Source organism: Pseudomonas sp. LB3P58, assembly GCF_054897895.1.
In genome coordinates, this window is record NZ_JBUBVE010000001.1 from 5,731,571 (window position 1) to 5,786,897 (window position 55,327).

General features: G+C 59.5%; 55 protein-coding genes, 1 other RNA gene and 1 pseudogene (2 of these 57 cut by a window edge). 21 read left to right on the top strand and 36 right to left on the bottom strand.

Features of this window, described 5'->3' with window-relative positions; all coding sequences use genetic code 11:
* A protein-coding gene (gene gcvP, locus ACYZTZ_RS26745) for an aminomethyl-transferring glycine dehydrogenase (protein ID WP_462000164.1) crosses the window boundary here: on the bottom strand, nt 1–863 show its 5' end (the start). It extends 2,011 nt beyond the left edge of the window; 863 of the gene's 2,874 nt are visible here — the first part of the coding sequence; it begins with the start codon at nt 861–863; its stop codon lies off the left edge, out of view.
* A 154-nt stretch (nt 864–1,017) separates the two neighbouring features.
* Between gcvP and ACYZTZ_RS26750 the strand changes: the two genes are divergently transcribed.
* The gene (locus ACYZTZ_RS26750) at nt 1,018–2,157 is read left to right on the top strand and encodes a DegT/DnrJ/EryC1/StrS family aminotransferase (RefSeq protein ID WP_462000165.1); all 1,140 of its coding nucleotides are present in this window, start codon (nt 1,018–1,020) and stop codon (nt 2,155–2,157) included.
* Nucleotides 2,158–2,258: 101 nt separating this feature from the next.
* Here the strand turns inward: ACYZTZ_RS26750 and gcvH are convergent, their stop codons facing one another.
* The 8 genes from gcvH to ACYZTZ_RS26790 form a co-directional block, all read right to left on the bottom strand.
* Nucleotides 2,259–2,642 carry a glycine cleavage system protein GcvH gene (gene gcvH / locus ACYZTZ_RS26755; protein ID WP_462000166.1) on the bottom strand — a complete coding sequence of 128 codons (384 nt, stop codon included), beginning with the start codon at nt 2,640–2,642 and terminating at the stop codon, nt 2,259–2,261.
* Nucleotides 2,643–2,692: 50 nt separating this feature from the next.
* The gene (gcvT, locus tag ACYZTZ_RS26760) at nt 2,693–3,775 is read right to left on the bottom strand and encodes a glycine cleavage system aminomethyltransferase GcvT (protein WP_462000167.1); all 1,083 of its coding nucleotides are present in this window, start codon (nt 3,773–3,775) and stop codon (nt 2,693–2,695) included.
* Between the two features lie 156 nt (nt 3,776–3,931).
* Complete coding sequence (locus ACYZTZ_RS26765; RefSeq protein WP_462000168.1) at nt 3,932–5,548, bottom strand: ABC transporter permease; 1,617 nt, start codon at nt 5,546–5,548, stop codon at nt 3,932–3,934.
* A gap of 162 nt (nt 5,549–5,710) precedes the next feature.
* Entirely contained in the window at nt 5,711–6,715 is a 1,005-nt protein-coding gene (locus tag ACYZTZ_RS26770; protein ID WP_046053772.1) for an extracellular solute-binding protein, read from the bottom strand.
* A 221-nt stretch (nt 6,716–6,936) separates the two neighbouring features.
* The gene (locus ACYZTZ_RS26775) at nt 6,937–8,154 is read right to left on the bottom strand and encodes a 2-octaprenyl-3-methyl-6-methoxy-1,4-benzoquinol hydroxylase (RefSeq protein WP_462000717.1); all 1,218 of its coding nucleotides are present in this window, start codon (nt 8,152–8,154) and stop codon (nt 6,937–6,939) included.
* 66 nt (nt 8,155–8,220) lie between these two features.
* A complete protein-coding gene (gene ubiH, locus ACYZTZ_RS26780) occupies nt 8,221–9,408 on the bottom strand; it encodes a 2-octaprenyl-6-methoxyphenyl hydroxylase (protein WP_046045127.1) in 1,188 nt (395 codons plus the stop codon).
* Nucleotides 9,405–10,739, bottom strand: a complete 1,335-nt coding sequence (gene pepP / locus ACYZTZ_RS26785; protein WP_462000169.1) for a Xaa-Pro aminopeptidase — start codon at nt 10,737–10,739, stop codon at nt 9,405–9,407. The genes ubiH and pepP overlap by 4 nt, the downstream gene beginning before the upstream one ends.
* A 27-nt stretch (nt 10,740–10,766) precedes the next feature.
* Nucleotides 10,767–11,327, bottom strand: coding sequence for a YecA/YgfB family protein (locus tag ACYZTZ_RS26790; RefSeq protein WP_056738790.1), 561 nt, complete (start codon nt 11,325–11,327; stop codon nt 10,767–10,769).
* A gap of 141 nt (nt 11,328–11,468) precedes the next feature.
* On the opposite strand from ACYZTZ_RS26790, the gene ACYZTZ_RS26795 reads away from it, so the two are divergent.
* From ACYZTZ_RS26795 to ACYZTZ_RS26810, 4 genes are all read left to right on the top strand, one after another.
* On the top strand, nt 11,469–11,678 hold the full coding sequence (locus ACYZTZ_RS26795) for a TIGR02449 family protein (protein ID WP_007942437.1): 210 nt from the start codon (nt 11,469–11,471) through the stop codon (nt 11,676–11,678).
* Nucleotides 11,675–11,992 (top strand): cell division protein ZapA, encoded by a 318-nt coding sequence (locus tag ACYZTZ_RS26800; protein WP_007942435.1) that lies wholly within the window; start codon nt 11,675–11,677, stop codon nt 11,990–11,992. The genes ACYZTZ_RS26795 and ACYZTZ_RS26800 overlap by 4 nt, the downstream gene beginning before the upstream one ends.
* A gap of 30 nt (nt 11,993–12,022) precedes the next feature.
* Nucleotides 12,023–12,201: non-coding RNA, 6S RNA (gene ssrS, locus ACYZTZ_RS26805), on the top strand.
* Nucleotides 12,202–12,287: 86 nt separating this feature from the next.
* A complete protein-coding gene (locus ACYZTZ_RS26810) occupies nt 12,288–12,893 on the top strand; it encodes a 5-formyltetrahydrofolate cyclo-ligase (RefSeq protein ID WP_462000170.1) in 606 nt (201 codons plus the stop codon).
* A gap of 34 nt (nt 12,894–12,927) precedes the next feature.
* On the opposite strand, the gene ACYZTZ_RS26815 is transcribed toward ACYZTZ_RS26810, so the two are convergent.
* Nucleotides 12,928–13,080 carry a hypothetical protein gene (locus ACYZTZ_RS26815; RefSeq protein ID WP_008024268.1) on the bottom strand — a complete coding sequence of 51 codons (153 nt, stop codon included), beginning with the start codon at nt 13,078–13,080 and terminating at the stop codon, nt 12,928–12,930.
* 201 nt (nt 13,081–13,281) lie between these two features.
* On the opposite strand from ACYZTZ_RS26815, the gene ACYZTZ_RS26820 reads away from it, so the two are divergent.
* A complete protein-coding gene (locus ACYZTZ_RS26820; RefSeq protein WP_462000171.1) occupies nt 13,282–13,734 on the top strand; it encodes an EVE domain-containing protein in 453 nt (150 codons plus the stop codon).
* 125 nt (nt 13,735–13,859) lie between these two features.
* On the opposite strand, the gene ACYZTZ_RS26825 is transcribed toward ACYZTZ_RS26820, so the two are convergent.
* Nucleotides 13,860–14,267: a flagellar basal body-associated protein FliL gene (locus ACYZTZ_RS26825; RefSeq protein WP_111448353.1), complete on the bottom strand. Its 408-nt coding sequence runs from the start codon at nt 14,265–14,267 to the stop codon at nt 13,860–13,862.
* 150 nt (nt 14,268–14,417) lie between these two features.
* Here ACYZTZ_RS26825 and ACYZTZ_RS26830 point away from each other — a divergent pair, with 150 nt between their 5' ends.
* The 3 genes from ACYZTZ_RS26830 to ACYZTZ_RS26840 all read left to right on the top strand — a co-directional run bounded on the left by ACYZTZ_RS26830 (nt 14,418) and on the right by ACYZTZ_RS26840 (nt 17,988).
* Complete coding sequence (locus tag ACYZTZ_RS26830) at nt 14,418–15,395, top strand: NADPH:quinone oxidoreductase family protein (protein ID WP_007899393.1); 978 nt, start codon at nt 14,418–14,420, stop codon at nt 15,393–15,395.
* A gap of 176 nt (nt 15,396–15,571) precedes the next feature.
* The gene (locus tag ACYZTZ_RS26835; protein ID WP_462000172.1) at nt 15,572–17,719 is read left to right on the top strand and encodes an S-type pyocin domain-containing protein; all 2,148 of its coding nucleotides are present in this window, start codon (nt 15,572–15,574) and stop codon (nt 17,717–17,719) included.
* On the top strand, nt 17,716–17,988 hold the full coding sequence (locus ACYZTZ_RS26840; RefSeq protein WP_462000173.1) for a bacteriocin immunity protein: 273 nt from the start codon (nt 17,716–17,718) through the stop codon (nt 17,986–17,988). Before ACYZTZ_RS26835 ends, ACYZTZ_RS26840 begins: the two co-directional genes overlap by 4 nt.
* Before the next feature lie 54 nt (nt 17,989–18,042).
* Here the strand turns inward: ACYZTZ_RS26840 and ACYZTZ_RS26845 are convergent, their stop codons facing one another.
* Nucleotides 18,043–18,657 carry an energy transducer TonB gene (locus ACYZTZ_RS26845; RefSeq protein ID WP_462000174.1) on the bottom strand — a complete coding sequence of 205 codons (615 nt, stop codon included), beginning with the start codon at nt 18,655–18,657 and terminating at the stop codon, nt 18,043–18,045.
* A 334-nt stretch (nt 18,658–18,991) separates the two neighbouring features.
* On the opposite strand from ACYZTZ_RS26845, the gene glpT reads away from it, so the two are divergent.
* Nucleotides 18,992–20,341 (top strand): glycerol-3-phosphate transporter, encoded by a 1,350-nt coding sequence (gene glpT, locus ACYZTZ_RS26850; RefSeq protein ID WP_056738787.1) that lies wholly within the window; start codon nt 18,992–18,994, stop codon nt 20,339–20,341.
* Here glpT and ACYZTZ_RS26855 read toward each other — a convergent pair.
* A complete protein-coding gene (locus ACYZTZ_RS26855; RefSeq protein ID WP_046045120.1) occupies nt 20,317–20,985 on the bottom strand; it encodes a gamma-glutamylcyclotransferase in 669 nt (222 codons plus the stop codon). The two genes, glpT and ACYZTZ_RS26855, sit on opposite strands and share 25 nt — an antisense overlap.
* Before the next feature lie 351 nt (nt 20,986–21,336).
* Here ACYZTZ_RS26855 and ACYZTZ_RS26860 point away from each other — a divergent pair, with 351 nt between their 5' ends.
* Complete coding sequence (locus ACYZTZ_RS26860) at nt 21,337–21,813, top strand: sn-glycerol-3-phosphate transporter (RefSeq protein WP_462000175.1); 477 nt, start codon at nt 21,337–21,339, stop codon at nt 21,811–21,813.
* Nucleotides 21,814–21,827: 14 nt separating this feature from the next.
* Here the strand turns inward: ACYZTZ_RS26860 and ACYZTZ_RS26865 are convergent, their stop codons facing one another.
* The 5 genes from ACYZTZ_RS26865 to ACYZTZ_RS26885 form a co-directional block, all read right to left on the bottom strand.
* The gene (locus ACYZTZ_RS26865) at nt 21,828–22,796 is read right to left on the bottom strand and encodes a CDP-6-deoxy-delta-3,4-glucoseen reductase (protein WP_462000176.1); all 969 of its coding nucleotides are present in this window, start codon (nt 22,794–22,796) and stop codon (nt 21,828–21,830) included.
* A complete protein-coding gene (ubiD, locus tag ACYZTZ_RS26870) occupies nt 22,796–24,262 on the bottom strand; it encodes a 4-hydroxy-3-polyprenylbenzoate decarboxylase (protein ID WP_056738783.1) in 1,467 nt (488 codons plus the stop codon). Before ubiD ends, ACYZTZ_RS26865 begins: the two co-directional genes overlap by 1 nt.
* Nucleotides 24,263–24,401: 139 nt before the next feature.
* Nucleotides 24,402–25,661: a transcription termination factor Rho gene (gene rho / locus ACYZTZ_RS26875; RefSeq protein ID WP_007942421.1), complete on the bottom strand. Its 1,260-nt coding sequence runs from the start codon at nt 25,659–25,661 to the stop codon at nt 24,402–24,404.
* Between the two features lie 248 nt (nt 25,662–25,909).
* Nucleotides 25,910–26,239, bottom strand: coding sequence for a thioredoxin TrxA (trxA, locus tag ACYZTZ_RS26880; protein WP_008150340.1), 330 nt, complete (start codon nt 26,237–26,239; stop codon nt 25,910–25,912).
* A gap of 120 nt (nt 26,240–26,359) precedes the next feature.
* Nucleotides 26,360–27,067, bottom strand: coding sequence for a FadR/GntR family transcriptional regulator (locus ACYZTZ_RS26885; RefSeq protein ID WP_462000177.1), 708 nt, complete (start codon nt 27,065–27,067; stop codon nt 26,360–26,362).
* A gap of 256 nt (nt 27,068–27,323) precedes the next feature.
* Here ACYZTZ_RS26885 and ACYZTZ_RS26890 point away from each other — a divergent pair, with 256 nt between their 5' ends.
* The 5 genes from ACYZTZ_RS26890 (at nt 27,324) to ppx (ending at nt 31,906) form a co-directional block, all read left to right on the top strand.
* On the top strand, nt 27,324–28,109 hold the full coding sequence (locus tag ACYZTZ_RS26890; RefSeq protein WP_462000178.1) for a transporter substrate-binding domain-containing protein: 786 nt from the start codon (nt 27,324–27,326) through the stop codon (nt 28,107–28,109).
* A gap of 21 nt (nt 28,110–28,130) precedes the next feature.
* Nucleotides 28,131–28,799 (top strand): amino acid ABC transporter permease, encoded by a 669-nt coding sequence (locus ACYZTZ_RS26895; RefSeq protein WP_046045116.1) that lies wholly within the window; start codon nt 28,131–28,133, stop codon nt 28,797–28,799.
* On the top strand, nt 28,796–29,446 hold the full coding sequence (locus tag ACYZTZ_RS26900) for an amino acid ABC transporter permease (protein WP_033060645.1): 651 nt from the start codon (nt 28,796–28,798) through the stop codon (nt 29,444–29,446). Before ACYZTZ_RS26895 ends, ACYZTZ_RS26900 begins: the two co-directional genes overlap by 4 nt.
* Nucleotides 29,433–30,170, top strand: a complete 738-nt coding sequence (locus ACYZTZ_RS26905; protein WP_046045115.1) for an amino acid ABC transporter ATP-binding protein — start codon at nt 29,433–29,435, stop codon at nt 30,168–30,170. Before ACYZTZ_RS26900 ends, ACYZTZ_RS26905 begins: the two co-directional genes overlap by 14 nt.
* Nucleotides 30,171–30,403: 233 nt before the next feature.
* Nucleotides 30,404–31,906, top strand: a complete 1,503-nt coding sequence (gene ppx, locus ACYZTZ_RS26910) for an exopolyphosphatase (protein WP_046045114.1) — start codon at nt 30,404–30,406, stop codon at nt 31,904–31,906.
* 80 nt (nt 31,907–31,986) lie between these two features.
* Here the strand turns inward: ppx and ppk1 are convergent, their stop codons facing one another.
* The gene (gene ppk1 / locus ACYZTZ_RS26915; RefSeq protein WP_462000179.1) at nt 31,987–34,209 is read right to left on the bottom strand and encodes a polyphosphate kinase 1; all 2,223 of its coding nucleotides are present in this window, start codon (nt 34,207–34,209) and stop codon (nt 31,987–31,989) included.
* 18 nt (nt 34,210–34,227) lie between these two features.
* Nucleotides 34,228–35,241, bottom strand: a complete 1,014-nt coding sequence (hemB, locus tag ACYZTZ_RS26920; protein WP_008150323.1) for a porphobilinogen synthase — start codon at nt 35,239–35,241, stop codon at nt 34,228–34,230.
* 208 nt (nt 35,242–35,449) lie between these two features.
* On the opposite strand from hemB, the gene ACYZTZ_RS26925 reads away from it, so the two are divergent.
* A complete protein-coding gene (locus tag ACYZTZ_RS26925; RefSeq protein WP_056738769.1) occupies nt 35,450–36,073 on the top strand; it encodes a DedA family protein in 624 nt (207 codons plus the stop codon).
* Here ACYZTZ_RS26925 and ACYZTZ_RS26930 read toward each other — a convergent pair.
* On the bottom strand, nt 36,054–37,289 hold the full coding sequence (locus ACYZTZ_RS26930) for a sterol desaturase family protein (protein WP_462000180.1): 1,236 nt from the start codon (nt 37,287–37,289) through the stop codon (nt 36,054–36,056). The genes ACYZTZ_RS26925 and ACYZTZ_RS26930 overlap by 20 nt on opposite strands.
* A 115-nt stretch (nt 37,290–37,404) precedes the next feature.
* On the opposite strand from ACYZTZ_RS26930, the gene elbB reads away from it, so the two are divergent.
* Entirely contained in the window at nt 37,405–38,073 is a 669-nt protein-coding gene (gene elbB / locus ACYZTZ_RS26935; RefSeq protein WP_033060653.1) for an isoprenoid biosynthesis glyoxalase ElbB, read from the top strand.
* Between the two features lie 117 nt (nt 38,074–38,190).
* On the opposite strand, the gene ACYZTZ_RS26940 is transcribed toward elbB, so the two are convergent.
* From ACYZTZ_RS26940 to ACYZTZ_RS26960, 5 genes are all read right to left on the bottom strand, one after another.
* Complete coding sequence (locus ACYZTZ_RS26940; RefSeq protein ID WP_084320266.1) at nt 38,191–38,646, bottom strand: YaiI/YqxD family protein; 456 nt, start codon at nt 38,644–38,646, stop codon at nt 38,191–38,193.
* Nucleotides 38,647–38,673: 27 nt separating this feature from the next.
* Nucleotides 38,674–40,572: an FTR1 family protein gene (locus ACYZTZ_RS26945; protein WP_462000181.1), complete on the bottom strand. Its 1,899-nt coding sequence runs from the start codon at nt 40,570–40,572 to the stop codon at nt 38,674–38,676.
* 150 nt (nt 40,573–40,722) lie between these two features.
* Complete coding sequence (locus ACYZTZ_RS26950; RefSeq protein WP_462000182.1) at nt 40,723–41,355, bottom strand: LysE family transporter; 633 nt, start codon at nt 41,353–41,355, stop codon at nt 40,723–40,725.
* A 115-nt stretch (nt 41,356–41,470) separates the two neighbouring features.
* On the bottom strand, nt 41,471–42,052 hold the full coding sequence (locus ACYZTZ_RS26955; RefSeq protein ID WP_046045103.1) for a mechanosensitive ion channel family protein: 582 nt from the start codon (nt 42,050–42,052) through the stop codon (nt 41,471–41,473).
* Complete coding sequence (locus ACYZTZ_RS26960) at nt 42,052–43,962, bottom strand: ATP-binding cassette domain-containing protein (RefSeq protein ID WP_462000183.1); 1,911 nt, start codon at nt 43,960–43,962, stop codon at nt 42,052–42,054. Before ACYZTZ_RS26960 ends, ACYZTZ_RS26955 begins: the two co-directional genes overlap by 1 nt.
* A gap of 50 nt (nt 43,963–44,012) precedes the next feature.
* Between ACYZTZ_RS26960 and ACYZTZ_RS26965 the strand changes: the two genes are divergently transcribed.
* Nucleotides 44,013–44,477 (top strand): TIGR02444 family protein, encoded by a 465-nt coding sequence (locus ACYZTZ_RS26965; RefSeq protein ID WP_462000184.1) that lies wholly within the window; start codon nt 44,013–44,015, stop codon nt 44,475–44,477.
* Here ACYZTZ_RS26965 and ACYZTZ_RS26970 read toward each other — a convergent pair.
* Nucleotides 44,474–45,547 carry an AlgP family protein gene (locus tag ACYZTZ_RS26970; protein WP_462000185.1) on the bottom strand — a complete coding sequence of 358 codons (1,074 nt, stop codon included), beginning with the start codon at nt 45,545–45,547 and terminating at the stop codon, nt 44,474–44,476. The two genes, ACYZTZ_RS26965 and ACYZTZ_RS26970, sit on opposite strands and share 4 nt — an antisense overlap.
* 192 nt (nt 45,548–45,739) lie before the next feature.
* Between ACYZTZ_RS26970 and ACYZTZ_RS26975 the strand changes: the two genes are divergently transcribed.
* Nucleotides 45,740–46,405: an FKBP-type peptidyl-prolyl cis-trans isomerase gene (locus tag ACYZTZ_RS26975; protein WP_462000186.1), complete on the top strand. Its 666-nt coding sequence runs from the start codon at nt 45,740–45,742 to the stop codon at nt 46,403–46,405.
* Between the two features lie 63 nt (nt 46,406–46,468).
* Here the strand turns inward: ACYZTZ_RS26975 and ACYZTZ_RS26980 are convergent, their stop codons facing one another.
* From ACYZTZ_RS26980 to ACYZTZ_RS27015, 8 genes and pseudogenes are all read right to left on the bottom strand, one after another.
* Nucleotides 46,469–46,927, bottom strand: coding sequence for an Rsd/AlgQ family anti-sigma factor (locus ACYZTZ_RS26980; RefSeq protein WP_046045098.1), 459 nt, complete (start codon nt 46,925–46,927; stop codon nt 46,469–46,471).
* Nucleotides 46,928–47,106: 179 nt separating this feature from the next.
* Nucleotides 47,107–47,658, bottom strand: coding sequence for a disulfide bond formation protein B (locus ACYZTZ_RS26985; protein ID WP_462000187.1), 552 nt, complete (start codon nt 47,656–47,658; stop codon nt 47,107–47,109).
* A gap of 229 nt (nt 47,659–47,887) precedes the next feature.
* Nucleotides 47,888–49,126 carry a heme biosynthesis HemY N-terminal domain-containing protein gene (locus ACYZTZ_RS26990; RefSeq protein ID WP_462000188.1) on the bottom strand — a complete coding sequence of 413 codons (1,239 nt, stop codon included), beginning with the start codon at nt 49,124–49,126 and terminating at the stop codon, nt 47,888–47,890.
* Entirely contained in the window at nt 49,123–50,277 is a 1,155-nt protein-coding gene (locus tag ACYZTZ_RS26995) for a uroporphyrinogen-III C-methyltransferase (RefSeq protein ID WP_462000189.1), read from the bottom strand. Before ACYZTZ_RS26995 ends, ACYZTZ_RS26990 begins: the two co-directional genes overlap by 4 nt.
* Nucleotides 50,278–50,293: 16 nt before the next feature.
* Entirely contained in the window at nt 50,294–51,061 is a 768-nt protein-coding gene (locus tag ACYZTZ_RS27000) for a uroporphyrinogen-III synthase (protein ID WP_462000190.1), read from the bottom strand.
* Nucleotides 51,058–51,999: a hydroxymethylbilane synthase gene (gene hemC, locus ACYZTZ_RS27005; protein WP_056738742.1), complete on the bottom strand. Its 942-nt coding sequence runs from the start codon at nt 51,997–51,999 to the stop codon at nt 51,058–51,060. Before hemC ends, ACYZTZ_RS27000 begins: the two co-directional genes overlap by 4 nt.
* A gap of 137 nt (nt 52,000–52,136) precedes the next feature.
* Complete coding sequence (locus ACYZTZ_RS27010) at nt 52,137–52,883, bottom strand: LytR/AlgR family response regulator transcription factor (protein WP_008150278.1); 747 nt, start codon at nt 52,881–52,883, stop codon at nt 52,137–52,139.
* Nucleotides 52,880–52,993 (bottom strand): annotated as a pseudogene (locus ACYZTZ_RS27015) (sensor histidine kinase); the annotation flags it as partial. The pseudogene ACYZTZ_RS27015 and the gene ACYZTZ_RS27010, both read right to left, overlap by 4 nt.
* Before the next feature lie 357 nt (nt 52,994–53,350).
* Here ACYZTZ_RS27015 and argH point away from each other — a divergent pair.
* Nucleotides 53,351–54,745, top strand: a complete 1,395-nt coding sequence (gene argH, locus ACYZTZ_RS27020; RefSeq protein WP_046045092.1) for an argininosuccinate lyase — start codon at nt 53,351–53,353, stop codon at nt 54,743–54,745.
* Nucleotides 54,746–54,848: 103 nt separating this feature from the next.
* On the opposite strand, the gene ACYZTZ_RS27025 is transcribed toward argH, so the two are convergent.
* Nucleotides 54,849–55,327: the 3' portion of a glutathione S-transferase family protein gene (locus ACYZTZ_RS27025; RefSeq protein ID WP_462000191.1), read on the bottom strand. It continues 181 nt past the right edge of the window; 479 of the gene's 660 nt are visible here — the last part of the coding sequence; its start codon lies beyond the right edge, outside the window — the gene reads right to left on this strand; it ends in the stop codon at nt 54,849–54,851.

Sequence of the window (55,327 nt, forward strand, 5' to 3'; positions counted from 1 at the left end):
GCAAAAAACGCCGCGTGAGGCCCGCCGTAACCCATGGGCACGCCGAAACGCTGAGACGAACCGAACACCACGTCGGCGCCCAACTCCCCCGGCGGCGTCAGCAACAGCAAACTCAGCAGATCGGTTGCGACACACGCCAAGGCTTGCTGCGCATGCAGATGATCGATCAACGGACGAAGATCGCGGATTTCGCCGTGGGTATCGGGATATTGCAGGAGCGCGCCGAACACCTGGTGCTGTTTCAAGTTATCCACAGTGTCGATGATCAGCTCGAAGCCGAACCCTTCTGCTCGGGTCTGCACCACGGAAATGGTCTGCGGGTGACAGTTTTCGTCGACGAAGAACAGATTGCTTCTGGACTTGGCGACACGCTTGGCCAGTGCCATGGCTTCCGCCGCCGCCGTGGCTTCGTCCAGCAGCGAGGCATTGGCCAGCTCCAGGCCCGTGAGGTCGATGGTCAATTGCTGGAAGTTCAGCAGCGCTTCGAGCCGGCCTTGGGCGATCTCTGGTTGATACGGTGTGTACGCGGTGTACCAACCGGGATTTTCCAGCACGTTGCGCACAATGACGGTGGGCGTGAGGGTGCCGTGGTAGCCCATACCGATCAGGCTGGTCCAGACCTGGTTTTGCTCGGCGTAACCGCGCAGTTTGGCCAGCGCGGCTTCTTCGTCGAGCGCGGGCGGCAGGTCGAGCGGCCTGTTCAGGCGGATTCCCGGCGGCACCGTCTGCTCGATCAACTCGACCCGACTGCCGAGGCCGAGGCTGTCGAGCATCGCCTGTTGCTCGGCGGCATCGGGCCCGAGGTGGCGGCGAAGGAAGGCATTGGGGTCGCGTAACTGACTCAAGGACGGCAACTGGGACATGACGGGCTCTCTCTTGACTGGCGCTCAACGTCGATGCAACACGGTCAAACCAGCATAGCAGTCGATACCCGAGCGGTTGGCGTGGCGCCGTCGACCAATCCGGATCATCATGCTCGGCGCACGCCTAATATCCGCCGATCGGATTTCTGAACTCATGAATCAACTGCCTTTCCTGCCTTTCTCCAAACCCACCATCGACGAAGCCACGATTGCCGCTGTTGGCGACGTATTGCGCTCGGGCTGGATTACCAGCGGCCCCAAGGTCCAGGCCTTTGAACAACAACTCTCGGAGTTTTTTGGCGGGCGCCCGGTGCTCACTTTCAATTCCGGCACCTGCACCATGGAAATCGCCTTACGCATTGCCGGGGTCGGGCCGGGCGATGAAGTGATCACCACGCCGATTTCCTGGGTGGCCACCGCCAACGTCATTCTGGAAGTCGGCGCTACGCCGGTGTTTGCCGACATTGACCCGATCACCCGCAACATCGACCTGGATCAGCTGGAAGCGGCAATCACCCCGCGCACCAAAGCGATCATTCCGGTGTACCTCGCCGGTTTGCCAGTGGACATGAGCCGGTTGTATGCGATCGCCAAAAAACACGGATTGCGGATTGTCGAAGACGCCGCGCAAGCCTTGGGTTCGAGCTGGAACGGCCAGCGCATTGGCTCGACCGGCGATTTCGTGTCCTTCAGTTTTCAGGCAAACAAAAACGTCACCTCGTCAGAGGGCGGCTGCCTGGTATTGAACAATGCCGAGGAAGTGCGACTGGCGCAAAAGTACCGTTTACAGGGCGTCACCCGCAGCGGCTTCGATGGACTGGACGTTGATGTGCTGGGCGGTAAGTTCAACATGACCGACGTTGCAGCGGCTATCGGCCTTGGGCAATTTGCTCACATCGAAGCAATCACTGCTCATCGCCGTGAACTGGCCAGGCACTATTTCGCTTGTTTTGGCGAGGATTTCGAAGCGTTGTACGGGGCTCAACTGCCCCCGGCGGATTTCGAGAACAGCAACTGGCATTTGTTTCAGCTGGTGCTGCCTGAGCGCAGGGATGGCCAACCGGCAAGGGCTACCTTCATGGAGCAGATGCAGGCATTGGGCGTCGGTATCGGCTATCACTATCCGCCGATTCACCTGCTGAGCCTTTACCGCGAGCGCGGGTTCAAGGAAGGGATGTTTCCGGTCGCCGAGCGGGTCGGTCGTCTGATTGTTTCGCTGCCGATGTTCACGGCCATGAGCAAAGCGGATGTCGAGCGTTCGGTGGCAGCGGTGAAGGCGGTACTGAAGCCGTAAACCGACCATTGTAGGAGCTGCCGAAGGCTGCGATCTTTTGATCTTCGCTGTTTAAAGATCAAAAGATCGCAGCCTTCGGCAGCTCCTACACTGGGCGAGGATTACTCGCCGATAGCGCCTTTGTAGCCAGCTGCATCAAGCAGCTTGTCCAGATCGCCAGCGTTGCTTGGCTTGAGCTTGAAGATCCAGGCACCGTACGGGTCGGAGTTGAGCAACTCAGGGTTAGCGCTCAGTTCTTCGTTGATGGCTATCACTTCACCGGCAACCGGGGAGTAGATGTCCGAAGCGGCTTTAACCGACTCCACCACACCGGATTGATCACCGGCAGCGAAGACTGTTCCGACTTCAGTCAGCTCAACGAACACCACATCGCCCAAGGCTTCCTGAGCGTGATCGCTGATGCCCACGGTGACGGTGCCATCGGCTTCGAGACGGGCCCACTCGTGACTTTCGGCAAAACGCAGGTCGGCAGGAATATCGCTCATGTTCTGTGTCCTCAAGAGAATTGTCAGCGGTCGTTGCCCGCCAGAAAAGGTTAGATCAAGGTTTTGCCATGGCGTACGAAGGTCGGTTTGACCACTCGGACCGGGTACCACTTGCCACGGATTTCCACTTCTGCGCGGTCGGCTGTTGCCATCGGCACGCGCGCCAGTGCTATCGACTTGCTAAGCGTAGGAGAGAAACTACCACTGGTGATCTCCCCTTCGCCAACATTGGCGATGCGGACCACTTGATGAGCGCGCAAAACCCCACGCTCCTCAAGGACCAGACCGACCAGTTTGTGCTGCACGCCACCCGCCCGCTCGGCTTCCAGAGCACTGCGACCGATGAACTGGCGAGTGGCCGGTTCCCACGCAATGCACCAGGCCATGTTGGAGGCCAGTGGTGAAACGTCTTGATGAATGTCCTGACCGTAGAGGTTCATGCCGGCTTCAACCCGCAGAGTATCGCGCGCCCCAAGGCCGATCGGCGAGATGCCCGCGCCCACCAGATCGTTGAAGAAGCCTGGCGCTTGACTGGCCGGCAGAACGATTTCCAGGCCATCTTCGCCGGTGTAACCCGTGCGCGCGATGAACCAGTCACCATCGGCCTGGCCTTCGAAGGGCTTGAGCATCTGAATCAAGTTGCCGCGGGACTGGGTCACCAGTTCGGAGATTTTGTGCCGGGCCTGAGGGCCTTGAATGGCCAGCATCGCCAGCTCGGAGCGCTCGTTGAGCCGCACCTTGAAACCATCGAGGTGAGCCTGCATCCAGGCGAGGTCCTGATTACGGGTGGAGGCGTTGACCACCAGCCGATAACCTTCGTCGAGACGGTAGACGATCATGTCGTCGACGATGCCGCCGCGCTCGTTGAGCATGGTGCTGTACAAGGCACGGCCAGTGCTGTGCAGACGTTCGACGTCATTGGCCAGCAAATGCTGGAGCCAGGCCTTGGCCTGAGGGCCGCTGACATCGATCACGGTCATGTGGGATACATCGAAAACCCCGCAATCGCGACGCACCTGATGGTGTTCCTCGACCTGCGAGCCGTAATGCAAAGGCATATCCCAACCGCCAAAATCGACCATCTTCGCGCCGAGGGCGAGATGAAGGTCATACAGAGGCGTGCGCTGTCCCATGGGTTTCTCCTTCCGGGCGTGGCGAAGGTGCGGGCCGGTGCTGCACGGGGTGAAAGCCTTGAAATAAAAGGCTTTCAGCCGATTTCAGCTACCTGGTCTGTAGGACGGACCGCACCGAATGCGGCGCATTGTAGCCTCAAGGTGTAGGACTGGCACCTAGGCGTTTCGATGCGCTGAACGTCGAATCAATCCGATGACCGGTAGCAGGCCGACCAAAACCAGGGTCAGGGCCGGCAACGAGGCCCTCGCCCACTCGCCTTCGCTGGTCATTTCGAAGATGCGCACCGCCAGCGTATCCCAGCCAAACGGGCGCATTAGAAGGGTCGCGGGCATTTCCTTGAGCACATCGACGAACACCAGCAACGCAGCGCTCAACGTTCCTGGCAGTAATAACGGCAGATACACTTTGAAAAACAGTCGTGGCCCACTGACGCCAAGGCTACGTGCCGCTTCGGGCAAAGATGGCCGTATTCGCGCCAGACTGCTTTCCAGCGGCCCATAAGCCACCGCGATGAAACGCACCAGATAGGCCAGCAACAACGCCGACAGGCTGCCCAGCAACAATGGCTTGCCGGCACCGCCCAGCCAACCCGATAACGGGATCACCAGTTCGCGGTCCAGGTAACTGAACGCCAGCATGATCGACACTGCCAGCACCGAACCCGGCAAGGCGTAGCCGAGGTTGGCCAGGCTGATGCCGGAGCGGATCACTCGGGTCGGGGCCTGGCGCCGGGCAAACGCCAGCACTAAAGCAACACTGACGGTAATCAGCGCTGCCATACCGCCCAGGTACAGGGTATGGACGATCAGCCCCGCGTAACGCTCATCCAGGTCGAAGCGCCCGCGCTGCCAGAACCACACCGCCAGTTGAAGCACTGGAATGACGAAAGCGCAGGCGAACACCAGACCGCACCAACTCATGGCCGCCAACGCCTTGAAACCGCGCAGGTGATACAGCGCCTTGACCCGAGGTCGTTCGTTACTCGCCCGGTTGGCCCCGCGAGCACGACGCTCGCCGTACAGCACGACCATCACCACCAGCAGCAACAGGCTGGCCAGTTGCGCGGCGGTGGAGAGGCTGAAAAATCCGTACCAGGTCTTGTAGATGGCGGTCGTGAACGTGTCGAAATTGAACACCGACACCGCACCGAAATCCGCCAGGGTTTCCATCAGCGCCAGCGCCACGCCAGCGCCGATGGCCGGGCGCGCCATGGGCAGCGCAACTCGCCAGAACGCTTGCCACGGGGATTGCCCCAGGACGCGCGCCGCTTCCATCAGGCCTTTGCCCTGCGCCAGGAACGCGGTTCGCGCCAACAGGTAAACGTAAGGATAGAAGACCAGCACCAGGACCAGAATCACGCCGCCGGTGGAGCGCACGCGCGGCAACCTCAAACCCGTGCCGAACCATTCGCGCAACAGGGTTTGCACGGGGCCGGCGAAATCCAACAGGCCGACGAAGACGAATGCCAGTACATAAGCCGGAATCGCAAAAGGCAGCATCAGCGCCCAGTCCAGCCAACGCCGACCGGGGAATTCGCAGAGGCTGGTGAGCCAGGCGAGGCTCACACCCAAGAGCGTCACGCCGATACCGACGCCGAGCACCAGGGTCAGGGTGTTGCCCAGCAGGCGCGGCATCTGGGTGTCCCAGAGGTGGGACCAGATTTGATGATCGATGGTTTGCCATGACAACAGCAAAACGCTCAGTGGCAGCAGGACCAGCGCAGCGATGGCGAAGACTAGGGGGTACCAGCGGCGTTGGGCGGGGTGGGCCAAGGAAAAGTCTCAGGGTGTGGATCAATAGAAATGATTGTGCCCACGCTCTGCGTGGGCACACATCTTGTGACGCTCTGCGTCACGCTTCGACGCGGAGCGTCGGGGGATGCATTCCCACGCAGACGGTTCGACGCCTCGACGTGGGAACGATCAGCGGTGGAGTCAGTTCCAACCCGCCCGATCCATCATCCGAATCGCTTCAGCCTGACGCTTACCGGCAATTTCCACAGGCAAGGTATCGGCGACAAACTTGCCCCAGCTCGCCACTTCTGCAGAAGGCTGAACGGCAGGGTTGGCCGGGAATTCCTGGTTCACGTCAGCAAAGATCTTCTGCGCTTCAGGTGTGGTCATCCATTCCACCAAAGCCTTGGCTGCTTCCGGGTGCGGGGCGTGTTTGGTCAGGCCGATGCCCGACAGGTTCACGTGCACGCCACGGTCGCCCTGGTTCGGCCAGAACAGCTTCACCGCCAGATCAGGCTTCTGCTTGTGCAGGCGACCGTAGTAGTACGTGTTGACGATACCGACGTCGCATTGACCCGCGTTGATGGCCTCCAGCACCGCGATGTCATCCGAGAACACGTCGGTAGACAGGTTACTCACCCAGCCCTTGAGAATCTTCTCGGTTTTGTCGGCGCCATGGACTTCGATCATGGTGGCGGTGAGGGACTGGTTGTAGACCTTTTTCGCTGTGCGCAGGCACAGACGGCCTTCCCAGTTCTTGTCGGCCAGACCTTCGTAGGTGGTCAACTCACCGGGTTTCACCCGATCGGTGGAGTAAGCGATGGTCCGCGCCCGTAGGCTCAGGCCAGTCCAGGCATGGGCGGATGAGCGGTATTGCAGCGGGATGTTGGCGTCGATCACCTTGGAAGTGAACGGTTGCAGGATGCCCATTTGCTCGGCCTGCCAGAGGTTGCCGGCATCGACGGTCAGCAGCAGGTCCGCGGTGGCGTTCTCGCCCTCGGCCTTGATCCGCTGCATCAGCGGTGCTTCCTTGTCGGTGATGAATTTCACCTGCACGCCGGTTTTCGCGGTGTAGGCATCGAAGACCGGCTTGATCAGCTCGTCGATACGCGAGGAGTAAACCACCACCTCGTCAGCGGCCTGGGCAGCAGTGCTGCCAATCAGGGTCAGGGCGAGTGCGGTCAGTAGACGCTTCGGTACCAGCATGGGAGCGATCTCTCGATTGAAAAATTGAAGCCAAATGATATGGACTCACATTTAGGTTCTCAATCGAACAGTTCGCGGAGGAGTTACCAGATGTTGCACAGGTTGGGATGTGTGGTGAATGTACCGACGTCTTCGCGAGCAAGCCCGCTCCCACAGTTGAAATGCATTCCCATGTGGGAGCGGGCTTGCTCGCGAAGAGGCCATCAGCCGCAATGAAGATGTCAGGCCTTGGCGAGTGCCGGCAAATCCCCGATCAATCCCAGCGCTTCACGCACGAACAGCGCCTTGGCTTCGGGCATCTGGTCGACCATCTTCAACCCGGCATTGCGCAACCAGCGCACCGGCAACGGATCAGCCTGGAACAGACGCTCGAAACCCTCCATCGCCGCCATCAATGCCAGGTTGTGAGGCATGCGCCGACGTTCGTAACGGCTGAGCACTTTCACATCCGCCAGACGCTCGCCACGCGTGGCCGCTTGCAACAACACTTCGGCCAGCACGGCGGCATCGAGGAAACCGAGGTTCACGCCCTGCCCGGCCAGCGGGTGAATGGTGTGCGCCGCATCGCCGATCAACGCCAAACCTTCAGCCACATAACGCTTGGCATGACGCTGCCGCAGCGGCACGCACAGACGCGGGTCGGCGCTGAGCACCGTGCCGAGTCGGCCTTCGAAGGCCCGCTCCAGCTCTTTGCAGAAACCTTCGTCGTCCAGCGCCATCAGGCGTTCGGCTTCGCTCGGCGTGGTCGACCAGACGATCGAACACCAATCCTGCTGACCGTCACGTTCCAGCGGCAGAAACGCCAATGGACCGTTATCGGTGAAGCGCTGCCACGCGGTCAGTTGATGAGGTTTGGCGCTGCGCACGCTGGTGACAATCGCGTGGTGCATGTAGTCCCACTCGCGCGTGGCCATGCCGGTCAGACGCCGAACGGCGGAATTAGCGCCATCCGCCGCGATCACCAAAGGTGCACGCAAGGTGCGGCCATCGGCCAGGGTCAGCAGCCAGTCATCGCCGGAGCGACGCATCTGTTCCAGACGCGCATTGGCCAGCATTCCGAGGTCACAGTCGTGCAAGCGGTCGAGCAAGGCGTCCTGAACCACGCGGTTCTCGACGATATGCCCCAGCACGTCGGCATGCACACTGGCCGCCGAAAAATGGATTTGCCCGGTGCCGCTGCCGTCCCAAACGTGCATGTCGGTGTAAGGGCTGCTGCGCCGATTGGCGATGCCGTCCCAGACGCCCAGACGTTCAAGAATCCGCTGGCTGGCAGTCGATAAGGCGCTCACTCGCGGCTCGAACGAAGCCTGGGCATCGAAGGGTTTGACACTCATCGGGCTGCCGTCCAGCAGCAGGACTTCCAGTCCGCTGTCCTGCAACGCCAGCGCCAGGGCGCTGCCGACCATTCCGGCCCCGACAATCAGCAGATCTGCGCGCATTTCCATGCTTTAAGCCTGTCTCGCTTGCGGCTTGAGCCGCCTATAAAGGAATTTTCCGACCGCCACTCAAGCATCGGGACGCGTACCCAAACCCATGGCCTGTCGCGCGAACCAGCGTTTGGCCGGTGGCAACAGGTCCAGCCCGAGCAGACCGATGTTGCGGCCCAGGGAAACCAACGGCTGAGTGCTGCCGAACAAACGGGTGACCTGATCGGAGAAACCCACGGTCAGGTTCTGATCCAGACGCTGACGCTCGCGGTAAGCCTGCAAGGTCGCAAAGTCTCCGGGAGATGTTTCGCTGGTCAACAACGCATCGGCCAACGCTTGAGCATCACGCAAGGACAAGTTGAAACCTTGCCCTGCAATCGGGTGCAGGCTGTGGGCAGCATTGCCGAGAATCGCCAGATGCGGACGCACCTGCTCTTCGGCCTCGATCAATGTCAGCGGGTACAAATGCCGCGCGCCAACCTGCTTCAAAGTGCCGAGGCGATAACCGAACACGCCTTGCAACTCGCTGAGGAAGCTCTTTTCATCGAGGGCCGCCAGCCGTTGCGCGTCCATGCCCAATCGGGTCCAGACCAGTGCGCAGCGGTTTTCCGGCAACGGCAACAAGGCCATCGGCCCGTCATCGGTGAAACGCTCGAAGGCCATGCCGTTGTGCGCTTCACTCGGTGTGATGTTGGCAATCAGCGCGCTCTGGTTGTACGGGCGCTTTTTGATGCCGATCCCCAGTTGCTCACGCAGGCCGGAACGGCCGCCATCAGCCAGCACCGCAAGATCGCATTCCAGAGTGGTTTCGTCGTTGAGGGTCAGGCGATAGCCATCGATCAGCGGCTCCATGCGCGTGACTTCCGCCGGGCAACGCCAGCTGATCACGTCCTTGTCCAGCCCCTGCCAGAGGCATTGGCCGAGCCAGGCGTTTTCCACCACATAACCCAGCGCCGGAACGCCCTCTTCCATTGCCGACAATCGCGCGGTGGAGAAGCGTCCACGGTCGGACACATGAATCTGCTTGATCGGCTCGGCGCGGCGGGAGATTTCCTGCCACACGCCCAACCGTTGATAAATCTGCTTGGCGCCGTAGGACAACGCCGAAGAACGGGCGTCGTAGCTCGGTTGATAAGTATCGCCGGGAGCGAACGGTTCGATCAGCACGATCTTCCAGCCACGAGCCTTGGCTCCGGCCTGCAGTGCCAACGCCAGGCTGGCGCCGACCAGACCACCACCGATGATTGCCAGATTGACTCGACTCATGCCGCTTGTGTCCGCGCGGCGGCCATCAAGGCCTCGATCTCGGCGACCGTTTTCGGCACGCCTTTGGTCAGGATTTCACAGCCGGTTTTGGTGACCACTACGTCGTCCTCGATGCGCACGCCAATGCCGCGCCATTTCTTCGCCACGTTCTGGTTGCCCGGGGCAATGTAGATACCCGGTTCCACGGTCAGCGCCATGCCGACTTCCAGCACGCGCCATTCGCCGCCGACCTTGTATTCGCCGACATCATGCACATCCATGCCCAGCCAGTGGCCGGCGCGGTGCATGTAAAACGCTTTATAGGCTTCGCTGGCGATCAACTCGTCGACGTCGCCCTGCAACAGGCCCAACTTCACCAACCCGGTGGTAATCACCCGGACCGTGGCTTCGTGGGCCTGATTCCAGTGTTTGTCCGGGGCGATTTCCGCAAACGCAGCTTCTTGCGACGCCAGCACCAACTCGTAGATCGCCTTCTGTTCCGCTGAATACTTGCCGTTGACCGGCCAGGTGCGGGTGATGTCGCTGGCGTAGCAGTCGATCTCACAACCGGCATCGATCAGCACCAGGTCGCCGTCCTTGAGCACCGCGTCATTCTGCTGGTAATGCAGGATGCAGCTGTTGCGCCCAGCGGCGACGATCGAACCGTACGCGGGCATTTTCGCCCCGCCCTTGCGGAACTCGTAGTCGAGCTCGGCTTCGAGGCTGAACTCATGCAACCCCGCACGGCAGACCTGCATCGCGCGGATGTGCGCCTGGGCGGAAATCCGTGCGGCTTCGCGCATCACTTTCACTTCTGCCGCCGATTTATACAGGCGCATGTCGTGAAGCAGATGATCCAGGGCAACGAATTCGTTCGGCGGCTGGGCGCCGAGGTGCGCTTTAGAGCGGATCACGTTGATCCAGTCCATCAGGTGCCGGTCGAATTCCGGGTTGCTGCCCATGGCCGAATACACCCGGTCGCGACCTTCGATCAGGCCCGGCAAAATGTCGTCGATGTCGGTGATGGGGAAGGCGTCGTCGGCGCCAAAGTCGCGAATCGCGCCTTCCTGCCCGGCGCGCAGGCCGTCCCACAACTCCCGTTCGGCATTGCGTTCACGGCAGAACAGTATGTATTCGCCATGTAAACGCCCGGGCATCAAAACGATGACCGCCTGAGGCTCGGGAAAACCGCTGAGGTACTGGAAGTCGCTGTCTTGACGGTAGACATGCTCGACGTCGCGGTTGCGGATCGCAACGGCGGCGGCGGGCAGGATGGCGATGCTGTTGGGTTCCATCTGCGCCATCAAGGCCTTGCGGCGACGGCTGTATTCCGATTTCGGGATATGAATCATGGGCAGATGGCTTTCCCTGGCACGCGATTAATGCAACGACGGTTTGGCGGCAGCCGGCGCGTCCGGCTTTTTGTTTTCGGTGAACAGCAGCAGCGGCGCGACGCGCAGGTACTCCATCACTTCCATGTAATCGCTTTCGCCGTCGTCGGACTCTTCCAGGGCGTCTTGCACTTGTGAAATAGCCGCCAGGTCCTGGAGTACTTCAGTGGCCTCGGTGCTCAGCATGCTGCTGTCACGGCAGTTCAGGCCGAAACCGCTGAGGAAGCCCTGGCACCATTGGCCCAGTGCGGCGGCGCGGTCGGCCAGTGGCTCGTCATCGGTCGGCAGCAGCAGAACGACGGTCACGTCGTCGCCGGTGAGCTCGCCCTTGACCATCTCCTGCAAGCCGATCAAGGCGTTGCGGACATTATCTTGCGGCTCGCTTTCGAGCAGCTCGGCGGCATCGATCAACCATTCTTCTGCATTGAAGCCGGCACCGGCGCAACTGCGGCCGAGCAGCAGGCCATGCAGTTCGGCAGGCGAGACATTATGACCGCTGGAAGTCAGCAGTTTGGCGAAGGCTTGGTACGGGGAATTCTGAATGGGCATGGGCAGCTAGGCGCCAGACGGCGCTATGTCTAGAATGAAGGCCTTGTATCCTACATCGACAGACTCGCCAAGACTATTAAAGGCTGTCCGCCAGCCAGGGTGCAGACCCTGCCACTCATCAGACACAATTCAGTGGAAACAATGGAAGACACCGACCTGCAAGCGCTGATGGCCAGACTTGAGCTGCTAATTAGCCGCGTCGAGCAACTAAAGAGTCAAAACGGACTCCTATTAGCTCAGGAAAAGACCTGGCGCGAGGAACGCGCTCACCTCATTGAAAAGAACGAAATCGCCCGGCGTAAGGTCGAATCAATGATTTCGCGCCTCAAGGCCCTGGAGCAAGACTCATGAGTTCAAGCAATAGCGTTACCGTGCAGATCCTCGATAAAGAATATTCGATCATCTGCCCCCAGGAAGAGCGCAGCAATCTGGTGAGCGCCGCCCGTTACCTGGACGGCAAAATGCGCGAAATCCGCAGCAGCGGCAAAGTCATCGGCGCCGATCGCATCGCCGTGATGGCCGCCCTGAACATCACCCACGATCTTCTGCACAAGGAAGAACGCCCGGATGTACAGGCCAGCGGCTCGACCCGCGAGCAGGTTCGCGACCTGCTGGATCGCGTCGATCTGGTGCTCGCAACCGATCCGGACGTCACCAAGGGCTGAAACGCGAAACCGCTTGGGGTATACTCGCATCACTCCCTGGGGTGCTTGCCAGTTGGCGATGTCCCTGAGCCGATTTGCTATACCCTGGAGGTTGCACGTTGGGCTGGTGTGCATGTCCGCTAGACGGAAAGCCTTAAAGCCTACTGCATCTTCCACCTTGAACTTTCGGGTTCAAGGGCTAAGTCGACAGCGGTACATCCGGGGAGCCTGATTCCAGTCCGATGCCGGTTTAATTACCGGCATCGGCTTTTTTACGGGTACGCTTTATGTACCCGCACTGCCGAAGCCCGAATCCATGACCGAACCTGCGCTGCTGCCCCGCCCGCAACTTCGACGCATGCTGCGCAAGGCCCGCCGCGCACTGACACCCAGTCAGCAACGCCAGGCCGCTCGCGGGCTGTACAAGCAATTGGCCCAGCAACCGCTGTTTCGCCGCGCAAAACATATCTCTCTGTATCTGCCCACTGACGGTGAAATCGACCCGCGTGTTTTGCTGCGTGCCGCTCAACGTCGGGGCAAGGCGACTTATCTGCCGGTGCTCAGCGCCTGGCCACGAACCAAAATGGTGTTCCAGCGAATTCGCCCCGGCGAAAAACTCAAACCCAACCGCTTTCGTATTCTCGAACCCCGGCACAACCTCGCCCGACAACGCAAAGTCTGGGCGCTTGATCTGGTGTTGTTGCCATTGGTGGGATTTGACGATGCCGGTGGACGCCTGGGCATGGGCGGTGGTTTCTATGATCGAAGCCTGGCGTACCTGGCACGACGTAAAAACTGGCGCAAGCCGACGCTATTGGGGCTGGCCCATGAATGTCAGAAGGTCGAACGATTGGCGCAAGCTAGCTGGGATGTGCCGTTACAGGGAACGGTGACAGACAAGGCGTGGTACTTCGCCGGCTAGACGCCACTGGAATCAGCGGCGTCCGAAGACAGTTTCAGCGTTTGAAGGCCGACGGCTGTTGTTGCTGCGCGATTTCGATCGGAGCGTCGGTCTTGTTGCTCCACAGGCTTTGGGCATAGCCGGTGGTCACGACGCCGAGGCCGAACAAAATAACCAAAATCCATAGTAAATCCGGTTTGCGTTTCATCGATTGCCCCCCAAAGGCACATCAACACGATGACAGCAGCGGTTTCCGTTGTAGGTGTAGGCCGTGCAGCAGCGTCAAGCTTAGAAGGCCGGCATTTTGCGGCAACGTGAACCGACACGCAAACGCTGGCGTCAACCGACCGTCGGTTTGTCATAAAATTCCCCGACAACTTGCCCACTCACCTCGCAAGGAGCAAAAACCATGGCTTATTGGCTGATGAAATCCGAGCCCGACGAGCTCTCGATCAAGGGCCTGGAGGCGCTTGGCAAGGCGCGCTGGGACGGGGTTCGCAACTACCAGGCGCGTAATTTTCTGCGGGCCATGGCCGTGGGCGACGAGTTTTTCTTCTATCACTCCAGCTGCCCCGAACCGGGGATTGCCGGGATCGGAAAGATCGTCGAAGCCGCGTATCCGGACCCGACGGCGCTGGAGCCGGAGAGTCATTACTACGATCCGAAAGCCACGACAGAGAAAAACGCCTGGAGCGCGATCGATGTCGCGCACGTCGAGACGTTTCCCAACGTGCTTAAGCTGGATTATCTGAAACAGCAGACCGCGCTGGCCGAGATGCCGCTGGTGCAGAAAGGCTCGCGATTGTCGGTGATGCCGGTGACGGCCGAGCAGTGGGCGGCAGTTATCGCATTAAGGCCTTGATTGATTTATTGCCTGAAAGAATGCCATCGCGAGCAGGCTCGCTCCCACAGGGGATCTTCAGTGAATGCAGATCCATTGTGGGAGCGAGCCTGCTCGCGATGAGGCCCGCCCGGACAGCGAAGGACTTATTGAATGATCAGGTTGTTGAACAACAGATCCTCAACCACCGGGCTACCGGTTTCGTCGTTCATGATTTGCTGGGTCTGCTTCAGGGCTTCCTGACGCAGCTTTTCCTTGGCCTCGACGTTGTTCATCGCTTCAGTGGTCTGCTGGGCAAACAACGCCACCAGTTGATTACGAATCAACGGCTCATTGGCTTTCACCAGTTTGGTCGCTTCATCACCGGTCACTCGCAATGCCACATCGGCCTTGTAGACCTTGAGCTTCGGCGTCCCGTCCAACCCGTAGTTGCCCACGAACGGCGGGCTCAGGGTGATGTAATTGACCTTCGGAGCTGCACCTTCTTTGGCTTCTTCGGCCATCGCTGCCACAGGCAGAGACAGGGCCAGCAACAACATGATCCACGCTTTCACAATTCGCTCCTTATCCGGTTTGCGGCCTAGCATAACGACCCGCCGCTCAAGCACAAGCTTATGGCTGACTATCAGGGCCGGGCATGCTCGTTGACCCATCGACTCACACACCTACACTTATCGGCCATCACTCCCAAAGGAATAGCCCTGATGAAAGCCGTGCTGTGCAAAGCCTTCGGCCCTGCCGAATCGCTGGTGCTGGAAGACGTCGCCAGTCCTGTCGCGAAGAAGAATGAAATCCTGCTGGACGTGCACGCCGCCGGGGTGAATTTCCCGGACACGCTGATCATCGAGGGCAAATATCAGTTCAAACCGCCCTTCCCGTTTTCCCCGGGCGGCGAAGCGGCGGGCGTGGTCAGCGCGGTGGGCGAAAAGGTCAGCCACCTCAAGGTCGGCGACCGGGTCATGGCGCTGACCGGTTGGGGCAGTTTCGCCGAACAAGTCGCGGTGCCGGGCTACAACGTGCTGCCCATCCCGCCATCGATGGACTTCAACACCGCCGCCGCGTTCAGCATGACTTACGGCACCTCGATGCACGCGCTCAAGCAACGGGGCAACCTGCAACCGGGTGAAACCTTGCTGGTACTCGGTGCTTCCGGCGGTGTCGGTCTGGCCGCCGTGGAAATCGGCAAAGCCATGGGCGCCCGCGTGATCGCCGCCGCCAGCAGCGCCGAAAAACTCGCCGTGGCCAAGGCTGCCGGCGCCGATGAGTTGATCAACTACAGCGAAACCAGCCTCAAGGACGAAATCAAGCGCCTGACTGATGGCCAGGGTGCCGACGTGATCTACGACCCGGTGGGCGGCGACCTGTTCGACCAGGCCATCCGCGCCATTGCGTGGAACGGCCGTCTGCTGGTGGTCGGCTTCGCCAGCGGTCGCATTCCCGAACTCCCCGTGAACCTGGCGCTGCTGAAAGGCGCAGCCGTGGTCGGCGTGTTCTGGGGCTCGTTTGCCCAGCGCCAGCCTCAAGATAACGCGGCGAACTTCCAGCAATTGTTTGGCTGGTTTGCCGAGGGCAAGTTGAAGCCGTTGGTGTCGCAAGTGTATCCACTGAGCAATGCGGCGCAGGCAATCAATGATCTTGGCCAGCGTAAAGCGGTCGGGAAAGTGGTGGTTCAAGTTCGCTGAATTTTCACCGTATATAAGGCCAGAACAATTGACGAGGTTGTTCTGGCCTTTTTATTTCGAACAGTCTCACCAACAAAACCACAAGCCAGCTTTATTTAATTTGGCGGTAACTATTTACACCTCAAAATAAAATATATAAGTTAACTTTCCGCCATACAGACAAAAGGAGCAACTGTATGAGCGACCAACATTGGCAACCCGGCCAACCACTACCTTTAGACCTCACCGAAATCAACCCATACAGGACGCAAACGTATTCAACATCCTTCGGCGGCGGCGGTTATGACCGCACCGGACGAACTAGAGGTAGAAGTCGAACAGGCTCTGACTTATTCAGTGTTTTGAGTCGACAAGACATGATTGATATAAATGATGGAATCAACATCGCAAACACTGCTCAATATATTGAAGCCAACTCCCAAAACATAATTAACCAGCATCAAACAAAGCTCAATCAACTGCCACATACCCTGCAATCTGAAATCAATACTACGATCAACAACACAGGCGGAACTCATGGTCTTTCACGTATAGAAATACTCAGCCGAGAGCAAACAGCCGTACATCAAGTGATGCATAGAAAAAACTCTGAACGTTATATCCATCAAACCAAAGCAAATGCCTTCTATGGGTCAGATCCACTGGCACGCACCCATCAAGACCTTGTTGAGGCCTATCTCCAAAATCCGTCCTCGGGGGCTCCTCAAAGGTGGGCAGACTCTTATTCCGCTGCTTATGCGGTGCAACTTGCCACGGAAGAAATCAGGCAGCTGACTGAAAGATCCCATGCCTTGACCTCACAAATAAGTCAGGCGCAGGCAGAAGCCCAGTCACTGGCGAGACAACAAGCAGAGGTGGCGGCAAGAGCCGCTGCAGAGCAGAGAGCAGCGCAAGCAAGAGTTGAGGCAGAAGTAAAAAGGCAACTTGAAATAGCACGGCAAGCCGAACACAGAAGGAAGCAGCAGGTCGCGAATGAACTTGCTGACCGGTTCGATGCACAGCTTAAAAAACTCGCACATAACCAACCGCAGGATATTGACGAGAAACTGCGTTGGATAAGGGAAAAATACCAGGAACTGTACGCTGCGCACCTAAAAGCGGCGGGAGCGGAACGCAAGGTAGGAGGATTCTACAATTTCCCAAGGAACAGCAAACGCTGGCGCGCGTTGGAAAAGGTACAACACTACACCGAGGCATTAGTCCGTACAAAACATGGGATAGAGAATGTAACGCTAACCCCGGTCGGCGGTGCGATAGCATCCGCCCGACCCTTAGTAATCACTCCAGACGGGCTAATCGCCGGATATGAAGGCGCGCCTTTTTCTGTCACTGGAGCAGCTGAATCCCTGAGTAAACTGCGAGCCTTGGCTGGCGGACCAGTGACCGCATTTTTTGCATCAGTGCTCTACACGCCGACGTTAGGAAACGGCGAACTGCAACGCAATCCTGTCGTGGTCACCATCCCGCTGTCGCAATTTGGAGAGGACGAGGCATATACCCCGATTCGACACAAAGGCAAAGCCCAAACAGATTGGTTGCCATATCGTGTCGTGGCGTCAGTTCACGGAGATCACACCCAACTCTATTTCACCCCGTCCGGTAATTCACCCTTCGTCCAAGTAAGGCTAGTAACACTTGATCCTAAGACGAATCTCTACACATTCACGACGGAAGGCCTTCTGCCAAGAACGCTGACCTGGACGCCGAATCACGCACCCGGTAATGACTCCCTTGGTTCAACGGAGCTACCTGTCGCTCAATCTGACATCAAGATTTACCCAGGTGCCAGAGTCACTCAAATAGAGGGCCGGACTGACGAACATCCGATGTGTGATCAGGCCGACATCGATGATTACATTTTGGAGTTTCCAATAGAGTCCGGGATTGAACCCGTCTATGTCATGGTCAGCCGTTCGGGCCCCCGCTATGAACCGGGGACGGCGACTGGAATGGGGCAACCCGTTGGAGGAAATTGGCTTGGCAGCGCCGGGGATGCAGGTGGATCTCCGATTCCTGCTCAGATCGCGGATCAATTGCGTGGTCAGGATTTCAGGAGTTTTGATAAATTCAGGGAAAGTTTCTGGAAAGCGATTGCTGCTGATGAGTCGCTAAGACGGCAGTTCGGTAAAGTCGATTTGGAGCAAATGACCAATGGCGCAGCACCTTATGCCGAACCTCTCGACAGTGTCGGCGGCAGAGAAAAAATTGAAATACACCACAAGCAAAGAATCACAGATGGCGGAGCGGTATACGATCTGGAAAACCTGAGTATCCTAACCCCAAAGGCACACATAGACCTGCATAAAAAAGGTACTCCACAATGAATTTCAAAGATAAGTTAGAAGACTATACAGAGGCAGAATTCTTAACTTTTTTAAGAGGTTTTTTCGAGAATGACAGCGGCCTATCGGGTGATGCATTTAGCGAGTATTCGGTTAAGCGGATGCGGCATTTTGAGAAAATCACCGAACACCCAAGGAAACGGCTGGTTTTAACTCGCCCGATAGGGCGCGAAGATAGTCCAGAAGGCGCGCTCGAAGAAATCAAAGAATGGCGTAAAGCAAACGGTAAACCCGGCTTCAAACCAGAGTAAAACGCTCTAAACATCAGCCCCACCATCGGTGACGGTGGGGCTTCAAAACTTGACCTAAAGTAACTTCCGAATATCCTCCGGCAGCAAACTCATGTATTTGCGCACAGGGCTCGCCCGGCAATCCCTGACGATTTTCGGTACGCGCTTATTCAGTTTGGCAATCAAGGCCAGACGCTGCTCATTCTGCAACTGCGTCGTATAAATCACGTTCGATAGATAGGCGCGAGTGTAATCAAACACTTTTGAATCAACCCACGCATACTCCGGAAAATCGACCAGCGCCTCGTTGAGGTCACGACATCTCAATTGTTTGAGCCACTGGTTGGTATGAATGGGCGTGTCCAGATCCAGTCTGAAAACCATCGGCGCAGTCACTTCCTGTGAAGCGGGTTTGTCGCCTCCTGCTGTCCACGGTTTAAAGCGCCACTGCGCTATCGCCTTCTGGGTCGCTTCGACCAGATCAGGATGATCGCTTTGCAGAATGCTCACCTTGCTGACCGAACCATCGGCATTGGCAGTGAACCTGACTCGAACTTCACCCGTTATTCCGGCCCTGAAAAGCGCCCTTGGGTAAATCGGCTTGGGATTGTTTTCCGGGATCAGAAACACTTCCTCGGCCCGAACACCGACCGTCACAACCAACAAAAGCACACACACAAACCACCGCATAACCCCTCCCCTTCACAACCGAAACGCCAGAGCTGGCAGCTGGCAGCTGCGTAAAGGTTAAGGCTCGACGACCGGGAACAGAACGCCACGACTTCCCATTCAAACGAAGGACATTTCCCAAAGCCTCGTCCTATCCTGGACCGAAATGCGGCATGAAGACCTGCCAGTAACGTTTCCCACAACGCCCTACATTTATACCTGAGCGACATGTTCATAAAAGAACATGCAATCTCCAGCATTTCCGCTATTTGGCCGATGCGAACCGGTGCTATTTTCGGTAACGAAACTGTAACATTCGCATCCGCAGTCAAAACAAGAAATCTGGAGCTCTTGAATGTTTGCTTTCTTTCGTCCTGCCGCACATCAGGCTCCATTGCCTGACGAAAAAATTGATGACACGTACAAACGCCTTCGCTGGCAGATCTTCGCCGGGATATTCATTGGGTATGCGGGTTACTACCTGCTGCGCAAGAACTTCACCCTGGCGTTCCCGGACCTGATTGCCCAAGGCTACACAAAGGGTCAACTGGGCGTGGCCATGTCGGCGATTGCAATCGCCTACGGTCTGTCCAAGTTTTTGATGGGCATCGTGTCCGACCGCTCCAACCCGCGTTACTTCCTGCCCTTTGGCCTGGTAGTTTCCGCCGGGGTCATGTTCGTGTTCGGTTTCGCACCTTGGGCAACGTCCAGCGTGACCATGATGTTCATCCTGTTGTTCATCAACGGCTGGGCGCAAGGCATGGGCTGGCCGCCGAGCGGGCGGACCATGGTGCATTGGTGGTCGCAGAAAGAACGCGGTCAGGTGGTGTCGGTGTGGAACACCGCACATAACGTGGGCGGCGGTTTGATCGGCCCACTGGCGATTCTCGGCATGGGCTGGTTCAACGACTGGCACAGCAAGTTCTACGTACCTGCCGCCGTGGCGCTTCTGGTCGCCGTGTTTGCCTTCATTGTGATGCGTGATACACCGCAATCGACCGGCCTACCGCCAATCGAGAAATACAAAAACGATTACCCGGACGGCTACGACGCCAGCCACGAAGAGGAATTCAGCGCCAAGGACATCTTCGTCAAATACGTGCTGCGCAACAAAATGCTCTGGTTCATCGCCCTGGCCAACGTCTTCGTCTACCTGCTGCGCTACGGCATCCTCGACTGGGCGCCGACCTACCTCAAAGAGGTCAAGCACTTCGATTTCGACAAGACTTCGTGGGCTTACTTCCTGTACGAGTGGGCCGGTATTCCGGGCACGCTGTTGTGCGGCTGGATGTCGGACAAAATCTTCCGTGGCAACCGTGGCCTGACCGGCATGGTGTTCATGGCGTTGGTGACCGTTGCGACGATCGTGTACTGGCTGAATCCGCCGGGCAACCCGATGATCGACATGATTTCGCTGTTCGCCATCGGCTTCCTGATCTACGGCCCGGTGATGCTGGTCGGCTTGCAGGCGCTGGAGTTGGTGCCGAAGAAAGCCGCCGGTACTGCCGCAGGCTTTACCGGTCTGTTCGGCTATCTGGGTGGTTCCGTCGCGGCCAGTGCTTTGATGGGTTACACCGTGGACTATTTCGGCTGGGATGGGGGTTTCATTCTGTTGGTCGTTGCCTGCCTGCTGGCGATGGCGTTCCTCGCGCCCACACTGGGCCACAAAAACGTCGCCAGTCAGAGCCGCGAAGCAATCGCCTGATCGGCCTTTGATTTGCAGCGCTTGAGCCGCGCCTCCAGATTCCGGTCTGGCATGGCGTGGCTACGCAGGGCGTGGGCGGTCTGCTCGACATAATCGCGAGTAGTGCCGTAACGCCCGCAAGCGTTTTCGAACACGTGGCTCAGCACGTGATCCGGCAAGTTGCCCGCATAGCTGGGCAGATGCCGCTCCAATACAAACCCCAAAGCCTGAACCTGACTTCCGTCTTCAAGACGGCAGTTGAGCCAGTGTGGGCGATAGGACGGAAATGGCATTTCGCGCTGCCAAAGTGCGTAAAGAGAGGCTTCAAGTTGTTCTTCAGGCAAGCGATAGGCGAAGCCGCTGCAAGAACCACCGCGATCCAGGCCGAATACCAGCCCAGGTACTTCCGGTGTGCCGCGATGTTCGTGGGACCACAAATACAAACCGCGATGGTAGCCATGCACACGACCACGCACTCGCTCCACCGCCGCACATTCAGGACGCCAGATCAGCGAACCGTAAGCGAACAGCCACACCGGCCCGCCCTTGTGGCGCGCCATCGTCGACTGCATTGAGCTGAGCAATTGTTCGTGCGTGAGCTGCGGCCCCAGATCGAGCTGCGGAGGGTAAGCCAGATTCAAAAAAGCAGATTCAATGGCACTCATGGCGATGAAATTTCGGCCCTGCAATCATTACAAAATATAAGCAACATTCACGTCATAGAACATATAGCAGTAATACTAAAACGAAAAGTGCTAAGAGACGGTCGACCTGCCGGCGCAGCCATAAGCAATCAAATGCCGAAGCTGTAGGCCTGCCCATATACCCTAATATCATTTAGAAAAATTCTTAAATACCAGAACGAAATAAACATAAGCATTAGCGCGTCCAGGATAAAGCCCAAGCAGGAGAAACTTCCTACACATCCTTCAGTTTTCCCGCCTGTCCGTTGCAGTATGTATCGCGTATAACGGCCACCCACAGGCGCAAGCCAAACTGCCTTACAGGCCTGAGCAATGAAAAAACCATGGATTTACGGATTACTGCTGGTGCTTATGGCGCAGCAGTCGCGGGCAGAAGATACCTCCGAGAAAGACACGGGCTCCTGGTATTTGCAGACCAGCGTCTATACCAAACACTACTCCTACGACTCCGACCACAATAACAATCAGGACCTCATCGGCCTTGAGCGTGAGCAAGCGTCCGGCTGGTTGTTTGGTGGCGCAACTTTTCGCAACTCGTTCAGCCAGCGTTCATTTTATGCGTATGCGGGCAAACGCTACGAGAGCACCGACTATCCCGTGTACTTCAAACTGAGCGGTGGTTTGCTACAAGGTTACAGCGGCAAGTCTAAGGACAAGATCCCCCTGAATCACTTCGGCGTCGCGCCGGTGATCATTCCTTCAGTCGGTGCACACTACGGACCGTTGGCAGCCGAGCTGGTGTTGCTCGGCTTCAATGCCGTCATGGTGACGACCGGGGTGCGCTTCTAGAACGGTTCGCCCACCTACGATCGCGGCGCGTACGCAAACACATCTGCGCGCATTTGATGAGCGTCCATCCCCGCTTCGACCAAAGCATCCAGCGTGCCGTAGACCATGGCCGGAGAGCCGCTGGCGTAGACATGCAAGGGTTTCAGATCCGGGAAGTCCTCACACACCGCCTCATGCAGCATCCCGCAGCGCCCCTGCCAGCCGCATTGATCGCTGACGACTTTATGCAGGAATAGATTGGGCAGTTTCAGCCATTCATCCCAATGTTCGATGGCATAAAAATCTTCAGGACGACGCACACCCCAATACAGATGCACCGGATGTTTGAAGCCCTTGGCGCGGCAATGTTCGATCAGGCTATGGATCTGGCCCATGCCGGTGCCTGCGGCAATCAGCACCAGAGGACCGTCCGGCAGTTCCGCCAGATGGGTGTCGCCGAATGGCATTTCGATCCGCACCATCGGGTTGCGTTGCAACTGGTCGATCAGGCTCAGCGCACTGCTTTCGCGCGCCAGCACATGGATTTCCAGATCACGCCCGCCATGCGGTGCCGAGGCCAGGGAGAACGCGGATTTCTCACCATTCTCGCGCTCGATCATCAAGTACTGACCGGCGTGATAACGCGGCGGCTTACCGGCCGGCGCTCGCAGACGCACACGCCAGGTATCGCCGCCGACGTCCCTGCATTCAATGACCTGACACGACAAGCTGCGCACCGGCAATTCTCCCAGCGCGAGCACGCCATCCCACAGCACGATGCAGTCTTCCAGCGGCTCTGCAATGCAAGTGTAGAACTCGCCATGGTCGCGCACACCGCCTTCCTGTTCGACCCGCCCTTCCACCAGCAATGCCGCGCACACGTGGCAATTGCCGTTTCGACAGCTTTGCGGGCATTCATAGCCCAGACGCCGCGCGCCATCGAGAATCCGCTCGCCGGGCAGAATCTGTAGCACTGCTCCGGAGGGCTGCAAGGTTACACGCATCAATCTATTCCTAACTGATTCCAGATGGCATCGATCCGCTGGGTAACGGCTTCGTCCTTGACGATCACCCGGCCCCACTCGCGAGTGGTTTCGCCTGGCCATTTATGCGTGGCATCGAGCCCCATCTTCGAACCCAGGCCGGAAACCGGCGAGGCGAAGTCCAGGTAGTCGATCGGCGTGTTGTCGATCATCACCGTGTCGCGCTTGGGGTCCATGCGCGTGGTGATGGCCCAGATCACGTCGTTCCAGTCGCGTGCGTTGATGTCGTCGTCAGTGACGATAACGAACTTGGTGTACATGAACTGTCGCAAAAACGACCAGACACCGAGCATTACCCGCTTGGCATGGCCGGGATACGACTTCTTCATGGTCACGATGGCCATGCGGTACGAGCAGCCTTCAGGCGGCAGGTAGAAGTCGGTGATCTCCGGGAACTGCTTCTGCAGGATCGGCACGAACACTTCGTTCAGCGCCACACCAAGAATCGCCGGCTCATCCGGTGGACGGCCGGTGTAGGTGCTGTGATAAATCGGTTTGATCCGGTGGGTGATGCGCTCGACGGTGAACACCGGGAAGCTGTCGACTTCGTTGTAGTAACCGGTGTGGTCGCCGTACGGGCCTTCGTCGGCCATTTCGCCCGGATGGATCACGCCTTCAAGGATGATCTCGGCGGTCGCCGGGACCTGCAAGTCGTTGCCACGGCACTTCACCAGCTCGGTGCGGTTGCCGCGCAACAGGCCGGCGAAAGCATATTCGGAAAGACTGTCCGGCACAGGCGTTACAGCGCCAAGAATGGTCGCCGGGTCAGCACCCAGCGCCACGGACACCGGGAACGGCTGGCCAGGATGCTTCTCGCACCACTCGCGGTAATCCAGCGCGCCGCCACGATGGCTCAGCCAGCGCATGATGACCTTGTTGCGGCCGATCACTTGTTGACGGTAGATGCCGAGGTTCTGGCGATCCTTGTTCGGCCCTTTGGTGACGGTCAGGCCCCAGGTGATCAGCGGGCCGACGTCGCCCGGCCAGCAGGTCTGCACCGGCAGCATCGCGAGGTCGACGTCGTCGCCTTCGATGACCACTTCCTGGCACACCGCGTCTTTGACGACTTTCGGAGCCATGGCGATGATCTTGCGGAAGATCGGCAGCTTGGACCAGGCATCCTTCAGGCCTTTCGGCGGCTCGGGTTCCTTGAGGAACGCCAGCAACTTGCCGATCTCGCGCAATTCGCTGACCGCTTCTGCGCCCATGCCCAGCGCCACGCGCTCAGGGGTGCCGAACAGGTTGCCGAGCACCGGGATGTCATAACCCGTGGGCTTTTCGAAAAGCAGGGCCGGACCTTTGGCACGCAGGGTGCGGTCGCAGACCTCGGTCATTTCGAGCACTGGGGACACCGGAACCTGGATGCGCTTGAGTTCGCCGCGCTTTTCCAGACCGCTGATAAAGTCGCGCAAGTCGCGATACTGCATGCGTGAGCCTCGTGTTGGCCGTGCCGTTCGGGGGTGGCAGTTTAGCGCCGAACCCCTCTATTCAGAACCACGAACTGCCGGTTGATCAAAAATCAGATAGCAAAAAGCCGGGTTTCCCCGGCTTTTTGGCCCGTTCGACTTACTTGCGTTTCATCGACAGGAAGAACTCATCGTTGGTCTTGGTCGTTTTCAACTTGTCGACCAGGAACTCGATGGCAGCGATTTCGTCCATCGGGTGCAGCAGCTTGCGAAGGATCCACATGCGTTGCAACTCGTCGTCGGCTGTCAGCAACTCTTCGCGGCGGGTACCGGAACGGTTGATGTTGATGGCCGGGAAGACGCGCTTTTCAGCGATACGACGATCCAGCGGCAGTTCCATGTTGCCCGTGCCTTTGAATTCCTCGTAGATCACTTCGTCCATCTTCGAGCCGGTTTCAACCAGCGCGGTGGCGATGATGGTCAGCGAACCGCCTTCTTCGATGTTCCGCGCGGCGCCGAAGAAACGTTTCGGTTTCTCCAGGGCGTGGGCATCGACACCACCGGTGAGCACTTTGCCGGAGCTCGGGATCACGGTGTTGTAGGCGCGAGCCAGACGGGTGATGGAGTCGAGCAGGATCACCACGTCCTTCTTGTGTTCGACCAGGCGCTTGGCCTTCTCGATCACCATTTCGGCAACCTGCACGTGGCGGGTTGGCGGCTCATCGAACGTCGAGGCAACCACTTCGCCGCGCACGGTGCGCTGCATTTCGGTCACTTCTTCCGGACGTTCGTCGATCAGCAATACGATCAGATGAACTTCAGGATTGTTACGTGCGATGTTGGCTGCGATGTTCTGCAGCATGATGGTTTTACCGGCTTTCGGCGGTGCAACGATCAGACCGCGCTGGCCTTTGCCGATCGGGGCGCACAGGTCGATGACACGACCGGTCAAGTCTTCGGTGGAACCGTTGCCGGCTTCCATCTTCATGCGCACGGTCGGGAACAGCGGGGTCAGGTTCTCGAAGAGAATCTTGTTTTTCGCGTTCTCGGGACGATCGTAGTTGATCGTGTCGACCTTGAGCAGCGCGAAATAACGCTCGCCTTCCTTTGGAGGACGGATCTTGCCAACGATGGTGTCACCGGTGCGCAAGTTGAAGCGACGGATCTGACTCGGCGAGACGTAGATATCGTCTGGGCCGGCGAGATAGGAAGCGTCAGCGGAGCGAAGGAAGCCGAAGCCGTCCTGGAGAATCTCCAGCACGCCATCACCGGAGATTTCCTCGCCGCTTTTAGCGTGCTTTTTGAGCAGGGAGAAAATCACGTCCTGCTTGCGCGAACGGGCCATATTTTCTATGCCCATCTGTTCGGCCAATTCGAGCAGTTCGGTAATCGGCTTTTGCTTGAGTTCAGTCAGATTCATATAGGAATGACGTAATCATTTATGGAGGGGGGGAAATTAAGCTTTTGGCTTAATGAGGCCGCGCCGCAGAGAAGGCGACAGGATCGCGTACTTATTCGAAAAGGAGTGCGTCGGCGACGGCTAGCAGGGGGCAGTGGAGAAACCAGTGCGGGGCCGAATGTACCACCTGAGTTTCGGAGCGTCTAGCCCTCAATAACGAAAAGGCCCCGCAATGTGCGGGGCCTTTTTGATGACACTTTAAACGACGCTTAGATGTTGGCGTCAAGGAAAGCAGCCAGTTGCGACTTCGACAGTGCGCCGACCTTGGTCGCTTCAACGTTGCCGTTCTTGAACAGCATCAGAGTCGGGATACCACGCACGCCGTGCTTGGCCGGGGTTTCCTGGTTTTCGTCGATGTTCAGTTTGGCAACGGTCAGCTTGCCTTTGTAGGTTTCAGCAATTTCGTCCAGAACAGGAGCGATCATTTTGCAAGGGCCGCACCATTCAGCCCAGTAGTCGACCAGTACAGCGCCTTCGGCCTTGAGGACGTCGACGTCGAAGCTAGCGTCGGTGACGTGTTTAATAAGATCGCTGCTCATGGAAGTCTCCAGGTTGTAAGCAAAAAAACGTGGCCCATCATAGCTGCCCTTCCTTCGTTCAGGAAGGTGCAGATGATTGAGTCTCGCTATGGTGCCGCATGAGTTTGGGTATAGCCCAAGTCACGAGGTGGCGGGAGCGACGAAGGCAATTCCTGTGCGCAGTGCTGCATTGCGCACATGCTCCTGCATGGCTTTCTGTGCCGCGCCGGACGCCCGCCGGGCCAGTGCGCGGAGGATTTTGCGGTGTTCCTGCCAGGTTTCCATGGCCCGCTCCGCCCGGATGAACGGTAGTTTCTGGCTCTCTAGAAAAATGTCGGCGCTGGCCGTCAGGATGCTCAGCATCGCCTGATTGCCGCTCGCCAGCAGGATGCGTCGATGAAACTCGAAATCCAGTCTCGCCGCGGCCTCGAAGTCGCCGGCCTTCAATTCGATGCGCATGGCGGCGACGTTATCTTCCAGTGTATCGAGCTCGTGAGTACTCAGGGTCACCGCCGCCAAACCGGCTGCAAAGCCTTCCAGGGCATAGCGCAACTGAAAGATGTCCAGCGGCGAGGCCTGGGCTGCGAACGGCCAACTCAGCCCCGCATCACCTCGCGGCAAATCAACCGGCGACTGCACGAACACGCCTTTGCCCGGCTGGATGCTGATCACCCCCAACGCACTCAATGACGACAACGCTTCGCGCAGCGACGCCCGACTGACCCCCAATTGCACCGCCAAATCCCGTTGCGAGGGCAAGGCATCCCCAGGCCCGAAGCCCTGTTCGGTGATCAGTTTACGGATGGCTTGCAGCGCCACTTCAGGTACGGCGCGAGAGATCGAGTTCATGGTTTTTCAGACGAACCAGGCCAATGAGCGGTTAGTTGTAAAGCTATTCGCGACGCCCGGCAAGTCGTGCCCCATGGGGGTTCGGAGACTTTCATGGATGCGCTATCGGGGTGCGAAACGCTGCCCAACTGTTCAGACCAGTAAGACCGAGCGACACCAGCAAAACCGTGGCCTTGCGCCCCCAAAACCCGATATTGGCACGGCCCGTGCTCTGTCGATCCGCAGAATTCACTTCTCGCCGATTCGGAGATTTGCCATGACCCAGCGTTACAGCGCCCTCCTCGCCGCCCTGTTTGCCAGCCTGATGCTGAGCCAGGCGCCCGCCCACGCCGACGGTCTGGAGGATGTGGTCAAGCGCGGCGTCCTCAAGGTTGCCGTGCCTCAGGACTTCCCGCCGTTCGGCTCGGTCGGCCCGGACATGAAACCGCGCGGTCTCGATATCGACACCGCCAAGCTGCTGGCCGACCAACTCAAGGTCAAACTCGAACTGACGCCGGTCAACAGCACCAACCGCATTCCGTTCCTGACCACCGGCAAGGTCGATCTGGTGATCTCCAGCCTCGGCAAGAACCCCGAGCGCGAGAAGGTCATCGACTTCTCCCGTGCCTACGCACCGTTCTACCTTGCCGTGTTCGGTCCGCCAGACGCCAGTATCAAAGGCCTGGACGACCTCAAGGGCAAAACCATCAGCGTCACCCGTGGTGCCATCGAAGACATCGAGCTGACCAAAGTCGCGCCCGAAGGCGTGACCATCAAGCGCTTCGAAGACAACAACTCGACCATCGCCGCTTACCTCGCCGGGCAAGTCGATCTGATCGCCAGCGGCAACGTGGTGATGGTGACCATCAGCGAGCGCAACCCGAAACGCATTCCGGCGCTGAAAGTGAAGCTCAAGGATTCGCCGGTCTACGTCGGCGTGAACAAAAACGAGCCGGCGCTGCTGGACAAGGTCAATCAGATCCTCGCCACCGCCAAGACCGACGGCGCGCTGGAGAAGAACTCCCAGACCTGGCTCAAAGAGCCGCTGCCAGCCGATCTCTGATCGTCGTTGCGGAGACTGAACATGGCTTATCAGTTCGATTTCATACCGGTGGTGCAAAACACCGACCTGCTGCTGCGCGGTGCGCTGTTCACCCTTGAACTGACGGCCATCGGCGCAGTGCTCGGGGTAGGTCTGGGCATCGTCGGGGCGCTGGTGCGAGCGTGGAACATCCGTCCGTTCGCCGGCATTTTTGGGGTCTACGTCGAGTTGATCCGCAACACGCCGTTTCTGGTGCAGTTGTTTTTCATCTTCTTCGGCCTGCCGTCACTGGGTGTGCAGATTTCGGAATGGCAGGCCGCGGTGCTGGCGATGGTGATCAACCTCGGCGCCTATTCCACCGAGATCATCCGCGCCGGCATTCAAGCAATCCCTCGAGGACAGCTGGAAGCCGCCGCCGCGTTGGCGATGACCCGTTTCGAAGCCTTTCGCCACGTGGTGCTGCTGCCGGCGCTGGGCAAGGTTTGGCCGGCATTGAGCAGCCAGATCATCATCGTGATGCTGGGTTCGGCAGTCTGCTCGCAGATCGCCACCGAAGAGCTGAGCTTCGCCGCCAATTTCATTCAGTCGCGCAACTTCCGCGCCTTTGAAACCTACGCCCTGACCACGCTGGTCTACCTGTGCATGGCGCTAATGATCCGCCAATTGCTGAACTGGATTGGTCGCCGCTACATAGCCCGGAGCAGCCAATGAGCGATTTCACCTTCTGGGACGTCGTACGCAACCTGCTCACCGGCCTGCAATGGACCCTGGCGCTGTCGCTGGTGGCGTTTATCGGTGGCGGACTGATCGGCTTGCTGATCATGGTCATGCGGATCTCGAAAAAATCCCTGCCGCGCAGCTTCGCCCGCACCTATATCGAACTGTTCCAGGGCACGCCGCTGTTGATGCAGCTGTTTCTGGTGTTCTTCGGTGTGGCGTTGGCGGGGGTTGAGATTTCGCCGTGGATGGCCGCCGCGATTGCCCTGACGCTGTTCACCAGCGCCTACCTGGCGGAGATCTGGCGTGGTTGCGTCGAATCGATTCCCAACGGCCAGTGGGAAGCCTCGTCGAGCCTGGCGCTCAATCCTCTGGAGCAACTGCGTTACGTGATCCTGCCGCAAGCCCTGCGGATCGCCGTGGCACCGACCGTGGGTTTCTCGGTGCAAGTGGTCAAAGGCACCGCCGTCACCTCGATCATCGGCTTCACCGAACTGACCAAGACCGGCGGCATGCTCGCCAACGCAACCTTCGAACCGTTCATGGTCTACGGCCTCGTGGCCCTCGGTTACTTCCTGCTCTGCTACCCCTTGTCCCTCAGTGCCCGCTACCTGGAAAGGAGACTGCATGCCTCTGCTTAGAATCTCGGCCCTGCATAAATATTACGGCGACCACCATGTACTCAAAGGCATCGACCTGAGTGTCGAGGAAGGCCAGGTCGTGGCGATCATCGGTCGCAGCGGCTCGGGCAAATCCACGTTGCTGCGCACCCTCAATGGTCTGGAATCGATCAACGACGGCGTGATCGAAGTCGACGGCGAATACCTCGATGCCGCCCGTGCCGATCTGCGCAGCTTGCGACAGAAAGTCGGGATGGTGTTTCAGCAGTTCAACCTGTTCCCGCACCTGACGGTCGGCGAGAACGTGATGCTCGCGCCGCAAGTGGTACAGAAAGTGCCGAAAGCCAAAGCGGCCGAACTGGCGCGGGAGATGTTGGAACGGGTCGGGCTAGGGGAAAAGTTCGATGCCTTTCCGGATCGATTGTCTGGCGGGCAGCAACAGCGGGTGGCGATTGCCCGGGCGCTGGCGATGTCGCCGAAGGTCTTGCTGTGCGATGAGATTACCTCGGCGCTGGACCCGGAATTGGTCAATGAAGTGCTGAGCGTGGTCCGGCAACTGGCCAAGGAAGGGATGACGTTGATTATGGTCACCCATGAGATGCGCTTTGCCCGGGAGGTTGGGGATAAGTTGGTGTTTATGCATCAGGGCAAGGTGCATGAGGTAGGGGATCCGAAGGTGTTGTTCGTGAATCCGCAAACGGCGGAGCTGGCGAATTTTATCGGGACAGTGGAAGCGGCGGGCTGAAAGCTCTTCAGCGCCGTAGAGACCGCCTTCGCGAGCAAGCCCGCTCCCACAGTTGACCGCGTTCTGCTGAGGGACTCGGTTAAATGTGGGAGCGGGCTTGCTCGCGAAGAGGCCATCAGCCGCGGCGCAGGTGCCCCGCAGTTAAAGATCGCAGCCTTCGGCAGCTTCTACGCGTTGGCGGCAGCGTTTGATCGTGGCACGATGTCGAGGTTATCGACCGAGACCCCCTGACCATGCCGCAATCCCAAGCCAAGAATCTGTCCCTGATCGCCGCAATCGATCTGGGCTCCAACAGCTTTCACATGGTCGTGGCCAAGGCCCAGAACGGCGAAATCCGTATTCTCGAACGACTCGGGGAGAAGGTTCAGCTGGCGGCCGGCATCGACGATGAGCGTCAGCTCAGTGAAGAATCCATGCAACGCGGGCTCGATTGCCTGAAGCGTTTCGCCCAACTGATCAGCGGTATGCCAACCGGCGCCGTGCGGATCGTCGGCACCAACGCCTTGCGTGAAGCCCGTAACCGTGGCGAATTTATCCGCCGCGCTGAAGAAATTCTCGGCCACCCGGTGGAAGTCATCTCCGGCCGTGAAGAAGCGCGCCTGATCTACCTCGGCGTTTCCCACACCCTCGCCGACACCCCGGGCAAACGCCTGGTGGCCGACATCGGCGGCGGCAGTACCGAATTCATCATTGGCCAGCGCTTCGAACCGCTGCTGCGCGAAAGCCTGCAAATGGGCTGCGTCAGCTACACCCAGCGCTATTTCAAGGACGGCAAGATCACCCCGGCCCGCTACGCCCAGGCGTACACGGCGGCGCGGCTGGAGATCATGAGCATCGAACACGCCCTGCACCGCCTGACCTGGGATGAAGCCATCGGCTCCTCGGGCACCATTCGCGCCATCGGCCTGGCGCTGAAAGCCGGTGGTCATGGCACGGGCGAAGTCAACGCCCAAGGCCTGGCCTGGCTCAAGCGCAAGCTGATCAAACTTGGCGACGTCGAGAAGATTGACTTCGAAGGCATCAAGCCTGACCGCCGGGCGATTTTCCCGGCGGGTCTGGCGATCCTCGAAGCGATCTTCGACTCCCTCGAGCTGCAACGCATGGACCACTGTGAAGGCGCCCTGCGTGAAGGCGTGCTCTATGATCTGTTGGGCCGTCATCATCACGAAGACGTCCGTGAGCGCACCCTCAGCTCGTTGATGGAGCGTTATCACGTCGATCTGGAACAAGCGGCGCGGGTAGAGCGCAAGGCGTTGCATGCCTTCGATCAAGTCGCCGAAGATTGGGATCTGGATGACGGCGTCTGGCGCGAACTGCTGGGCTGGGCGGCCAAGGTCCATGAAGTGGGCCTGGACATCGCGCACTATCAGTACCACAAGCACGGTTCCTACCTGATCGAGCACTCGGACCTGGCCGGGTTCTCCCGCGAAGACCAGCTGATGCTCGCGCTGCTGGTACGTGGGCACCGCCGTAATATTCCCCGGGACAGGTTTGCCGATTTTGGCGACGAAGGCATCAAGCTGATTCGCCTGTGCGTGCTGCTGCGCTTTGCGATTCTGTTTCATCACATCCGCGGCACCCAGGAAATGCCTCAGGTCGTGCTACAGGCCAATGGCGACAGCCTGGATGTGTTGTTCCCGGAAAACTGGCTGGACGAAAACCAGCTGACCCAGGCCGACTTCGGCCTGGAGGCGGAATGGCTGACCCGCGTCGGCTTCGTGCTTAACGTTCGCTGAAATTGAAAAAGGCCTTCTTCGGAAGGCCTTTTTTATGTCCGCGATTCAGCAGACGACGCAGCTCCCACAGGTTTTGCGCGTTAACGAACGGCCAGAATCGGGCTGCCCAAACGTTCCAGCAGTGTTGCCTGCGCGCTACGCGGGTTCTGGTTGCCGGTCGGCGTGTTGCGGATGTAACGACCGTCCGCCTGCAAGCTCCAGCTGTGGGTGTTATCGGTGAGATAAAGCTCCAGCTCTTTCTTGACCCGCAAGATCAGCTTCTTGCCCTCGACCGGGAAGCAAGTCTCGACGCGTTTGTCGAGGTTGCGCTCCATCCAGTCGGCGCTGGACAGGAACATCTGCTCTTCGCCGCCATTGAGGAAGTAGAAGACCCGGGTGTGCTCCAGGAAGCGCCCGATGATCGAGCGTACGTGGATGTTGTGCGAAACCCCGGCAATGCCCGGACGCAGGCAGCACATGCCGCGCACCACCAGATCGATACGCACCCCGGACTGACTGGCCTTGTACAGCGCGCGGATGATCTTCGGATCGGTCAGCGAGTTGAACTTGGCGATGATGTGCGCCGGTTTGCCGTCGAGGGCGAACTGGGTTTCGCGGGCAATCATGTCGAGCATGCCCTTCTTCAGCGTGAACGGCGCGTGCAGCAGCTTCTTCATGCGCAGGGTCTTACCCATGCCGATCAGCTGGCTGAACAGTTTGCCGACGTCTTCGCACAAGGCGTCATCCGAGGTCAGCAAGCTGTAGTCGGTGTACAGACGGGCGTTGGCCGCGTGGTAGTTGCCGGTCCCCAAGTGGGCGTAACGGACAATCTCGCCGGCCTCGCGACGCAAGATCAGCATCATCTTGGCGTGGGTCTTGAAGCCGACCACGCCGTAAATCACCACCGCACCGGCCGCTTGCAGACGGCTGGCCAGTTGCAGGTTGGACTCTTCGTCGAACCGCGCACGCAACTCGATCACCGCAGTGACTTCCTTGCCGTTACGCGCCGCATCGACCAGCGCATCGACGATTTCCGAGTTGGCGCCGGAGCGGTACAGGGTCTGACGGACCGCCAATACATGCGGGTCCTTGGCAGCCTGGCGCAGCAGGTCTACCACCGGGGTGAATGACTCGAACGGGTGCAGCAACAGGATGTCCTGCTTGCTGATCACGCTGAAAATGTTCTCGCTGTTCTGCAGCAGTTTCGGGATCTGCGGGGTGAACGGCGTGTATTGCAGCGCTCGCTGGCTGTCCAGACCGGTGATGCTGAACAGGCGAGTCAGGTTGACCGGACCGTTGACCTGATACAGCTCGGTCTCGTGCAGGTTGAACTGCTTGAGCAAGTAGTCGGACAGGTGTTTCGGGCACGTGTCGGCGACTTCCAGGCGCACCGCGTCACCGTAGCGACGGGAGAACAACTCGCCGCGCAGGGCGCGGGCCAGGTCTTCTACATCTTCGGTGTCGACGGCGAGGTCGGCGTTTCGGGTCAGACGGAACTGGTAGCAGCCCTTGACCTTCATGCCCTGGAACAGGTCATCGGCGTGCGCGTGGATCATCGACGACAGGAACACGTAGTTGTCGCCCGAGCCGCCCACTTCTTCCGGCAACTTGATGACCCGCGGCAGCAGACGTGGCGCCGGGATGATCGCCAGACCGGAATCGCGGCCGAAGGCATCGATACCTTCGAGCTCGACGATGAAGTTCAGGCTCTTGTTCACCAGCAACGGGAACGGGTGCGTCGGATCGAGGCCGATCGGGGTAATGATCGGCGCGATCTCGTCGCGGAAATAGCGACGCACCCAGGTTTTGATCTTGGTGGTCCAGTGACGCCGGCGGATGAAGCGGACCTGATGCTTTTCCAGTTCCGGCAACAGGATGTCGTTGAGGATCGCGTACTGACGGTCGACGTGACCGTGTACCAGTTCGCTGATGCGGGCCAGGGCCTGGTGCGGTTGCAGGCCATCGGCGCCGGCCTGTTCACGGGCGAAGGTGATCTGCTTCTTCAGGCCGGCCACGCGAATCTCGAAGAACTCGTCCAGGTTGCTGGAGAAGATCAGCAGAAACTTCAGCCGCTCCAGCAACGGGTAGGACTCATCCAGCGCCTGCTCCAGCACGCGGATGTTGAACTGCAGTTGCGAGAGCTCGCGATGGATGTACAGGCTGCTGTCATCCAGGCCGGGAATGGCAATCGCTGGCGCCGCTATTGCGGGCTCGGCCACCGCCGCGGGAGGAGCAGGCTCCAGTTCCGGCGGGGTTTCGGCGATTTGCTCCACCACAGGTTGAGCGTCTTTTACGGCAACTTCAGTGAGTACTTCGGTATTCATCGAATGTTCCTGGGAGGGCTATTTTTGCTCTCGTAACAATTGAGCAGCGCGGACGGCAAAGTAAGTCAGGATGCCATCAGCGCCTGCACGTTTAAAAGCGGTCAGGGATTCGAGGATAACCCCTTCGCTCAACCAGCCATTCTGGATCGCCGCCATGTGCATGGCATATTCACCGCTGACCTGATAAACAAAGGTCGGCACTTTAAATTCTTCTTTGACCCGGTAGAGGATGTCCAGATACGGCATGCCTGGCTTGACCATGACCATGTCCGCGCCTTCTGACAAGTCCGCCGCCACTTCGTGCAGGGCTTCGTTGCTGTTGGCCGGGTCCATCTGATAGGAGGCCTTGTTGGCCTTGCCCAGGTTCAGCGCCGAACCGACCGCATCGCGGAACGGGCCGTAATAGGCGCTGGCGTACTTCGCCGAGTAGGCCATGATCCGCACGTTGACGTGATCGGCCAGTTCCAGCGCTTCGCGGATCGCCTGGATGCGACCGTCCATCATGTCCGACGGGGCCACCACCTGAGCGCCGGCTTCGGCGTGGGACAGCGCCTGCTTGACCAGTGCGTCGACGGTGATGTCGTTCTGCACGTAGCCTTCTTCGTCGAGGATACCGTCCTGACCATGGGTGGTGAACGGGTCCAGGGCAACGTCGGTGATCACACCCAGCTCAGGGAATTGCGCCCGCAATGCGCGAGTGGCGCGCTGGGCAATCCCGTTCGGGTTCCAGGCTTCGGCGGCGTCCAGAGACTTGAGCTCCGGCGGCGTCACCGGGAACAGCGCCAGCGCCGGAATCCCCAGCTCGACCCACTTGGCCGCTTCTTCAAGCAACAGATCGATGGTCAGGCGCTCGACGCCTGGCATCGACGCCACCGCTTCGCGACGGTTTTCACCGTCCAGCACGAACACCGGCAGGATCAGATCGTCGACGGTCAGAACGTTTTCACGGACCAGTCGACGCGAAAAATCATCACGGCGATTGCGACGCAGGCGGGTTGCTGGAAACAGACGGTTGGCGGGGGTAAAGCTCACGGCAGACTCCTGAGCCCGCGCTGGCGGGCGAGCGTGACAGTTATAAGCGGCCATTATGACGAAGGTATTACAGTTGTGTGCACCCCTGTGACAGGTAGTCGCATTCCATTGTCCTTGTAGGAAATGTTCACGTCGAGACACATTTGGACACTTTCATGAATGTTCCCGAAGGGTTAGGCTGCGCGTTCATTTCGCCAGCATCCAGACAATGCTCCAACAATTTCTTCAGGAATTCGGCTACTTCGCCCTCTTTCTCGGCACGTTTTTCGAAGGCGAAACCATTCTGGTGCTCGCAGGCTTCCTCGCGTTCCGCGGATACATGGACCTCAAAGTGGTCATGATCGTGGCGTTCCTCGGCAGTTATGCCGGCGATCAGCTGTGGTATTTCCTGGGGCGCAAGCACGGCCGCAAGTTGCTGGCGCGCAAACCGCGCTGGCAGATGATGGGCGATCGGGCGCTGGAACATATCCGCAAGCACCCGGACATCTGGGTGTTGAGCTTCCGGTTTGTCTATGGCCTGCGCACGGTGATGCCGGTGGCGATCGGCTTGTCGGGCTATCCGCCGGGACGTTATCTGCTGCTCAACGGGATTGGTGCCGCGATCTGGGCCGCTGCGCTGGCTGCCGCTGCCTATCACTTCGGCGCGGTGCTCGAAGGCCTGCTCGGCAGCGTCAAGAAGTACGAGCTGTGGGTGCTCGGCGCCCTGCTGATACTGGGCTTTTGCCTATGGTTGCGCCGTCGCCTCAAGAACGCCCGTCTGGCGAAGAAGATCTACGCCGACGAGCAGGCTGAACGGGCCAAATCTGTCGAGACTAAGACGCCAGTCGAGTGAAACGGTTTCTGCAACAGTAGAGACCGATACCACTGAGCAGGCTGTAACTCAGCAGGCCGACCCAGCCTGCCGCGCTGGCCGGCCACAGCCCAACGACCGGTGCCAGCCACACCAGCGGCACGTTCGACGCCAGGCGCAGCAGTTCCAGCTTCAGCGCCCACGGGCGATTCTCCAGGGCCACGCCCAACGTAAACAAACCCAGTGCCACGGCACTCCAGCCGAGTACCAGCGCGGCGGTTGGCAAACTCTGCTCCAGGTTCATCAAGTAGCTGCCCAGCGCGATGTAGACGCAGAACTGCAACACGACGTAAAGCTGCTGACGCCCGTCCAGCGCTACCTCGAATTTACGGAACTGACTCAGGTCTGGCTTGTTCATCGGGTACTTGGCCGCCACGTCCGCCGGCCGCCAGCCGGTGCGCATGAACCAGATGCGCAGCTTGTCCCATTTGCTTTGTGCACGCCGCGCGTCATCCCACAGCTGCGCGTAGAACTGCACGTTCGCCCACAACGGATTCCAGCTCGCCAGCGGCGTGGTCACGCCGAAAATCACCGGTTCGTTGTCGTCTTCTTCCTGGAACGAGCCGAATAGACGGTCCCAAATAATGAACACCCCGCCGTAGTTGCGATCCATGTAGAGAGCGTTCTGTGCATGGTGAGCCCGATGATTGGACGGCGTGACGAAGAACCACTCGAACCAGCCGAGCTTGGGAATGTGTTTGGTATGCACCCAGAATTGGTACAGCAAGTTCAGCGAGGCGACGCTGATGAACACCAGCAGCGGCACGCCGAGCACGGCCATCGGCAGGTAGAAGATCCAGCTCAACAGGAAGCCGGTACTGGTCTGGCGTAGCGCCGTGGACAGGTTGTAATCCTCGCTCTGGTGATGCACCGAATGCGCCGCCCAGAGGATGTTGCGTTCGTGGCCCATGCGATGCAGCCAGTAGTAGCAGAAGTCGTAGAGCACAAAGGCGAAAACCCAGACCCAAACGCTGTCAGCCGAGAGTTCGAACAGCGCCAGGTGCTTGAGGGCAAACGCATACGTCACCAGGCCGACGCCTTTGGTCAACAGGCCGGTGGTGGTCGACAGCACGCCGGTGCTCATGCTGTTGATCACGTCAGCCACGCGATAATTGCTCACTCCGCGCCAACGGTCAGCCAGCAGTTCGACGGCAATCAACACAAAGAAAAACGGCACCGCATACAGAATGAAGTCCATGACGCGCCCTGATCGGAATCTTGAGGACAGATCCTAGGTGTAGCCGCGAATTAACCCTATGGCAACGAGTGACAAATTAGTGGACATTTAACGCCATGAATCTGGAGAAAAGCCCATGAGCAAAAAAATTGCAGTGATCCTATCCGGCTGTGGCGTGTACGACGGCGCCGAGATCCACGAAAGCGTGATCACCCTGCTGCGTCTGGACCAGCGGGGTGCTCAGGTGCAGTGTTTCGCACCGAACATCGCGCAGCTGCACGTGATCAATCACCTGACCGGCGAAGAAATGCCCGAGTCGCGCAACGTACTGGTGGAGTCGGCGCGGATCGCCCGAGGCAACATCAAGGATATCCGCGAAGCGGACGTGGAAGACTTCGATGCGCTGATCGTTCCAGGCGGTTTCGGGGCGGCCAAGAACCTGTCGAACTTCGCCGTCGAAGGCGCCGGCTGCACCGTACAACCGGAAGTCCTGGCGCTGGCTGAAGCCTTTGCCGAGGCCGGCAAACCAGTCGGGCTGATCTGCATCTCGCCGGCGCTCGCGGCGAAGATCTATGGACCGGGCGTGACCTGCACCATCGGCAACGACGCCGATACTGCCGCCGCCATGAACAAGATGGGCGCTACCCACGCAGACTGCGCGGTAACTGACATCGTTGAAGACAAAGCACGCAAACTGGTCAGCACCCCGGCGTACATGCTGGCGCAATCGATCAGCGAAGCGGCGTCAGGTATCAACAAACTGGTCGACCGCGTCCTCGAACTCACCCACGAAAACGACGCCTGACACTGTTCAAATGTGGGAGCGAGCTTGCTCGCGATAGCGGTCTGACCGTCGACATCAATGTTGAATGTGCCGACCCCATCGCGAGCAGGCTCGCTCCCACAGGGATCACCGTCATGCTTAAGACTTGCGGGAAAGCCGCGTGAGGATCCGGTCCAGCGCATTGGCAAACGCCTGCTTCTCACGCTCGCCAAACGGCGCTGGGCCACCGCTCATCTGCCCCTGTTCACGCAAGTCGGTAAACAGGTTACGCACCGCCAACCGATCGCCCATGTTCTGCGCATCGAACTCTTTGCCCCGTGGATCCAGCGCCGCAACGCCCTTTTTCACCAGACGGTCGGCCAGCGGCACATCGCTGCAGATCACCAATTCGCCGGGGACCGCGTATTCCACCAGGTAGTCGTCGGCGGCATCCGGACCGCTTGGCACCACGATCAACTTCACCAGGGCCAAACCCGGTTTGATCTGCGGCTGACCGGCCACCAGCACCACTTCGAACTGGCGCTTGAGGGCGAACTTCACCACCAGATCCTTGGCCGCCCGAGGGCAGGCGTCGGCATCGATCCACACACGCATGTTTTTACCTCTTGAGGATCACTCGATTCAGGAAACCGGCACCCGCCGCTTCTCAGCCAGCCGACTACGGCTATACAGCACGATGATCGCGATAATCGCCACCGCCTGCGCACTCAGCGAATACGCATCAGCGTGGATCCCCAGCCAGTCGAAGTCAAAGAACGGCACCGGCCGGGTGCCGAAAATCCCGGCTTCCTGCAACGCCTTCACGCCGTGCCCGGCAAACACCACCGACAACGCGCACAACAGACCGGCGTTGATACTGAAAAACAACGACAGCGGCAGCTTCGCCGAGCCACGCAGAATCACCCAAGCCAGACCGACCAACACCACCAACGCCGTCGCACCGCCAGCGAGCACCGCGTTATGGCCCGCCGGACCTGCCTGCAGCCACAAGGTCTCGTAGAACAGAATCACTTCAAACAGCTCGCGATACACCGAGAAGAACGCCAACGTCGCAAACCCGAAACGCCCGCCGCCGCCCACCAGGTTGCTCTTGATGTAATCCTGCCAGGCCGCCGCGTGACGACGATCGTGCATCCACACGCCGAGCCAAAGCACCATGACGGCGGCAAACAACGCCGTCGCACCTTCCAGCAATTCGCGCTGCGAACCGCTGACATCGATCACGTACGCCGCCAGCGCCCAAGTCCCGAGACCGGCCAGCAACGCCAGACCCCAGCCGACGTTGACACTGCGCACCGCCGATTGCTGGCCGGTATTGCGCAGGAACGCGAGAATCGCCGCGAGCACCAGAATCGCTTCCAGACCTTCGCGCAACAGAATCAACAAACCGGAGATGTAGCTCAGGGACCAACTCAAGCCATCGCTGCCCAGCAGACCGGCAGACGTCTTCAACTTGGTCTTGGCCGCATCCAGTCGTTCCTGAACCTGGGCCACCGGCAAACCGTCCTGCAACGACTGACGGTAAGCCATCAGCGATTTTTCAGTGTCTTTACGCACGTTGGCATCGACGTTATCCAGAGAACTTTCGACCAGTTCGAAACCCTCCAGATAAGCCGCCACCGACAGGTCATAAGCCTGATCGTGATCACCGGCACGGTAAGCGGCGATGCTCTTGTCCAGCGTTGCGGCAGTGTAGTCGAGCAACTGTGCCGGACCACGCTTGACCTGCAGCGGTTGCGCTCGCTGCGCACGGAAGGTCGCCGTCGCTTGCGACCCCTCGGCAACCTGCACTTCTGCGGGAGTCTGACGGGCCAGGTCGGCGATGTTGTAGGTCTTTTCGGATTTTGCAGCCGCCGGATCGGCGCTGAAGCTGGCGATGTAGGTCGCCAGGTCCCACCGCTGACGATCATCCAGCTGATCGGCGAAAGCCGGCATGTCGGTGCCTTCGACACCGAGGCCCAGGGTGCTGTAGATCGCGTAGAGGCTCAGGTGATCCAGCCGCGCCGCATCACGCAGATTGGACGGTGGCGGTGTCAGACCAACACCCGCCGGGCCATCCCCGGCACCCGCGTCGCCGTGGCACACCGAACAATGCTGAGCGTACAACGGCGCACCACGGGTCGGATCCGGCGTAATGATCGGCGCCTGGCTGACTTCATAGGTCACCGCCAGCTTGGCGCCGAGTTGCCGTGCCTGACGGCCGACGTCCGCGCCGTCCTGACGCGCAGTGATCGCGTTGCGCAGCGTGCTGACGCCCTGCTCCAGCCCGGCTTTTTCCGATTTGGCCGGCATCGCGGCGATCAAGCCTTGCAGCGCCTTGATGGAGTCCAGCTGCTGTTGGTATTCGGACTCATTAATGACCTTACCCGCTTGCACCGTTTCCGGGTAATCCGCACCGATGTAATCGAGCAAATGCAGCGCTTGCGGCGCGCCTTCCACGGTGTCGGCCAGCAGGTTGAAACTGCACAGGGCAAACAACGGCAACATCAGCCAGGCCAGGAAACGGGACGGGGCAGTCATGAATGAATCTCAATTGGTAATACGAAGTAACACATTGTTCACTTCCAATGACTTTCACTCAAGCTTTGTTCGCATGCGCTGCTGGTTCTGTGCGGTTCCGGACATGAAAAAGGCGACCTCGAGGGTCGCCTTTTTTGCACCTGAGTGTGTTTAAACCACGGCTTTACGCAATGTCGCCATGAACGCCGCCGCACCGATGAACAGCCCGGCAAAGGTGCGGTTCATGCGTCTCTGCTGCTTGGGCGTGCGCAACATCCGCAACACCTTCGATGCAAGCCCGGTGTAACCGGCCATGACGATCAGGTCGACGCAGATCATGGTCACACCGAGGATCAGGTACTGCGCCACCAGCGGTGCATGCGGATCAATGAATTGCGGCAGCACCGCGAGCATGAACACCAACGCCTTGGGGTTGCTGACGTTCACCAGGAAACCCCGGAACACCAGCGCCATCGGCTTGCCGATTTGCCGGACGGCCGCGTCGTCGCTCATGTCATGGGGCAGCGCGCGCCATTGCTTGACCGCCAGGTAAACCAGATAGGCCACGCCAAACCATTTGATCGCGTAGAAAGCGGAGGCCGACGCCGCGAGGATTGCACCAACACCGGCGGCGACAATCGCAATCTGTAACGCCAGACCCAGTTGCAGGCCCAGGGCGTTCCAATAACCGCGCCAGAAACCGTATCGCAGACCGCTGGACATCGACGCAATGGCGCCGGCACCGGGAGACAGACTGATCACCCAGCAGGCGGCAAAAAACGCCAGCCATGTTTGAAGCACCATCGCACACCTCGACTCAGACTCGTGACAGACGTCTAAGCTAATGCGGCTTTGGGCCGATGACTACCGATTTTTTGCAGGACAGAACAGCTGCCGACCAGCGTGATCGGCATTCAGGCTACTTTTCGAAACCGCTGGAAGGGAATACATCGCTGCCGCGCCAGCGTCGAACCGAGCGCTGGAAGAACAGGCTGTTGGGCACTTGCACCATGGCGCTGCCGGTGCCGAGTTCTTCAGCTTCGATCAGCGTGGTATAGAGCAGATTGATCGCCACCACCCGGCCTTTGACGCCGGGCTTGTCGGTGGTGTCCACCAATTCGACCACGTCGCCGAGGCGGAACGGGCCCACGGTGAAGATCAGGATTGCGCACAAGAGATTCGAGAGCACGCTCCACATGGCGAAGAACGCCACTGCCGCTACCGCGACAAACCCGGACAACGCGGTCCAGAGCACCGTCGCCGACACCCCGAGGCGCTCCAGCACGAAGATCAGCGCGCTGCCCATGATCAGCCAGCGCAGACCACCGCGCAGCGGCATCAGCAGCTGTGGTGGAAACGGGTAGCGCTCACCCAGGCGAGTCAGGCACTTAGCGACGAAGCGTTGAGCGAAGTAACCCGCCAACAGGATCAGCAGGATTTGCACGACGAACCAGATTGGCTCGCCCCACACAGCCGGCAGCGGCAGCGTGAAGGCTTCCATCAGGACAGCGCCTCCAGCTCCGCCTGCATGCTTTCAAGCAATTCCAGCGCTTCCATCCAGGCTTCTTCCAGCTCGGCTTCACGGACCTTCAGCTTGGCCTGTTCGGCCAGCAGATCACGCAAGTCGTTCTTGCGCGCGGGCTCGTAAATGTCGCTGTCGCCGAGGCTGGTATCGATCCTCGCCAGTTTCTCGTGCAGCTTGCCCAGCTCGGCTTCGAGCTTGTCAGCCTCACGCTTGTGCGGCGCCAGTTGCTGACGCAACGCGGCCGCCGCCTGGCGCTGGGCTTTCTTGTCGGTCTTGTCCGGATTGACCGGCGTATTGCTGACCGGGGCGTTGCGCTGGCGGTAGTCCACCAGCCAACGGGTGTAGTCTTCCAGGTCGCCGTCGAATTCCTCGACCTTGCCGTCCGCCACCAGATAAAAATTGTCGGTGGTGCTTTTGAGCAAATGGCGATCGTGGGAGACCACCAGTACCGCGCCGCTGAATTCCTGAAGGGCCATGGTCAGCGCGAGGCGCATTTCCAGGTCCAGGTGGTTGGTCGGTTCGTCGAGCAGCAGCAGGTTCGGCCGGCCCCAGGCGATCAACGCCAGCGCCAGACGAGCCTTTTCGCCACCGGAGAAGTTCAGCACCGGCTCATCGATTCGCGCGCCGCGGAAGTCGAAACCACCGAGGAAGTCGCGCAGCGTCTGCTCGCGCTCGGTCGGCGCCAGGCGCTGCATGTGCAGCAACGGGCTGGCTTTGGAGTCGAGTGAGTCCAGTTGATGCTGGGCGAAGTAGCCGACGACGGTGTTCTCGCCACGGGTCAGGCGGCCGGACAACGGCTCGAGTTCACCGGCAAGGTTTTTGATCAGGGTCGATTTACCGGCACCGTTCGGGCCCAGCAAACCGATCCGCGCACCGGGGGTCAGTTGCAGCTTGACCTTCTCCAGCACGGCCCGCTCGCCGTAACCCAGTCGGGCGTCGGAGAGGTCAATCAACGGGCTGGAGATTTTCACTGATTCGCGGAAAACGAAATCGAATGGCGAATCGACGTGGGCGGCGGACAGCTCTTCCATCCGCTCCAGCGCCTTGATCCGGCTCTGGGCCTGACGGGCCTTGGTGGCCTGGGCCTTGAAGCGGGCAATGTAGCTTTCCATGTGCGCACGTTGCGCCTGCTGCTTCTCGTAAGCCTGCTGTTGCTGGGCCAGACGTTCGGCACGGGCGCGTTCGAAGGCGCTGTAACCACCGCGATACAGGGTGATCTTGCGCTGATCGACGTGGGCCACGTGATCGACCACGGCATCGAGGAAGTCCCGGTCGTGGGAAATCAGCATCAAGGTGCCAGGGTAGCTTTTGAGCCATTCTTCGAGCCAGATGATGGCGTCGAGGTCCAAGTGGTTGGTCGGTTCGTCGAGCAACAACAAGTCCGAAGGGCACATCAAAGCCTGCGCCAGGTTCAGACGCATCCGCCAACCACCAGAGAAATCTCCTACCTGGCGATCCATCTGTTCATTGGTGAACCCAAGGCCGGCCAGCAGCTTTCGGGCCCGGGCATCGGCGGTGTAACCGTCGGCGCTGTCGAGTTCCGAGTGCAGGCGGGCCTGAGCGGTACCGTCATGGGCCGCTTCGGCTGCGGCGAGGTCGCGTTGCACCTCGCGCAGGCGCAGGTCGCCATCGAGCACATAGTCGACCGCCACCCGATCGAGGGTGTCGATCTCCTGGCGCATGTGGGCGATGCGCCAGTCCGCCGGCAGGAAGCAATCACCCGAGTCCGGGTGCAGGTCACCCAGAAGCAAGGCGAACAGGCTCGATTTGCCGGCGCCGTTGGCACCGATGAGGCCGGCTTTGTGGCCGGCGTGCAGGGTCAGCTCGGCGTCTTCTAGCAGACGTTGAGGGCCACGCTGTAAAGTCAGGTTCTGAAGTCGAATCATAATGGCGGCGGAGTCTACCAGCTTCGCTCGCAACTGGCGCGAGTAGCACTATGTCCTCTGACCTGTGGAGCTTTTCCCTTAGTACTTACGCCCGTCCCGGCGTTGAACCCGCCTGCCTGAAATTGCAGTCGGCGGGTATCAATGTGTGCTTGCTGCTCTGCGGGCTGTGGCTGGGAGAACGTGGCGTCGCCTGTAACGAACACCGATTGCAGCAACTGCGTAGCGTGGCCGAGCCGTGGGACGCAGACGTGGTGCGCCCGCTGCGAGCCTTGCGGGTGAATTGGAAAGTCGCCGCCGCCGACGATAGCGAACTGAATGCTTTGCGCGAGCAAGTGAAGGCACTCGAACTGGAAGCCGAGCGACATCTGTTGGTGCGACTGGAACGATCGGCACTGAGTTGGCCGCAGGGTGAGGCGACCGATCTATCGGCCTGGCTGGAAGGTGTAACGGCAGGCGCCGCCCACCTGGACCGCGACGCGCTGCATCAGCTGCGCGTCGCGGTAAGCAGCACTTAAGAAGCGCTGGTTGGGGTGGTTGCTGCGATCGATGCGGCGGCCGGCGTTGGCGCTGGCGTGGCTGTCGAGGTGGCTGCTGCTAAAGCAGACGTTGCTGCCGGAGCCGGGTTGGCTGGCCTGGCAACTGGCGCGGCGGCCGGCTTGGCGGCAACCGGTTTTTTCACTGCTGGTTTTGCAGCTGGCTTGGCTGCTGGTTTCGCTGCGGCAGGTTTTGCAGCAGCAGTTTTGGCAGCCGGTTTGGCTACAGCTTTTACAGCTGGTTTTGCAGCAGTTTTAGTAGCGACTGATTTCGCGGCAGGCTTGGCAGCAGGTTTCGCAGCGGCAGTTCTAGCCACTGGTTTTGCGGCCGGTTTGGCAGCTGCTTTCGCCGCTGCAGTTTTCGCCACCGCCGGTTTAGCAGCAGCGGTTCTTGCAGTCGGTTTAGCGGCAGCTGTTTTGGCAGCGGCTGGCTTGGCGGCAGGTTTTGCTGCGGCTGTTTTAGCAGCCGGTTTTGCAGCCGGTTTTGCAGCGCTAGCAGCGACTGGTTTTTTTGCCGCAGGTTTAGCGGCAGGTTTTGCTGCGGCTTTCACCGGTGCTTTGGCGGCCGGTTTGGTGGCAGGCTTGACGGGTGCTTTTGCAGCAGCCGGTTTGGCAGCGGCTTTCTTGGCAGGAGCCGCAGCAGGCTTGGCCGAACGCAGGGACAACGCCTTGCCGACAGCCTCTTGTACACGACCGACGCCCTGGGCCAGTTTCAGGCTTTCTTGAGCATCGCGCTTGAGTTGCAGAATGTAGCTGCGAGTTTCGGATTGACGATCCTTGAGGGCATCGAGCAGGTCCTCAAGCTCCTTCACCGCGCCCTTGGCTTTGGCTTGTGCCTTGGCCTTGCCGGCCGCCGCAGCGTCCTGCAATTTGGTACGGGAGTTGTGCAGTTTTTCTTGCGCTTTTCCGCGTTGCTTTTCGAGTTTGGCGAGCAGTTTTTCAGCATCAGCCAAGGCTTGGGAACAAGCGTTTTCCAGATGCTCGAGCAAGCTGCCCGAGAGTTGTTGGAGTAAGTGCAACGGAGTATTTACAGGCTTCTTGGTGGCCGACATGGTTTACCTCCTGGCTGACGTGGGTGCGGCTCATACTAGACCTCTGCTGCTACCGCCGCTAGGGCATGTTGACAGTATCCAAAGCGCTGCGTTGCAACGGATTGAAATTCTTCTGCGCCTGCGCAAAACCAGTTCACCGTAGAGCACATTCACACTGGCATAATCCCCCGCATCTCAGGTCGGAGAGTGCCCATGTCGCGCTACCTTTTTTTATCACTGTGCGTGTTTTTTTCCGTGGCCCAGGCCGCCGAAAAAACCAAAGAAAATGACACTCATGATCTCTCTTACAGCCTGGGCGCAAGCCTCGGCGAACGCCTGCGCCAGGAGGTTCCCGATCTGCAACTTCAGGCGCTGATCGAAGGCTTGCAACAAGCCTATCAAGGCAAACCCCTGGCGCTGAAAGATGAGCAGATCGAACAGATTCTTGCCGAGCACGAAGCCCAGGTCGCCTTGCAACCGAGCACGCCGCAAAGTGAAATCGCCCTCGAAAAAGAGCAGGCTTTTCTCGCCAAGGAAAAAGCCAGACCGGGCGTTCGTGAGCTGGCCGATGGAATATTGCTAACGGAGTTGACGCCAGGCACTGGTGCCAAAGCTGGCCCCAACGGCAAAGTCCAGGTGCTGTATATCGGTCGCCTTCCCGACGGCACGGTGTTCGATCAGAACAGTCAGCCGCAGTGGTTCAGTCTCGACAGCGTGATCAGCGGATGGCGCAGCGCGTTGCAGCAAATGCCGGTCGGTGCGAAATGGCGTCTGGTGATTCCATCGGCCGAAGCCTATGGCGCCGAGGGTGCTGGCGACCTGATTGCGCCGTTCACACCGCTGGTATTCGAAGTCGAATTGCGCGGTGCCACAAGCTGAATACCGGAAACGAAAAACGGCGCGCATAGCGCACCGTTTTTGGAGGTCTTGCAGGAAGGAGGTTCAAGCCTGAACCGAATCCTCTTCCTTGTGAGCGGTGTGCAGCACTTCGATCAGGCAGTCTTCCAGTTCGAAGCGTTCGTGCAACAGGCCACCCAGCTCTTTGAATTTCTCTGCCACGCATTGACCTGCATCACACAGGTCATTGAACGCTAGCAGCTTCTCGGTGATGACATCGATACGAGGGTAGATGGTCTCGGCCAACTCGAGCCCGCGAGTATCACCAAACGCTTTGGCTTCGCCGGTCAGCTGTTCGTAGATCTCGAAGTGCCCGGCAGACACGTAATCGACCAGCACGCCGCAGAATTCCTGCAACGGCTTGCGGTTCTCACCCAGCGCCTCAGGCTTGGCGCCGAGAGCATCATAGGCCCGAACCAGTTCGTGACGCTCCTGCAACCAGCGATCGATCAGCAGATGCACTCCACCCCAACGTTCCTGAGCATTCTGACAACTTTCGAGCATGGTGATCTCTCTTCCCTTGTGGGTCATGCTGCCCTACACCCGTCGCCACACTTGAAGGTCAAGTATCGGCCAGGCAGAGCGTCATTCGAGCAACATAATTCCAATGACACGTGCGGGCCAGATTATGCCCGCGCGACAATGGCTTCAAGGTACGCAGGAGATAAAGTTCATACAAGTGTTTAATCACCCGCCAGCGCCCGGTGCGACGAACCGCCGCTGAGCGGTCGCAGACAGGCTTTCCAGACAACGCGCAGCAGCTGATAAATTCCCAGAATTGTCATCGCCATGAAGAACAGCAGACTCCATTCAGGAATGCTCAGGTCGAACAGTGTCCAGGAAATCTCCGCGCACTCGGCCTCCCCTTTAAACATCTGCGTGGCCTGACACAACCAAGGCATACCCTCGTACTGAACTGCCAGATTGGGCGAGCACGTCAACAGCTGATGCATTGGATCGCTCTGCAGCAAAACCTGCCGCCACGCCGTGACCGTACCCGCCAGACTGCAAAACAGCCCGAGCATCCAATACAGGAAAGATCCGAAGCGGCCAGGCCCATGCACCGAAGCCGCCAGGCAGATACCTGTGAGCAATGCGAGGCAAAAGCGCTGCAACAGGCACAACCCGCAAGGCTTGAGGCCGACCGCATATTCCAGGTAATAGGACACGCCCAGGGCCAGGGCACCTGCAATGAAAGCCATGAAAAACAAGGAGCGTGAGCAGGCCAAAGACATGGCATTTCCGTAACAGTAGAGACAGGCGGTTACGGTAGAGGAAAGCGCTGCAGCCTTTCAAGGCAGGCCAGCGGGGACACTTCAACAGAAGTGTAGGGAATTCCCGACAGGAACGAGAGGATTAGGTGTAGTCCTCTGTAGGAATCTGCCGTTGACGGACTACAAAGGTAAAATTCCGGCAGTTTGCAGGCGACGGGATCGCTCCTTCGAGCGACCCGTCGTCCACTCTTCAAGCGTGAACAGGAACCGGCAACGGTGCCGCCAGCAAGCGCTCGTCCAACAAGCCCAAGCCCTCCTGGAACAACTGATTGCTGCGTTCTGTGTCGCCCAGCTGCGCCAGCAGCCGCGCCAGCTCCGCGCAGGCTTCCGGGTTGCGCTGCACACGCAGACTGCTCTCCAGATAGTCCCGGGCCTTGCCCCAAAGGCTGCTTTGCAGACACAAGCGCCCCAAGGTCAGCAACAGGCTTGGGTCGGCCGGATGTTCCTTGAGCCAACTCTCGGCGGTGTGCAGTTGACGTGCCGGATCGCTGCCGCGAACGAGTCCGTAGAGGCGCGCCAGATGACTGTCGTAGTTGCGCTTGAGCGCCGTGCGCAGGATCTCTTCGGCCTCGACCTGAGCACCCAGCTGCCGAAGTTGTTCGGCATAAGCGAGCACCAGTTGCGGCTCTTGACGCTGCGCTGAGGTCAGCTGCTGCCAGGCGCGATTAAGCGATTGCAAGCCGACCGTCCCGTCTTCTTCCTGATGCGCCGCCAGGGACAGGTTCTCACCCCAGGCCCGGCGTTCCAGCTCGGCCAGCTCGGCCGGTGGCAGGGCCTTGTCCTTGCGCAGCTCCGGCAGCAGACGAATCACCGCCGACCAGTCGCCCCGCTGTTGGTGCAAGCGCTGCAACTGGCGCAAGGTCTGGACGTTATGGGGATGACGCTCGTGCATGGCTTGCAGGGTCACCAGGGCGCCTTCGGTATCGCCGCGGTCAGTCTGTAATTGAGCGTGGCTGAGGGCAATCGCCAGCTCTGCCTGGGGTTGTCGCTCAAGAGCGCGTTCCAGCAGGTTGTCGCTTTCCTCGTAATGACCTTGTTCGTTCGCGGCCCGGGCAGCGCCGAGGTAGTAAAGCAACGGCTGGCGCTCGGCTTCCGCAGCCCGATGCAGATGGCGCTGCGCACTGGCCCAGCGACCTTCGGCCAGATCCAGCTGACCGTGTTCAATCGCCACCTGCACCCGGCGACTGCGATTGCGCCGCGACCAGGGATTGACCACGCCGCTGGAGGTCGTCACCAATTCGATCAACGCCTTGATGCCCCAGAACACCAGCCAGAGCACGGCGACCAACGCCAGGGTTGCCCACAGGCTCGATTCGTAACGGAAGCTTTTGTAGGCGATCAGCACGTAACCGGAATGCTCGGCAATCGCCAGCCCCAGCGCGGCAGCCGCAGCGATCACCAGGAACACGATCACATAGAGGCGTTTCATGGCGTCGCCTCCTGAGCGGTGTCCGCAGCAGGTTTGGCCATCGGTTTGATCGAGTCCTCGGCGTTGACATTACGCCGCTCCAGATACCCCTGAACCGCACTCAGCGTGCCGGTCAGGTCTGGCGTGACAACGGTGACCGGTTGTTTGCTCAACTCGCCAACCTGCTCAAGCATCACTTTGCTCTGAGGATTGTCCGGGTTGAAGTTGCCTTTGAGCACGTCGCGCGCCTCCGCCAGCGCCTGGGTATAAACCGCGGCCTGGCCATTGAGCGCGGCCCATTGCGCCTGCTCCAGCGCCAGGCTCAGGGCCAGGCGCACCTGGCTCAGGCTCTGCCCGGCCAGCAACGGACGCACATTCTTGTCGGCATTGAAGTCGATGCGGATGTAGCGCGAGACCTGATCCCACCATTGCGCCCAGCGACTGGCGCCGTCGCCATCGGCGGTGAGACCCAACAGGGATTCACCACGGTCCTTGTACTCGGGTGCCAGCTCGGTGAGGCTGATCACCTGATTGCGCAGCGCTCCCAGTCGCAGGAACAGACCGGTGCGATCCGGCTGTTGGGTGCTACGCAATGCCACCAGCGTTTTGGCCACTTGTTCGCGAGCGGCAAAAGAGCCCGGGTCGTTCTGTTCGCGCAGAATTTCATCGGCGCCCTGCACCAAAGCCTGGGCACTGCTGATGTCCTGCAACGCGGAAAGACGCAGGCTGGCCAGACGCAGCAGGTGCTCGGCCTCGGCCAGACGCCAATCCTTGCGGCTGGCGCCGAGAACCGTTTCCAGGCGTTGATTCAAGCGTTGCTGATCGCCTTGAAGTTGAGTAACCAAACGACTGCGCGCGTCGAGCTCGGCGGCGGCAGGCATTTGTTCCAGGCGAGCAGTCAGGCGTTGTTCATTGAGCTTCAGATCCTGCGCCTGATCGTTCAATGCCTGGACCTGGCTCAACTGCTGTTGAGTATTGGCTTGCAGGTGACGCACCTGCCAGACTCCCCAGCCGCCCACGGCGACACCGGCGGCGCCCAGCAATAGCGCGACGATTGCCAGCCCATTGCCTCGGCGCTGCACTGCGGCAGGTGGCCCGGTTTCAACCGGTGCTTCAACCGGTGCATCGAGCACTGGCTTGACGTCATCTTTAGGCAAGGCTGTTTCGCTCACGTATCCATCCTTTGCATTAGAGAACGGGTCCGGGATGCTCCCGTAACGCCGTCAGCAAAGCCGCGGCACTGGCGCCACGACAATCCACAACTGTTTGAGCCCCGGCGGCACGTGCCAGCTCGGCGACCCGGGGGCTTGGAACAAACAACGGCAACCGCGCCAATTGCGGCCAGGCATCGCCGGCCAATTGATGCAGGTGCTCAAAACCCTGTCCACTGCTGACCACCAGCCCGTTCAAGCGTTCCGCTTCGATCCGGTCAGGCAGCGCTGCCGGCGGGTACTGCGGCAGGTCGCGGCGGTACAACTCCAGATACTCGACACTAGCACCAAGCTCGCGCAAACGCTCAGCCAGCAACTCGCGCCCGCCCTCCCCGCGCATGATCAGCACACGTGGACCGGGCCGCGCGATTGCCTCGCGCAACTGAGGAAGTTCAAGCAAGGCTTCGCTGTCATCGCCATCCACCGGGAAGCTGATGTCCAACCCGCGATCCTCGAGGATCTGCGCGGTGGCTGCGCCCACGCTGAACCACTTCAAACGAGGGGGTTGCGGCCGATACCGGTCGAGCAGTTCCACAGCAATTCTGGCGGCAGGCTTGCTGACCACGATCACCGCGCAATAGCGATCCAGTCGCTGAATCACCTCGCGCATTGTGTCAGAGACAGGAATCGGCTCGATCTCCAAAAGCGGCAAACTGCTGCTGAAAATCCCCTTTTCAGCCAAAAGACTGCTCAGCGCCGCCGACTCATCCGCGGGACGCGTCAGCAGCAGGCGCCAGCCCGTCACTCGTGACCTGCCTCGCCGTAGACTGCTTTCAGAATGTCGTTGGCGCCTTGACTCAGCAGGTCTTCAGCCACTTGCACGCCCAGGGCTTCGGCGTCGCTGCGTGGCGCACGAGCCTCGGCGCTGAGCAGCAGACCGCCGTTCGGATCACCGACAAGACCACGCAACCAGATCTGCTCGCCTTCAAGCACGGCATAGCAGGCGATCGGCACTTGGCAGCCACCATTCAGATGTTTGTTGAGAGCACGTTCGGCGGTCACGCGGATCGCAGTGTCCTGGTGATGCAGCGGTGCCAACAGCGCGTGAATTTCGCTGTCGACGCTGCGGCATTCGATACCCACCGCGCCTTGGCCACCGGCCGGCAGACTGTCGTCGACGCTGATGGCCGAGGTGATGCGATCTTCAAAGCCGAGACGAATCAGGCCGGCGGCGGCGAGGATAATGGCGTCGTATTCGCCGGCATCGAGCTTGGCCAGGCGCGTGTTGACGTTGCCGCGCAGGAAGCGAATTTCCAGGTCCGGACGACGGGTCAGCAACTGGGCCTGACGGCGCAGGCTGGAGGTGCCGACGATGCTGCCTTGCGGCAATTCGTCCAGGCTGGCGTAGGTATTGGAAACGAAGGCATCACGCGGGTCTTCTCGCTCGCAGATGCAAAACAGGCCGAGGCCTTCAGGAAAGTCCATCGGCACGTCTTTCATCGAGTGCACGGCGATGTCGGCTTCGTTTTCCAGCAGCGCGGTTTCCAGTTCTTTGACGAACAGGCCCTTGCCGCCGATTTTCGACAGTGGCGAGTCGAGCAATTTGTCACCGCGACTGACCATGGGCACCAACGTCACGAGCAGACCCGGATGGGCCTCTTCCAGACGGGCTTTGACGTATTCGGCCTGCCACAGGGCGAGTGCACTTTTACGGGTGGCGATGCGGATTTCGCGAGAGGACATGGATCAATCCGTACTGAATAGATACGGCGGATAATAACAGCTCAGCCAAATCCACTTTGACTTGTATCAGAAAACGCGTGGCCTCCCTGGCCTCAGACGTCCAGCAATCGGGATGAAACCCGCCCGTAAATGGCGGATTAAAGCTGTTGCATCATCTTGCGCACGCCGGCCACATGCCGTCGGCTGACGATCAGGGCGTCGCCGTTCAAGCCTTTGAGGAACAGCTGAAAATGCCCCAGAGGCGTGCGCTGCAGACGTTCGATGCGTTCGCGGGCGACCAGCGCGTTGCGGTGGATTCGCACGAAACGGTCGCCAAATTCATCTTCAAGGGCCTTGAGCGGCTCATCCAGCAGCACTTCGCCACCTTCGTGGCGCAAGGTCACGTATTTGTGATCCGCAATGAAGTAGACCACCTGACCCAACGGGATCAGTTCGATACCTTTACGGGTACGGGCGCTGATGTGGCTGCGCGGGCCGCTGCCACTTTCGGCGGCGGGACGGGTCAAGGCAGCGAGCTGGACACGATTGGGTCGCTCGGCTTTTTTCAATGCGTCATGTAAATGTTCAGTTCGCACAGGCTTCACCAGATAGCCCACGGCGCTGGCCTGCAGGGCTTCCACGGCAAATTCATCGGGCCCGGTGCAAAACACCACGGCGGGCGGGGTTTCGCGTTCGCACAATCGTGCAGCCACTTGCAGGCCATCGAGGCCTGGCATGCCGATATCGAGCAGCACGATATCCGGTTTGTGGCTGTCGATCAGTGCCAACGCCTCATCGCCGTTCGTGGCGCTAGGCTCCAGGACACTGTATCCCTCGAGTTCGCCAACCATTCGGCTCAGGCGCTCGCGGGCAAGGGGTTCGTCATCAACGATCAGGACATTCATATTGCGCTGGATTCCTGCGTGAGTCTCGCACAAGGATAGCGTAGACAGGTGAAGTGACGTCCGTCACCGCGATCCACGCTAAGACTAGCGCGAGGGCCAAAAAGTGCCGCCCGTCCGACGGCTAAATTTTCATCCGTCATGCGTTTGGCGGCCCAGGCCCGCGTTAGCGAGGCATCGCCGTAGGGTTTGTTGATACACAATATGAACACCCCCTCTTCTTATAGTCAGCTGCAGCGTCTGGAAGTGCGCTGATCCTACTGTCCTACTGTCCAACTGTAGACGGTTGCCGGCACGATATTGCTCAATTGAAAAATATCGTTGCGCAAATCCCCTCGGCGTTGACTCGAGTATGGACCGCCGCCTGAGAAAAAAACGTATCGACCAGTGCCAGCGACAGGATTGGCAACCCTGTTATTATCCGCGACAGCTTTCTACGCCATCTTTCTTCAGCCGACACGAGCGAATTCATGAGCACTGACAAGACCAATCAGTCCTGGGGCGGCCGCTTCAGTGAACCCGTCGACGCCTTCGTCGCCCGCTTCACCGCCTCCGTCACTTTCGACCAGCGCCTGTATCGCCACGACATCATGGGTTCGATCGCTCACGCCACGATGCTGGCCAAGGTCGGCGTGCTGACCGATGCCGAGCGCGACAGCATCACCGATGGCCTGAAGACCATCCAGGGTGAAATCGAGGCCGGCCAGTTCGACTGGCGCATCGACCTCGAAGACGTGCACATGAACATCGAGGCGCGTCTGACCGACCGCATCGGCGTCACCGGTAAAAAGCTGCACACCGGCCGCAGCCGTAACGACCAGGTCGCCACCGACATCCGCCTGTGGCTGCGTGACGAAATCGACCTGATCCTGAGCGAAATCACCCGCCTGCAACAAGGCTTGCTGGAGCAGGCCGAGCGCGAAGCCGGCAGCATCATGCCGGGCTTCACTCACCTGCAAACCGCGCAGCCGGTGACCTTCGGGCATCACATGCTGGCCTGGTTCGAAATGCTCAGCCGCGACTACGAGCGCCTGGTCGACTGCCGCAAACGTACCAACCGCATGCCGCTGGGCAGCGCCGCACTGGCCGGCACCACCTACCCGATCGACCGCGAATTCACCGCCCAACTGTTGGGCTTCGACGCTGTGGGCGGCAACTCACTGGACAACGTGTCCGATCGTGACTTCGCCATCGAGTTCTGCTCGGCCGCGAGCATCGCGATGATGCACCTGTCGCGCTTCTCCGAAGAGCTGGTGCTGTGGACCAGCGCGCAGTTCCAGTTCATCGATCTGCCGGACCGTTTCTGCACCGGCAGCTCGATCATGCCGCAAAAGAAAAACCCAGACGTTCCAGAGCTGGTGCGTGGCAAGACCGGTCGCGTATTCGGCGCACTGATGGGCCTGCTGACCCTGATGAAAGGCCAGCCACTGGCCTACAACAAGGACAACCAGGAAGACAAAGAGCCGCTGTTCGACGCCGCCGACACATTGCGCGACTCGCTGCGGGCCTTTGCCGACATGATCCCGGCGATCAAACCCAAGCACGCGATGATGCGTGAAGCAGCCCTGCGCGGTTTCTCCACCGCCACCGACCTGGCCGACTACCTGGTTCGCCGCGGTCTGCCGTTCCGTGACTGCCACGAAATCGTTGGCCATGCCGTGAAGTACGGCGTGGAAAGCGGTAAAGACCTGGCGGAAATGAGCCTGGAAGAGCTGCGCAAGTTCAGCGACCAGATCGATCAGGATGTGTTCGCCGTGTTGACGTTGGAAGGCTCGGTGAATGCCCGTGACCATATCGGCGGGACTGCGCCGGCACAGGTCAAGAAGGCTGTGGCTCGCGGCCAGGCATTGCTCGCCAGCCGCTAAGGCAGTCAAAAAGCATCGCGAGCAGGCTCACTCCCACAAGGACCGCGCGAAACCTGTGGGAGCGAGCTTGCTCGCGATGGCTGACTTCAGAACACTACAAAACTTACTTCTTGGACGCGACCATCGCCAAAAATGCTGGCATTGCCGCTTCCTTGTCCTTTGCGATCCGCTGCACATTCGGATTTTGCCCCAGATGCTCCAGCAGCGCCTTGGCCGCCGGCATCTCAGCCAGCAAATCCAGGTCAAACAGCTTCTGCGCCACCGCACAGGCCAGCGGCACGCTGTAGAGGAAATACAAATCCGCAATGCTCAGGCTGTCACCTGCCACATAAGGGGCGAACTTGCCGTGCCTGCCCAGTGAGGCAAACCCCAGCAGCAACTCGGCTTTGGTCTTGTCCTTGATCGCATCCGGCACCGTCATGCCGAAAAATGCTTCGCCGTAGCAGGCTCGCCCCGGCAATTCGATGTACAGCTCGATTTCCTTGGCCAGCGCCAGGACCTGCGACCGCTCAAAGGGATCGCTCGGCAACAGCGGCGTGCCCTTCTGGCTTTGTTCGAGGTACTCGAGAATCACACTGGTTT

Bases quoted from the DNA above. Each gene is read 5' to 3' on its own strand.
- gcvT (WP_462000167.1), bottom strand. From the start codon at position 3,775: ATGGGACAGCGCACGCCTCTGTATGACCTTCATCTCGCCCTCGGCGCG.
- ACYZTZ_RS26925 (WP_056738769.1), top strand. From the start codon at position 35,450: ATGCTCCAACAATTTCTTCAGGAATTCGGCTACTTCGCCCTCTTTCTC.
- ACYZTZ_RS26835 (WP_462000172.1), top strand. From the start codon at position 15,572: ATGAGCGACCAACATTGGCAACCCGGCCAACCACTACCTTTAGACCTC.
- ACYZTZ_RS26900 (WP_033060645.1), top strand. From the start codon at position 28,796: ATGAGCGATTTCACCTTCTGGGACGTCGTACGCAACCTGCTCACCGGC.
- rho (WP_007942421.1), bottom strand. From the start codon at position 25,661: ATGAATCTGACTGAACTCAAGCAAAAGCCGATTACCGAACTGCTCGAA.
- ACYZTZ_RS26895 (WP_046045116.1), top strand. From the start codon at position 28,131: ATGGCTTATCAGTTCGATTTCATACCGGTGGTGCAAAACACCGACCTG.
- ACYZTZ_RS26830 (WP_007899393.1), top strand. From the start codon at position 14,418: ATGAAAGCCGTGCTGTGCAAAGCCTTCGGCCCTGCCGAATCGCTGGTG.
- ACYZTZ_RS26985 (WP_462000187.1), bottom strand. From the start codon at position 47,658: ATGTCTTTGGCCTGCTCACGCTCCTTGTTTTTCATGGCTTTCATTGCA.
- ACYZTZ_RS26950 (WP_462000182.1), bottom strand. From the start codon at position 41,355: ATGGTGCTTCAAACATGGCTGGCGTTTTTTGCCGCCTGCTGGGTGATC.
- ACYZTZ_RS26860 (WP_462000175.1), top strand. From the start codon at position 21,337: ATGAAAAAACCATGGATTTACGGATTACTGCTGGTGCTTATGGCGCAG.
- argH (WP_046045092.1), top strand. From the start codon at position 53,351: ATGAGCACTGACAAGACCAATCAGTCCTGGGGCGGCCGCTTCAGTGAA.
- ACYZTZ_RS26990 (WP_462000188.1), bottom strand. From the start codon at position 49,126: ATGAAACGCCTCTATGTGATCGTGTTCCTGGTGATCGCTGCGGCTGCC.
- ACYZTZ_RS26890 (WP_462000178.1), top strand. From the start codon at position 27,324: ATGACCCAGCGTTACAGCGCCCTCCTCGCCGCCCTGTTTGCCAGCCTG.
- ACYZTZ_RS26970 (WP_462000185.1), bottom strand. From the start codon at position 45,547: ATGTCGGCCACCAAGAAGCCTGTAAATACTCCGTTGCACTTACTCCAA.
- hemC (WP_056738742.1), bottom strand. From the start codon at position 51,999: ATGTCCTCTCGCGAAATCCGCATCGCCACCCGTAAAAGTGCACTCGCC.
- ACYZTZ_RS26790 (WP_056738790.1), bottom strand. From the start codon at position 11,327: ATGCCCATTCAGAATTCCCCGTACCAAGCCTTCGCCAAACTGCTGACT.
- ACYZTZ_RS26750 (WP_462000165.1), top strand. From the start codon at position 1,018: ATGAATCAACTGCCTTTCCTGCCTTTCTCCAAACCCACCATCGACGAA.
- ACYZTZ_RS26855 (WP_046045120.1), bottom strand. From the start codon at position 20,985: ATGAGTGCCATTGAATCTGCTTTTTTGAATCTGGCTTACCCTCCGCAG.
- glpT (WP_056738787.1), top strand. From the start codon at position 18,992: ATGTTTGCTTTCTTTCGTCCTGCCGCACATCAGGCTCCATTGCCTGAC.
- ACYZTZ_RS26930 (WP_462000180.1), bottom strand. From the start codon at position 37,289: ATGGACTTCATTCTGTATGCGGTGCCGTTTTTCTTTGTGTTGATTGCC.
- ACYZTZ_RS26795 (WP_007942437.1), top strand. From the start codon at position 11,469: ATGGAAGACACCGACCTGCAAGCGCTGATGGCCAGACTTGAGCTGCTA.
- ACYZTZ_RS26975 (WP_462000186.1), top strand. From the start codon at position 45,740: ATGTCGCGCTACCTTTTTTTATCACTGTGCGTGTTTTTTTCCGTGGCC.
- ACYZTZ_RS26815 (WP_008024268.1), bottom strand. From the start codon at position 13,080: ATGAAACGCAAACCGGATTTACTATGGATTTTGGTTATTTTGTTCGGC.
- ACYZTZ_RS26940 (WP_084320266.1), bottom strand. From the start codon at position 38,646: ATGCGTGTGTGGATCGATGCCGACGCCTGCCCTCGGGCGGCCAAGGAT.
- ACYZTZ_RS26775 (WP_462000717.1), bottom strand. From the start codon at position 8,154: ATGCGCGCAGATCTGCTGATTGTCGGGGCCGGAATGGTCGGCAGCGCC.
- ACYZTZ_RS26840 (WP_462000173.1), top strand. From the start codon at position 17,716: ATGAATTTCAAAGATAAGTTAGAAGACTATACAGAGGCAGAATTCTTA.
- ACYZTZ_RS26810 (WP_462000170.1), top strand. From the start codon at position 12,288: ATGACCGAACCTGCGCTGCTGCCCCGCCCGCAACTTCGACGCATGCTG.
- ACYZTZ_RS26885 (WP_462000177.1), bottom strand. From the start codon at position 27,067: ATGAACTCGATCTCTCGCGCCGTACCTGAAGTGGCGCTGCAAGCCATC.
- ACYZTZ_RS26865 (WP_462000176.1), bottom strand. From the start codon at position 22,796: ATGCGTGTAACCTTGCAGCCCTCCGGAGCAGTGCTACAGATTCTGCCC.
- ACYZTZ_RS26960 (WP_462000183.1), bottom strand. From the start codon at position 43,962: ATGATTCGACTTCAGAACCTGACTTTACAGCGTGGCCCTCAACGTCTG.
- ACYZTZ_RS26955 (WP_046045103.1), bottom strand. From the start codon at position 42,052: ATGGAAGCCTTCACGCTGCCGCTGCCGGCTGTGTGGGGCGAGCCAATC.
- ppk1 (WP_462000179.1), bottom strand. From the start codon at position 34,209: ATGAATACCGAAGTACTCACTGAAGTTGCCGTAAAAGACGCTCAACCT.
- ppx (WP_046045114.1), top strand. From the start codon at position 30,404: ATGCCGCAATCCCAAGCCAAGAATCTGTCCCTGATCGCCGCAATCGAT.
- ACYZTZ_RS26820 (WP_462000171.1), top strand. From the start codon at position 13,282: ATGGCTTATTGGCTGATGAAATCCGAGCCCGACGAGCTCTCGATCAAG.
- ACYZTZ_RS26800 (WP_007942435.1), top strand. From the start codon at position 11,675: ATGAGTTCAAGCAATAGCGTTACCGTGCAGATCCTCGATAAAGAATAT.
- ubiD (WP_056738783.1), bottom strand. From the start codon at position 24,262: ATGCAGTATCGCGACTTGCGCGACTTTATCAGCGGTCTGGAAAAGCGC.
- ACYZTZ_RS26980 (WP_046045098.1), bottom strand. From the start codon at position 46,927: ATGCTCGAAAGTTGTCAGAATGCTCAGGAACGTTGGGGTGGAGTGCAT.
- ACYZTZ_RS26965 (WP_462000184.1), top strand. From the start codon at position 44,013: ATGTCCTCTGACCTGTGGAGCTTTTCCCTTAGTACTTACGCCCGTCCC.
- ACYZTZ_RS26770 (WP_046053772.1), bottom strand. From the start codon at position 6,715: ATGCTGGTACCGAAGCGTCTACTGACCGCACTCGCCCTGACCCTGATT.
- ACYZTZ_RS26905 (WP_046045115.1), top strand. From the start codon at position 29,433: ATGCCTCTGCTTAGAATCTCGGCCCTGCATAAATATTACGGCGACCAC.
- ACYZTZ_RS27010 (WP_008150278.1), bottom strand. From the start codon at position 52,883: ATGAATGTCCTGATCGTTGATGACGAACCCCTTGCCCGCGAGCGCCTG.
- pepP (WP_462000169.1), bottom strand. From the start codon at position 10,739: ATGATTCATATCCCGAAATCGGAATACAGCCGTCGCCGCAAGGCCTTG.
- gcvH (WP_462000166.1), bottom strand. From the start codon at position 2,642: ATGAGCGATATTCCTGCCGACCTGCGTTTTGCCGAAAGTCACGAGTGG.
- ACYZTZ_RS26945 (WP_462000181.1), bottom strand. From the start codon at position 40,572: ATGACTGCCCCGTCCCGTTTCCTGGCCTGGCTGATGTTGCCGTTGTTT.
- trxA (WP_008150340.1), bottom strand. From the start codon at position 26,239: ATGAGCAGCGATCTTATTAAACACGTCACCGACGCTAGCTTCGACGTC.
- ACYZTZ_RS26845 (WP_462000174.1), bottom strand. From the start codon at position 18,657: ATGCGGTGGTTTGTGTGTGTGCTTTTGTTGGTTGTGACGGTCGGTGTT.
- elbB (WP_033060653.1), top strand. From the start codon at position 37,405: ATGAGCAAAAAAATTGCAGTGATCCTATCCGGCTGTGGCGTGTACGAC.
- ubiH (WP_046045127.1), bottom strand. From the start codon at position 9,408: ATGAGTCGAGTCAATCTGGCAATCATCGGTGGTGGTCTGGTCGGCGCC.